This is a genomic window from Bdellovibrio sp. (assembly GCF_036384735.1).
Taxonomy (GTDB): Bacteria; Bdellovibrionota; Bdellovibrionia; order Bdellovibrionales; family Bdellovibrionaceae; genus Bdellovibrio.
In genome coordinates this window covers 1-57,671 of sequence record NZ_DASVLT010000010.1, presented here as the reverse complement: position 1 = coordinate 57,671, position 57,671 = coordinate 1, and the positions used below count along the sequence as shown (strand labels likewise).

The window sequence follows — 57,671 nt, the reverse complement described above, 5'->3', positions numbered from 1 at the left end:
GCGACATCCATATTCATATTGATATCGCCACCTGGAAGATCTCCTTTCGAGTTTCCAGAATTGTCAGAGACGTTATTATAAGGAATGAAGTCAGCTCCACTGCGTTTGAAGTTTAAGTAACCATTGGTTTTGATACTCAAACGCAAAGGATAGCCACGATCAAATGCGACGTCATAGGCTTGGAGATATAAAGACACATCTTGAGGTGTTCCCATACTATTCACGAGCAATTCCCCATGTTCAAATTCGACATGGAAATCTTTGAACACGGGATTTGTGCTATCCGGATTAGGTGCATCGACAGAGATCTTAATAGTCGGCTGAACATTTTGCTCTGCCTCAACTTTCACCAGTTGATTTTGGTAATCGTCTAACTTGGCCTTGGCATCGGCGAAATCTTTTTCCTTCGCCATGCGCTGATTTTTGAGACTGTCGAGTTTATTATTTGCACGATCCAGATCCGCTTGAAGATCGGCAATGTGACGCTGATCTTGCGGGTATTTCCCTTGTTCAGCGGCCAGGTTGCTTTGAATCGAAGCCACATCTTTTTCAGCCGAACGAACATCTCGATCTAAGTTTGTTAAATCCGTACTGATCTTATCGCGGGTGCTTTGCGCATCACTGATTTTGGCCGAGATGGAATTCTTCAATTGACTCAAATCAATCTTCGGCGCGAGCGTCAAAGTTCCATTATCAGGAATATCTGCCTTTAACGATAAACCGTCAAAATTCAAAGTAACCTGGGCAATAGCGCCATTTTTATTACTCAACGAATAGGACGCAAGTCTTCCTTTTGTCACTGTCGGAGCTCCCACTTCGCCCCGTTGACGAGTGAAGACGTTGCCCAAAGTCAAACCCAAACGGTAATCAAACTTTGACGACGTTTTTTGTGACAACAAGCCACGCAAAGTACTGTCAACGGTTTTGCGTAAATCCGTCATCGCCAACGTACGATCAATACACTGCTGCATCAAATCTTTGTTCACAGAGGTTGCCGCACTTTTACCTGACAAATTATCAAGACCGCCATCACGGCCCCCATCAACATCGACACCTTTTTGGAATCCACCAAACTCACGAATGCTAGACCAGAACTGGTCGGAGTCACCACCCGCCGTAGCAGGACGAAACTCTTTGCCTCCGCGCATGATCGGCCCATCACCCATGATCACTTTTTCATTGAAAGATACGGGAGAGTACACAGTATCTGACTGTGTATCGTCCACCGTCTTCGGCAAATAAATGCTTCCATTCACGAAAACCGGGCTATCGAAAACAAGTCCTGGATATTGAGCACGCTCTGCCTTCGAACTAAATTGACGAATGTATGAATCACCAACTTGCAAACCTCCACCTGAGGCCACGTCCAAATGAAGATCATTCGCCACGAGCAAAGCAAAACTTCCCACTTCACGGGGATAAACTCCAACAAAAGATGTTGCCGTCAACCGACTGCTACCCACTTGAATGATTTCACCCGCCTGATTAAGCAAACTCACTGTGACCTTCAAATAAACCTCGCGACCATATTCTGGAATGATCCCGCGAAGATCCCGCTCGATGGTCACATCAAACGCAGTCACTTTGTAACCTTTAAGGTCCGAGATGATTTTATAAATTGGATGAAGTGATGAAAAGTTGGCGACAGGAATTCGTGCCGTGATTTTCTGAAGTGGAGCTTGGTCCGCCGCTGCATAGCCCATGGTTTTCAGGAAATCCACGGTCTCTTGCTTCATCAACACGCGCTCGACAGAACGCGGATGAGATAATAATTCCGCCGTCGTTGGGTTTTCACTTTTGCCACAGTTTTCTGGCATCCAAGAATCAGAAAAACACCAGCGTTGCTTCACTCCTAAAAGAGTGAAATCCAACATCGAGTGCAGAGCTAAGCGTGCTGTGATGATCGAAGCAGATTTTGTAACCTGTTGGCGATTTTTGATAACCGTGGGAGTCAAAAAATAGACAAGAGCGCCAACGACTGCGATGGCGACCAAAGCTTGAATGAAGGCGCTGCCATGATTATTTCGAGATAACAGCAACCCCTGTGGTTTCAGTGGTTTCATTCGAAGAACTCCCCTAAGAGTTCTTCGACAAAATTGGACTAGACCTTAAATAAAATATGCTAAGTATTCCCGAATTGAGACGATCTTACTTCGCTTTTCCTTGGTTTGCGACAGCTTCCATGGCGGCACGCACCTCTTCCGGATCACCGACAAACTCTTTTTTGATCACTTTCAAATCTTTATCGAGTTCGTACACAAGGGGAATCCCCGTTGGCATGTTCACACCCATGATCTCATCGGGAGTCATATGTTCAAGATGTTGCATCAATGCACGCAAACTGTTTCCGTGAGCGACGATCAAAACTTTTTCCCCCGTTTTGATTTTCGGAGCGATCGTGTCGTTCCACAGCGGAAGAAATCTTGCCACAGTGTCCTTCAAAGACTCTTGGCTAGGTAAAAGCTTCGGGTTCACATGTTTATAGCGAGGGTCATGAGTTGGGTGGCGAGGGTCACTCGTTTCCATTGGTGGAGGCGGAACATCGTAGCTGCGTCTCCAAATTTTGACTTGCTCTTCCCCATGACGGGCCGCAGTCTCCGCTTTATTCAAACCCTGTAGGGCTCCGTAATGTCTCTCGTTCAGACGCCAGTCTTTGTGGACAGGAAGCCACACCTGATCAAGTTCGTCTAAAACGAAATTCAGAGTTTTAATCGCTCTTTTCAGAACGCTCGTATACGCGATATCAAACGAAAAACCTTTATCCTTCAGAGCTTTTCCGCCCTTTAGAGCTTCAGCTCGACCTTTCTCTGAAAGATCTACGTCTTGCCAGCCTGTGAAACGGTTCTCTTGGTTCCATACACTTTCACCGTGTCTAATAAGCACCAACTTGTACACGTTTAAACTCCTTCATTTCCGTATAGAAAAGAGCTATCATGACAGGGCTTTCATTGAATATCAAAACTCTTGATTTTGCTACGCATTAACGAGTTACAAAGTCGTGAGATTTTGAAAAATTGAGGCACATCTCAATCGCCGATAAAACGAAGGACTTCTTGTGAACAACAACGGTATCAACAGTTCAAATCTTGAATACATTGAACAGCTCTATGCTGACTTCAAATCGAAACCAGATTCTTTGGCTGGTGAATGGAGAAGTTTTTTTGAAGGAATGGAATTCGCCCAAGAAGGCAAATTCGGAATGTCTGACAAAGAGCTTGCCGTATACCAACTCATTCAAGCTTACCGTGCGAACGGACATCTTGAAGCAGATTTGAATCCTCTTTACGCTCCTCAAGCAAACGAAGCTCTTGCACTAAAGACTTTCGGTCTTGCTGACAAAGACTTGAATGCAAAATTCCAAGTGGGTGCGTTGGTGGGAAAAGCAAACGCGACGTTGGCTGATATCATTGCTCACTTGAAAAAAACTTACTGCGGTAAAATCTCTCTTCAAGCCTCTGATGCGGCTCCTGCAGAAGTGAAATGGTTGACTCAAGAATTTGAAGGCGCCCCTTACAAAATCGCGATCGAAGAGAAAAAAGACACTTTGGCCGCTTTGACTAAAGCCGAGTCGTTGGAAAAATTCGTTCACACTCGTTACGTAGGAACAAAACGTTTCTCGATCGAAGGTGCTGATTCGATGCTTCCGATGTTGAACACCTTGATCAACAAAGGTTCACAAGCTGGTATCAAAGAACTTTTCCTTGGTATGGCCCATCGTGGTCGTGTGAACACACTTGTTAATTTCTTCGGCAAAAGCGAAGAGTACGTGTTCGGTGATTTCAACGGACCACTTGAAACAGAAAAACCAGTTGAAGACTTCGACAACGACGTGAAATATCACTTGGGTTACAAAGCCGAAAAGAAAACTCTTTCTGGCGCCACTGTGAAAGCCACTATGGCTTACAACCCTTCTCACTTGGAAACTGTCAACGCCGTTGCTTTGGGTATGGCTCGTGCGGCTCAAGACTTGGCTGGTGGCGATAGAAAATCCATCGTCCCCGTTTTGATCCATGGCGATGCGGCTTTCGCAGGACAAGGTATCATCCAAGAAACTTTACAAATGGCTGGCGTGAAACCTCACACCACTGGCGGCACTGTTCACATTGTCGTTGATAACCAAGTTGGTTTCACGACGAACGGCAAAGACACTCGCTCGACTCGCTATTCTTCTGATGCGGCGAAGATGTTGTTCATCCCCGTTATTCATGTCAACGGTGATGACGTTGAAGCTTGCGTTCGCGCTGCCGATATCGCCATTCGTTACCGTCAACAATTCGCTAAAGACGTTGTCATCAACTTGATCTGCTACCGTAAATACGGTCACAACGAAGGTGATGAACCTGCGTTCACTCAACCGTTGATGTACGATATCATTAAGACTCATCCAACTGTCCGCGAGATCTACATTAAAAAATTGACTGCTGAAAACAGCGTTGATCAAAAATCTGCTGACGATCTTTACCAACAAGCGATGGATCGTCTTCAAAAGATCTATGAAGATACAAAAAAATCTCCGCCGAAATTGAAAAACTTCAAATTTGAAGGCAACTGGGCAGGTCTTCGCAAAGGTCTTGAGGCTGACGCTGAAAAACCTGCGGATACAACATTCGATTTGGCAAAACTGAAACAAATCGGTGAAAAGATCGGCTCCTACCCTGCCGACTTCACTCCTCATCCAAAATTGATCAAACTTCTTGAAGCACGCAGAAATATGGGTGCCGGTAAAGAGATGATCGATTGGGGCATGGGTGAACTTCTAGCTTATGGCTCTTTGTTGGCTGAAGGAACTTCGGTTCGTTTGACTGGTGAAGACTGTGTGCGTGGGACGTTCACTCACCGTCATGCGGGTATGTACGATGTTAAAACGAATAAAGCGTACTTCCCTCTTGCTGATCTGAATCCAAAAGCAAACTTGCTAGTGGCTGAATCTATTTTGTCCGAGTACGGCGTGATGGGTTACGAATACGGCTATTCTGTGCAAGATCCTAAATCACTTGTGATGTGGGAAGCTCAGTTTGGTGACTTTGCCAACGGCGCGCAAATCGTGATCGATCAATATTTGGCTGCTGCTGAATCTAAATGGCAACAAATGAGCGGCTTGGTGCTTCTTCTTCCTCACGGTTATGAAGGTCAGGGACCAGAGCATTCATCAGCTCGTTTTGAACGTTTCTTGCAACTTTGTGCTCAATACAACATGCAAGTGGCGAATCTTACGACTCCGGCGCAGATCTATCATGCTCTTCGTCGTCAAATTCGCAGAGATTTCCGCAAGCCATTGGTTATCATGACTCCAAAATCTTTGTTGAGACATCCTCGCGCTGTTTCTTCAATTGAAGAATTGGCAAAAGGCACATTCCAAGAAGTGATCCCTGACACTGTTGATAAATCGAAAGTGGATACAGTGGTGTTTGTTTCCGGCAAACTTTACTATGAGCTTCTTGAAGAAAGAGAAAAAACAAAAAAGGAAAACATCGCTCTAGTTCGTCTCGAGCAAGTTTATCCTTTCCCTGCTACAAAAGTGACTGAGGTATTGAAGTCTTACCCTAAAGCGAAAACTTTGGTGTGGGCCCAGGAAGAACCGCGCAATATGGGCGCCTTCCAACACGTCTACTTCAAGTTCATCGATGTGGTTCAAAAAGCAGGTTTGCAACTTCGCTTTGAGTACGCAGGTCGCGCAGAAAAAGCGTCACCAGCTGTGGGTTCAGTCCACAAACACAAAGCTGAACAGGCAGAGATCATTAAAAGCATTTTTAGCTAGAGCTGGCTTGCGCTCTGGCTTCGGCTAGAGCAGGTAAGTAAAATTTGATTTTTAAAGTTTAATTAGCGTAAGGACGTTCATCTATGAAACAAGAAATTAAGGTTCCCGCGGTCGGTGAATCCATCACAGAAGCTACAATCGGCAGCTGGACAAAAAAATCTGGCGATTTCGTAAAGCGCAACGAAGTGTTGATGCTTCTTGAAACTGACAAAGCCAGCGTTGAAGTTGTTGCTGAAAACGACGGTGTATTGACAATTCTTCCAGGTAACGAAGCTGGCGCCACAGTACAAATCGGCGCCACTGTTGCCACTCTAGATACTGATGCTAAACCAGCGGCGGGTGCAGCAGCTCCAGCGGCTGAAGCTCCGAAGGCGGCGGCACCTGCTCAGGCAGCTAGTCCAGCCCCTGCACCAACCGGCGCAACGGCATCCTCTACTTCTGCGGGCAATCAACATCTATCCCCTGCGGTTCAAAGAATCGTCACTGAAAATCAAATCGATCCTTCAACCGTTCAAGGAACTGGTAAAGATGGTCGTTTGACGAAAGGTGATGTTCTAAATGCTCCAGCGGGTTCTGCAAATGCTTCAGCTTCTGCGTCTGCAGCGGCTCCGGCAGCTCCAGTGAAAGCAGCAGCTCCAACTGTTGTTCCAGTTGCGACAGGTCCTTCGAAACAAGGCGAGAAAAAACTTGTTCCGATGACTACAATCCGCAAACGTATCGCTGAAAAACTCAAAGAAGCGCAAAACACAGCGGCTCTTTTGACGACTTTCAACGAAATCGACATGACGAAAGTGATGGAGCTTCGTGCGAAATATAAAGACAAATTCAAAGAAAAATACGGTCTGAACTTGGGTTTCAATGGCTTCTTCGTAAAAGCCTCTGTTGAAGCTTTGAAAGCCTTCCCTGCGGTCAATGCATGGATCGTAGGAACTGATATCGAGTATCACAACTACTACAACATCGGTATCGCGGTATCGACTGAAAAAGGCTTAATGGTTCCTAACGTTAAAGACGCTGATACATTGTCACTAGCCGGTATCGAAATCGCGGTTCGCGATTTGGCTGCTAAAGGCCGTGATGGAAAAATCTCTCCGAACGATTTGGGTGGCGGGACTTTCTCTATCACGAACGGTGGTGTGTTCGGTTCTTTGCTTTCAACTCCGATCTTGAATGCGCCTCAATCAGCGATCTTGGGTCTTCATAAAATCCAAGACCGTCCAATGGCAATCAACGGTAAAGTTGAAATCCGTCCCATGATGTACGTGGCTTTGACTTACGACCACAGAATCGTTGACGGTAAAGAAGCTGTTAGCTTCCTTGTAAAAATCAAAGAGCTTGTTGAAGATCCTGAAAGACTTCTTCTTGAAGTTTAATTGATCCCCACATAAGTTCGACTCATCAGACTCTGACAACTCAGAGTGCAAACAAAGGCCTGGTATTCACTGGGCCTTTTTGTTTTTTGGAGCCTCACTGTCAAATCCATATACAGGTAGTTCTTACCTGACTCTCTGAATTTTAAGCCGGCCTCTTTAAGTTTCGTTCCAATTGGATTAAAACATGAACATCTCTCAAGGACGTTTCCTATGGAATTACAAAAAAACACAGGGCTTGATCTAGCTCCGTCTTTTCGCGCAGATTTGGAAGAGCTTTCTGCTTTACTTGGTGAAATTGGCTATAAGATCAGTCCGTATAAAAATGCAGAACTGAAACATTTTAAAAAACTGTCACTCGAAAAGCAAAAAGAAGTCGCTCAATATTTAGAAGTCTATTTGCAAACGCTGAAAGCGGAATATTTTGGCGGCAATTTTTCCCATGAAAAATTCGTGATTCGCTTTCTCTTCCGTTTAGGTCTTCTTCCTTCTGAAGACATGACCGAAAGCATCCGCAATGAAAAATACATTCAGATCTATAGCCGCGATCAATTGCAGATCTTCAGAAGTCTTGCTTGTTATGAACGCTGTTCGTTCACTCTTGAACAGATGACAACACGCCCATGGTACGACCTCTGGGAGCGTGAAAGTCTCTTCTATTATGCCTGTTTTGGATTAGCAACGACGGCCTTAAAGATTATTAAGTTCACAAAGCTGCGCTTGGACTTCCCCCATCATCGCGTGACGGAAGTGGACACCTCAGAAAGCTTTACTTTTGATTATAAAATCAAATCATTGAGCGCACTGACTCGCCAAAATAAATTGCAGGCAGCTCTGTTGATCGAAGATTGGAAATATTAAAGCTCTTTGTGGATATCCTTGATGATCTGCATGTTCAGAGGGCCCAATCCTTTAAATCAATTTGAGACGAGGAATTTCGGAAACTCTTCTACCAACGTGTCCATCAAGGCACGAACACGGGCTGACATGTATCGATTGGAAGGTGTGACGATATAAGCGTCATTGCCCGCCTCTAAGCGATCATTGATTTGCACTTCGACCAGCTCTTTACGCTTTACTAGTTCGGCAACATCCCAGTGCGAACGCACGGCAATCCCCGCTCCTGCTTTGGCAAGCTCAATCAGAAAAAGTCCGTTGTTGGATGAAACTGTGGTTGAGTCGCTAAGCTCTGCCAAGCTCACGGCGCTTTTTTGAAATTTACGCTGACGATGCGCCGGCAATACCAGCATCGCATGATTGCGCAGGTCCCTCACTGTCTTTGGAGCTCCGTATTTCTTTAAATAGGTAGCACTGGCCACCATCTTTAGATAATTCGGACCCAGCCTGCGTGCAATCAACGAAGAGTCTTCCAAAGCAGAAAAGCGAATCGCCAAATCGAAACCGCCCTCGACTAGTTTTTCTAAAGCATCACTGAAGTGCACATTGACCTCAACCTTGGGATGCTTCTTACGAAAATCCGTTAGCACTTTGGCCACAGGCCCCTGACTCAGGGTCCACGGCAGCGTCAGGCGAACAGGCCCTTTTAATTCACCTGCGTCTGCAAACTGTTCTTCGATCTCTTTAATGTCACCCAGCAGACGCTGCACTTGCGGAACCAACGAACGACCTTCTTCGGTCAGCTGTACAGCGCGAGTGCTTCGTTGAAACAGCCTCACCCCCAGGGTGTCTTCCAACCTGGCAACTCGCTTGCTTAAAACAGAGACCGGAAGATCGAGCTGTCGAGCAGCTTGAGAAAAACCATTAGATTCGGAGACTTTCAGAAAGGCATATAAATCTTCAAAATGCTGAATTTTCATTTTTTCTATTTTAGAAAAAATGTTTCTTAAAAACAAGGGATTATCATTCAAAAAGAAAGAGGCTAGAGTGAGGTCCTAGGAGATCATTTATGGAATTGCATTCACTCACCCCACAGCAGATTGCTGTAACTTTATTAAGATTCGCTTTAGGTCTTAACATCTTTTTACACGGCCTGGTTCGCTTAGGGCCGAACTACGGGAAGTTTATTGATTGGACTACGGGACTTTTTAAAAACTCGCCCTTGCCAGATTTCGCCGTGCAGGCTTTTGCCCATACCATTCCGCCTTTAGAAACAACTGTCGGCATTCTTGTGATCTTGGGTCTCTTCACTTTGCCCGCACTGGTGGTTGGCACACTCGTGATGATCGCGTTGATGGCGGGTATGTGTATCTTGCAGAATTGGGAAATTGTCGGTCTTCAAATGACTTATATTTTGCTTTATACAGCTTTGATCTTTTTCATCTCTTACAACCGATTCGCCTTAGATAAGGTGATATTTCAGAAATAACAGGAGCATCTATGAAAAAAAATAAATTAGCTCTGATCACTGGCTCGACCGCCGGTATTGGATTTGCCATTGCAGAAAAAATCGCAACTAAAGGTTTTGATGTCATCATCAACGGCCGCACGGAAGAGCGCGTGAACAAAGCCATCAATCAGTTGATCGAAAAAGGCATTGGCAAAAATCAATTGCACGGAGTCGCAGCCGATCTGTCAACGCTTGAAGGCATCAATAAAGTCATCGAGCTTTTTCCTGAAGTGGACGTCTTGGTAACAACTTCGGGATCTTTGAACCGAAAGACTTCGCTCGTATTACAGACGAAGACTGGGAAAAAATGTGGACCGCAAACTTCATGTCTGGCGCAAGATTGTCACGGCACTATTTCCCTTTGATGCTGCAAAAAAATGCAGGTCGCGTACTATTCATTTCAAGCGAATCCGCCGTTCAAATCCCAGCGGAAATGATCCACTACGGAGTCACAAAAACAGCACAAGTGGCTCTGGCTCGAGGCATGGCAGAAACTGCAGTAGGAACTGCTGTGACAGTGAATTCCGTTTTGGTGGGCCCGACTCGTTCGGAAGGTGTTGGAACATTCTTAAAACAACTTGCCGAGAAAGATAAAGTCACTGAGGCAGACATCGAAAGAGATTTCTTTAAGAATGCGCGCGGTACGTCTTTGCTGAAAAGATTTATTCATCCTGAGGAAGTCGGTGCTTTTGTCAGCTTCTTAGCCTCTGACGAAGCATCTGCGATTACAGGCTCCGCGCTAAGAGTTGATGGCGGCGTCACGAAAGCTATTATTTAGTTTTTATATCTCTTTAAAAAGCCCACGATGCGTTTTATGTTCGTGGGCTTTTTTTTATTCGACACCCAAATAGAGTCTGTCTCATTTTCGCTAAAAGTCCTCTCAGAATGGCTAGGATTGCAATAAATTATTTAAATACTCCACGCTCATTCCAAAATTGCGGCCTAGCCTGAATCTGTAGTCAAAAGCCCTTCGGCGCCAGGCTTAGACCACAGATTCAAAGTGCAATAGCACAGGAGGATTTTATGAAAATTCAAATGACTAAAAAGCTCGTGAAATTTGTGGGTATGTCAGCTCTCTCTTTATACCTCATACCGGTGGCTCAGGCTCAGACGACCACCTCTGCCGCAAACTCGACAGTGAATCACTTTCAAGAGTGTGCAACTAAAAATAACATCACTCTGCCTGCAATAGGTTCTGGCGAAAAACTAACGGCTGAGCAAAAACAAGTGATCTGGAGTTGCTTGAAAGAAGAACGCAAAGCAGCTTTTGAAACTTGTGCTTCTTCAAATAACATCACACTTCCTGCGAAAGAATCTGGCGAGAGACTCAGCAAAGCTGATCGTCAAACGATTCGCCAATGTATGGCGAGCCAGGGATTTAAATTCTTCCGCCATCATCACCATAAAAGCGTTGAAGAGCCTCGCACATCTGAGCCAACTTAATTAAGAGTCCATACTCACCGTTCCCAAGGTGAGCCCGCGGGGTCCTGTTGTAGCAAACACGCAGCAGGGCCCTTCCCCTTCCTTCCGACCGGCCATGTTAAAAGAGTCTTCACTCTAAGACCATATAAACATTCGTAATTTCATGGGTTTTAGCCTAGGTGTGTCCACACTTTGAAGGTCGCAATACGAAGCTTACTGCGTGACCAAAGATGCTAAAATGGCGTATAAATTTATCTATCTAATACAGCTTTGAAAAAGGATACGCTCTCATGGCAGACACTCAATTTGATCTTATCATTATTGGCTCCGGTCCCGGTGGTTACATCTGTGCGATTCGTGCAGCTCAACTTGGTCTTAGAACTGCTATTATCGAAAAAGATAAAACTTTCGGCGGTACTTGCTTGAATGTTGGTTGCATTCCTTCGAAAGCGCTCCTTGAAAGTTCTGAACACTATCAAGCCGTGCAACATGATTTAGCTTCCCATGGTGTGAAAGTTTCCAAGTTCGAATTGGACTTGCCAACGATGCTTGCTCGTAAAGACAAAGTCGTAAAACAAAATACTGAGGGTATCGCTTTCTTGTTTAAGAAAAATAAAATCACTTCATTCAATGGCTTCGGTAAAGTCGTGGCCCAAGGTAAAGTTGAAGTGAAATACGAAGACGGTAAAACAGAAACTTTGACAACAAAATCAATCTGTATTGCGACAGGTTCAGTTCCTGTGGAGCTTCCATTCTTGAAGTTCGATGAAAAGCGCATTGTTTCAAACACTGGTGCTTTGATCATCCCTCAAGTTCCAAAAAAGATGATCGTTGTTGGCGGTGGAGTTATCGGTCTTGAGCTCGGTTCCGTATGGCAGCGTTTGGGCGCGGAAGTGACAGTGATCGAGTACACAAACCGTTTGGGTGGTGCCACTGATCAGGACTGCATGAACGTTCTAAAACGTAATTTGGAAAAAGAAGGAATGAAGTTCCTTCTTTCTACCAAAGTAACCGGCTCTAAAGTTGTTTCCGATGGTGTTGAAGTAACTTACGAAGCTCTTGCAGATGGCAAAGCAACGACTGCAAAAGCAGACGTTGTTCTGGTTTCTACAGGTCGCAAACCATTCTCTACAGGTGTTGGCGTTGAAGAGATGGGAATCGCAAAAGATCCTCAAGGTCGTATCGTGATCGATAAGCATTATCAAACAAACGTTCCCGGGATCTATGCGATCGGTGACGTTGTACAGGGCCCAATGCTTGCGCATAAGGCGGAAGAAGAAGGTGTGGCTCTTGCAGAAATGCTAGCTGGTAAAGCGGGGCACGTGAACTACGATACAGTTCCAGGCGTGATCTACACCCACCCAGAAGTCGCGACTGTGGGGTTGACTGAAGAACAATGCAAAGAAAAAGGTATTGAGTTCAATGTCGGCAAGTTCCCGTTCTTAGCCAACGGCCGCGCACGTGCGAAAGGTTTCACAGAAGGTTTCGTGAAAATCATCGCTGACAAGAAAACAGACAAAATCTTGGGTGCTCACATGGTGGGACCTGGTGTTTCTGAATTGATCCACGAAGTGATCGTGTGCATGGAGTTCGGCGGCAGCAGTGAAGATCTGGCAAGATCATTCCACGCCCACCCTACTTTGAGTGAAGTTGTGCGTGAAGCAGCCTTGGCTGTTGAAAAACGTGCTCGCCAAATGTAACCGATTTTCTAAAGATCAAAACAAAAAAGCCCTTCTTCTCGAAGGGCTTTTTTTATTTCTAGTTACCGATGGTCCTTTGAATCCAACGTAGCGCATCCGAGACATCCGCATACCCTTCGGCATTGGTCCCAAATTTAAAGCGATTGTTCGCACAAGCGGATCCCCAACTCACAATCCCCACTTGAACAAAACCTTGAGAATTTTCTAGAAAAAGGGGACCACCACTGTCCCCTGGGCATGATGCTTTTTGATTTTGTGATGTGCGCACGCAGATAATGTCTGAACTAATAGTCCATCCGTGCTTTATCGGGAAGTTATCAGCTTGGCATTCATCACGGCTAATCAATGGCAACGAGATCTTCTGTAAAGTCGATCCATCTACTTTTCCCGCCGCATCGATCAATCCCCAACCAGCTACGATCGCCATCAACGATGTCGATGTCGCACCGATGTCTGTCGCATTTAACTGAATCGGCTTTATGTCAGTGACTTCTTCAGCAAGCTCAATTAGCGCCACATCATGATGAGGCCACGAAAAATCTGGATGCACAATTACAGAACGGGCTTTCACCATACGCCCCCCGTCGCCAGATCTTAAAGTACTTCCAAAGATGATATTCAATTCTGCAGGATTCACAGTCTTCACTGTTGTCTCAGTGGCATCTTCCAACATGCAGTGAGCAGCCGTTAAAATCCATTTCTTCGCGATCAAGCTGCCTCCGCAAAGATGATCTACGAAATCTTCTTTGGGACTGTTCTGCCAGATATTGACTAGAAATGGAAATTCTCGAATGTCAGCGTTAGAACCGCCGATAACTGCTGTTTCGCTTCCACGGATCGAAACTTCAGAACGACGTTCACAGCCAATAAAGATAACTAGCAATAAAAGAATGGCGAAAATAGATTGGCAGCGGGACATTCAGAGAACCTCATTTGTGAGGCCTCCGTTACTAGCCGACCCCATGGGAAAAGGCATCAGAAGCCCTGGGTTATGCAAAAAGTTCAACCCATTGAGGGATTCAAATGAAGCCTACTTGCATAGAGCTTCGAGAGCAGCCCAACCTGGCTTCACAGCTGGAATCTGCGGCTCATCGTCTGAGGTCGGATCGAACTCGTTCATGAGATCTGATTCGTACTTGTCGCATTCACTTTTCTTAAAGTCTTTTTCCTCAGGGATGGAATCAAAGACCGAAATCATCAAGTCCATATAAGCCTCGTCCTGAGCTGTTTGCGATACATTGTTTTCGCGAAGAGATAAAATCTGATCTTCAGCTCGACCAAGGATGCGGAACTTTTCATAGTTTTTCTTAGCAAGACTGATCTCTTTAACCATCAACTCTGCGAAGCTATCTGCCTGTTGACGAACGCTGCGACCACTAGAGATAGGGATTTCGCGCGAATGAGCCGAGGCAACACATGAAGAACCGATGAAAGCAGCCGTCAAAAGTCCCTTTTCCAGAGCATGGAATACGATATTTCTTTTAAACATAGGGACCTCCGGGTCAAATTACACCCCTATATTAGGAGCCGCTTTGCCTTTTTCAATACGCACCCGCCCGAAATAGCCAAAGAACATGCCACTTATTTAGTCTAGGGTTGCAAAATGGGACTACCTCACCGTTTTCTAGCTTCCTAAACTAGATGTAAGAACGTCTGAGGGGACCACATCTATGAAAAAACTCTTAATTCTTTCCGCCTTGCTACTTTCTCAACTTGCCCATGCTGACGATAAGTTTCAGTTGTTATGTACAACCGAGTTCTTGACCACATCTTTCGTCGTTCGCGACATCGATCCAAACATCACAGTCGTTGAAGTCTTCAACCACAACGGCACAGCCTTCATGCCTATCTTCGACGGAGTAGCGACTCCGACCGATCTTTCTACATTGACTGCACGAGCGAAAACCTTGACAGATCTTGGCAGCTACTTACGTTTTGAATGGCCAAAAGATAAATGTAAAAAAACTGACGATCTAGTTGAAGAATGTTTCGGTTCAACAGAGCTGCAAGACATCAATGGCCACAAAGTAAAAGCATGGGCCTTTGATTCTTCTTACGTAACTGAAAAAAGCATGGCCGGCAAATTCAATTCTTACAAGTTAGTTTTGAATCTTGAAATCGACGGCGACACTTACGCCGTTCCAATGAGGTACGCCGACACCGAGTGTACAGATCAAGCGACGATGACGAACCCGGTGCTAAAAAAGATGAATAAGTCGAAATCTACACACTGATAAGTAGATAAAAGGGGCAATGCCCGCCCCTTATCTTGCGCCCTCTTAAGCTTGGTTTCAATTTTGAGCGCGCCGTCTAAAACTTAAACACTCAACTGCAATACATTTAGAGACATCTAGTTTGATATTTGCATCCAGAAATACTGATGCAATTACGATGGGCCGTTCTTCTCATTTTATTGATTCTAAACGCATGCTCTTTTAGCAAGAAAGAGGGCAATTCACCCGAATCAAATTCTTTAACCACGAAGACATATGTTTCTGAGACGCCAAAGACAAGTCTTTCTGTCGATGATCTATTTTCCACTCTTTCTAGATCCGAACTTTTAAATTATATAACTAATCACCCGTTATCAGAGCTAGAAGCGTTGAATGATGACAGAGGCTTTAACCTGCTCGATAAGGCAGCAAAGAAATATGACTATGAATTACTAGAGGCTCTTTTGGCTAAGGGGTTTTCGCCGTTCGCTTACAATCAGAAATCATCTTTTGAGTTTCTAAGCCCCTATCAACAACTCGAACTAGAAGCATTCTATTCTCAGGCTATTAAAAAAGCGTTCGTTGATTTATCTCTTATTAAATCACGCAAGTTCCCATTCCCTGAAGATGTTTGCTTTACATTGTTAACAAAGGTCCTTGAGGCCCGCGCGCAAACCGACGATCCCAAACTGGAAATCTTCGCAATGACGATTTTGGCTTCCTCTGCATGCAGTGAAAATCTAAATTCTATCGACGAATCAAAAAAAAATGACCTTCTTTCGAAAGAATTCATATATCAATATAACCATGACTTCGCAGATCCGCTGCTTTTAACCTCTATTGTTCAGAACTTGAAAGTAAAAAACCTCTCGATATCAGAAATTGATCCTCAAATTTTCCTTGATCGCAAAGAGAAATGTTTAAGCAAAGATTTGCTTGCGATGTGGACGAAAGTACTTAATACCATTCTCAAAAGAAACAAAAACTACAAGTATCGTCTTGATAACTGCGAGGATGTTGAAACCTATACTGATGCTACGTTTGCTGGCGCTTGCACCATAGACGAAGTTCAAACAGCAATGAAAAATCACAATGACTCAGTCGATACTTATATTAATGAACACTTCGATTTACCATCGGAGGTCAAATGTCTAAGTCATTAAGAATTGGACTTTTATTTCTACAAATCTTTATTGCGTCATGCTCATTTAAAAAAGCAGAAGTAAAAAACACTTCCGCTCATGAAGAAGTCATTATTCAAAAAACTATTACATCCGCAAAAATTTTATCAAACGATGAGAAGGAACTCTTAGACCTAGTTCGTTTTGGCAGCTCCGACACGTTAAATCGCTTCCTTGAAGCACATTCCATGGATTTAAATTTTTCAGATGCTGATGGAAATCAGCCAATTGGTTTAGCAAAATCTAGAGGTATCCGAGCTATATTTGACTTATTAATCAAATATGGCGCCTCAATTTATATGTTCGAAGAACGAAATCCAGAAAATCTATCTGACTTAGTGAACGACAGCCACTGGTTTGGCCCCTCGCCCAATGATCCAGATTATAAACAAGAAAGCGACGACCGAAAACAGGCCATCGCAGCAGATGGCAAGACCAACTCATTACCTGCGACCACTGTAGAACCTGAATCGGACGCTTCCTACATCAAAAACTATTTTTACAACGATTTCCGCCAGAAAGAGCTTGTCATTAAAGAAGCTTTATCAAAGAAAGATTTTTTAACAATACACCGAATGCACACTGCCGTCGGAATTAGCTGTGATCTCATTTCCTTTTCTTTGATTCGATCTCTTCAACTTCTTCCAAAGGCAGACTTAGCTGACGGCATTTCTATATTTGAAAAATACCTTAATACATCAGGATGCAGCACATCCCCCCGCTATTCTCTCGCTGTGGAGCTTTATCGAGCGGAATGGATGAGGCAACTCAAGACAGATCAAGATGATCCGTCACTTTTATATCTCATCACTCGATTGTTTCCCAGCAATCCACGAGAAATCCAGGTACATCCATTCTATAAAAAAATGGTGTTGATAAAAATTCATCCTCGGTTTTTATTCCTGATGTATGGTAAGAAGCTCACACCAAATCTCGATAATTTCGCGAGCCAATTAAGGCTGCCTGAGGGCTTCAATTATTCTGAATATTCACCTGATGGATATCGCGACGTTTCTGATGAACTCGCTGAAACGGATGCTACCTCAGGAAAAGAATGCCTGATAAGCTTTTTAGATGGCCACCCTCTCCATCATTGCGACGGAGAGTCATTTTACGATGAAAACTCCGATTACCATCAGCTGCATCCTGAAAATCAATAAATGCTATCGATTAAAACTGTAAAAACTGATCGGGCACGCAACCTTGAGTGTGCTCTTTGAGTTCTTTGTATCGATTAGCGACCCAACTTAGATAACCTGGTGACCCGCCGACACCTTTTTTAACCGCCTCATAAGCATGAACGATACGAAGATACTCCGGGAAAGTCAGGTAAATTGCAGACTTATTAACAAACTCACCAAGGAAAGTGATTCGCAATGCTTCGACCCGCGCCATCTGTACCGCAATCGCAGAATTTTTTGCATCGTCAGTGCTCTTGGACTTTTTGATTTTCTCTATTTCGGCCAGGGCCGCCTGACGTTCACTGAGATATCTTTTTTGAAGACTCTCCGCATTGATATTCATGGCGGCCACGACTTTGAACGAATCCAAGACCGTCTTTAAATCTTCTTTACTGCCACTCCAGCCTTTAGCAAAATCTTTCGACCTCAAGAAGATAGACCATTTCATGACATCTGTATTTAAAAAGTCGAAATCTTTGTCGGTGGTTCGAACTTTAAGCATAACACGATCATTAATATAATTTGTCATGAATCTCTTAGCCGCTGGCAAACCAGCATTGAATGCCAAGGATAAAATTGCCGTTTTAAGAACTTCCTGTTTCGGATGCTGAACTCCAAGTGATTGCAATTTTTCTACATATTTTTCTTTCGAGAAATAACCACCGTAAGGCATTCCCGCTGTATAAGGTGTATCTCCTAATGCGTCTTTGCCCGCAACATACTTAATTCCTGTCGAATGCAGAAGATTATTTCTATACAACATTCCTAGGGTCACGACATTTCTTAGTGGATTTTCCGGTGAACTAATGAAATCACAACGGTGACTTATGTCCCATACTGGATAACATTCGTTCTTCCCCTTTGCAGTCTTGGCATATTTTGAATCACAGAGAATTTCTCCAGCTGGCACAAGATTCACGACATTCTGCTGAGACAAGATTCTTTGGCACGATGGCTTTGATGACTTTGTCATTTCCTCAATATAGTATTGAAATGTACTTTTTTGGTTAGTACGATTCGGATCTCCATCTTTGTATTTGTCATTTAGCGGTTCGAAGACATCCCCGCCCAAGGCACTCAAAGTTAACTGACCTACACCAGCATCATTAGCTGGCCCTAATGTGTTAATGTGTAGACCGCTCTCGTTATAAAGCTTTGGTAATAACTCTTTCACAGGAATATTCAGACATTCGGAAACATCTATCAAAGAATTGTAGACACTATTAACGTAATCCTCTGTCACGCATGGCGATTTGAAATAAATCTTTTTTTCAACTTCTTGACCGCCTTCATTTACCCTTTCGGTTTCATGGAATCTGACTGGAGACGAAAGCTGTCTTCCATTCTTATCTACACACTGAGATCGAAATGCCAAACGAGCATCCAAGGACGCAAAGTTTTTCATAATATAAGTCGCGCAAGAACGCGGAGGCGCATCCGATGAAATATCTTTGCGTGTATTTTTAAAAAGAGGGTTGATCTGCGCTAAGTCTTTTTCCAAATAATTACGCTCAGGTCCGCAAGATTCTGGTGTTTCGAAATCTAAAGAAGTAGATGCGAGGTCCGAAGTTCCTTTTGGTGTTTCTGTATTCACGCGCATTTGGTAGAAACCATAGGCGGCGAAGACAACAAAACAGACTGCGGATGCAAAGCGAGTAAAGACGAAGTTTTTCATAGAATACGTATCAGCATTTGAGACGTAAAACTGAATACACTTAAGTCTAGAACGAACCTTCAATTACCGAGCATCTAAGAACAGACTGGACTAAAAGCTATAGGAAACAGCAAGGACCGCGTTGGCCCCGCCTAGAAAATAAAAAATCGAGCGAGCATCAGGATTGGTTTCACGAGTCGCGCTATAGATATTTACTGCCGCAATCAAAGCATGAGTCGCCACACGAATCCATTTACGATTCTCGCGTTCTTGTTTTTCTTTTTCCAGGTAACGTTTCAACACCCGATTGCGCTGCTCTAGCGACAGGCCCGAGCCCTCCAATGAATAATAAAAAGAGTCGTACTCGTTACCTGTGAAGTAATAAGTCGCACCTAAACCAATCGCCGCGATTCCCAAAGTAGAGGTCACAGCGAACATGCTACGACTAAAAACTTCTTCGGCCGCGTAGTAACCGTAAATTCCCCCAACGGTGGCGATTGCGCCAGAGATCATATAACTGAGGCCCAAGGTTTCGTCTTGTTCACGTTGTTCAAGAACGAACTGCTTGAATTCAGCCCACTGAGGAGCGCCGTCATAATGATCAGGACGTTCTTTATCTTTTGCTTGAGCGATGCCTGCAGATAAAAATGTTAGACAAAGCAGAAGGCGAATGATCACAACGTCACCCCGAACTGAATATAGACCCCGCGTTGTTGAGCCTCGCTGAAATAGGACAGGCCACTTGTGAAATTTTTAAAGCCAAGTAAGAACCCGACAGAGTGGTCTTCATCAGATACACTTGCTACAGCTTGTAAGATTCCTAACTTATAAGAAAGAGCTGCACGCAACGCCTCTCTGGCACTTTGAGTTTCCGAATCAATACCGAATTGCACACCCACTTCCAAAAGTCCAAGAGGAACCATTGGCTTGATCGAAGCCCCTAGAAGTCCCATAGGCTTGATTGGAAATTGTTCGGTCTTCTGACTTGCAACACCCCACTGGCTTAGCATCGCAGAAATTTGCGGCTGCCATACAAGGTCTTCCCAGGCGTACAAGAATCCCGGCTCGACATATAAAAGCTCTGTCGTCTGTGGATCAAAAAGATCCTTCGAGTTTTCAGCCAGGGCCTCACTCACGGCGAAATAAGATCCAATGTAACGAATGTGCGAGTAACGCACTTGAAGACCTGCATAGAAGTTATCAGAAACATAGCTTGCGATCTGCGCTTTGATGCTTTGCTGTTCAGCCGCAACAAAATCCATCGTAGGCAACGATGGATTTTCCATGTGAGAAAATAAAATCACACGATAGGGCTCTACCGAAATTCCCCATGTCGAAGCCTGAAAAGAGGCCTCCAGCGAAGCTTCTGCTTGAGAATAATCACGACGTGAGGCGATCTTAGCCACCGTCGTCTCATCAGCATCGCCGTTCAAAACTTTTTCGGCGTCACGAATGTAATCGACATTGCTGCCCAAAAGAAGATCCCCGTCAAAGCGTGGATCACGGGCTTTCGCGACAAAAGCAGGATTGCACGGCAATCCTCTTTCCACGCTGTCCATGGAATAACAAGCTGTTGATAACGAGCGAGATAAAAATCGAGAGCTTCCATCACGCATAAACGACGGCACTTCGATGGCAGAGGCTTTCCCTGCACACATCAGCATCGTCAAAAATATTACGTGTGTTCGCGGCTTGCGAATCAGAAGCATTGGTCCTCCGTAGGAATTGGCAATGCGTTGGCTTGGGCCTTTACATTTTCAATGACGGCACGAGCGTCCGAAATTTCTTTCTTTGAAGGGAAGGCGCCTTCAAGATCGCCGGCAAAATCTGAAAGACCTCGCAGGATTCGCAAAGCCCAATCCCAATAAGGTTTCACATCATGAACACAGACTTGACGATGGCTCGTGATATTCCAGTTTTGAAGTCCCTCTTGCACCGAGGACTTTAAAATCACCGCGCGAAGGGCAGCACTGTACAAACGAACCCCGGGGACTTCCTCCCCTGTCAAAACATCGACGGCGTTTTGCAAATCGTTGCGAGATCCCGCATCCACTGTCGGAATTTTGTCCCATGCTGCGACGGCACTTCCTAAATTTTTTAAAAGATCGCGAGCTTGCTGATCTAACGTCACTCCCTTCAATGGAAGGTTCAACGTTGGCGAATTTTTGGCGGTGACAAAACTATAAATCGTTTCGATTTTGACACCAGCACGAGCCGCATACGCAGAAGCCAGTGCCAGCTTCACGTGATACTGTGGGTCCTTTGAAACCATGTCAGAAAAATACTGAATCGCTTCATCGTATTGTTGAGCATCCAACATCGCGTAACCCTTTGACAGAGCCTGTTCGCGGGTGACGGGCTCATCATTTTTGGAACAAGAAGTCACAAAAGAAAGAAGCAAGAGAATGTAAGTGAAAATTATGATTTTGCGCATGACGGCGCGGAATCTAACGCCATGCCTCTGATTTTTCACTAGTGCGCGTAGCGAAATATACTAATTTCATTGATCCTTACGGCATCGCAATATACTCCCGTTTGCTTGTAATACTTCGAAGGAGAAACGACATGATTCGTAACCTCATCTTGGCTTTTGCGATGATCACAGGCCTTGGCTTTAACGCCAAAGCTGCCGTTTGGACTGACGTCAATCAATGGTCCCCAGCTTGGGAGGCTCGTTTTGCGGACTGGGTACGCAATTCATGGCAAGTGGACTTCTTCTCTCGTCCGACTTTGCCAAATGGTCAAAGCAACCCGTATGCAGGACTTCGCATGGACTGCGCGGACACAGTTTACTCGATGAGAATCATCTTCTCTTTCGAAAACAAGCTTCCATTCGTCGTTCAAGACCCTTCTTCTTTCGGTAAAACTCTGTCGAACAGAATGAGTCGCTGGGATGGGCAAAGTGAAACATCTCGCATGCGCAATTTCTTGGTGTTCATGTATCAAACACTGAGCACTCGTTCTTTGCCGAACGATACTTATCCTGTGGCGATTTCTCGCGACACGATTCATTCTGGCGCGTTGATCTTAACAGTGCAGAAAAATCATCACTCTTGGAGTGTGAAAGAAATCTTGCCGATCGGTGTTCCATACTTGGTGTTCAACTCGACTGTGGGTGCGACGTCGGGCTCTGGTTTGCAACAACGTCAATCTTGGCCAAATCCTGAGTGGGTGTTTGAAGAAAATTTTACTCCGGCAGGCAACGCCGGCTTCCGTTACTGGAGACCGATTGAATCTTTGAACCAACCGGTTTGGAAAGTTCCAGGTTACAGCGAAGAACAATACCATATTCCACTTGGAAAATGGGTTCGCACGGTTCAAGCGAAATTAGCGCTTCGTCAGGAAACAGATGCGCAAATGATGACTCGTATGTTGAAGACAACATGTGAAGATTTGCAAGGCCGCGTGAGCGCAGTGAATGATGGTTTGAACTACCTTCATGCAAATCCAAACAAATGCATGGACTATGAAACTTACGATACATACTCAACACCGAATCGTGACCAGCGTGCTTACGATGACTTCGTGGCTTTAAGAAGAGCTTACCGCGAAATCTTGGCTGCAAATGGTGGGAACCAATTGTCTTTAGAGACAAAAGCTCAATTGGCGAAAATCTATCCATTCATTCAAGAGACGGCAGCTTCTGAAACTCAGAAGATGGCAGCTCAAGGAATTACGGCGGCTTCAATTTGCACAACTCAATATCTTCCAGGTAAACAAATGGACGTGGCTGAGTTCAAGCGTCGCATGTATGCTGGCCTCATCTCGAACAATCCACACGATGACGGACCTTATCGTTGGGGTGATCTTCGTGGGCCTTCGCAGCGTGCGAAATCATGTCAGTCATGGGATCCTTGGACTCCTGATCTGAATCAAAACTAAAGGAATTATGGGACCGATAAAATTTAAAACATGGATGACCTGGGCTGCTATTTTGTTTGTACTGGGTGTCCTTGCCGATTACTACTTCTTGCACATTCTATTCAAAGAAAAACAAGATATGTTGAACGGTGCAGTTCCTGCTGCGACGTCGTCGGTCCCAACTATTCAAGACAAAACTGCGCAGGTCGCGACATCTCCGACACCAACGGCGGAAGTGACTCCGCAGGGCACTGAAACTGAATCCAACAAAGACAACTTTCTAGAGTCTCTGCAAAAATGTTCTCCAGACATTGCAGCTCAAGCCATTGCAACCCCTGAAGCTTTGATTGAATACTTGCGCAAAACTGTCGGCATAAAATCAGAAGATGTTTCTATCGAAAATTACCATCTGACTTTGAAAGATGGATCGCAACGTCGCGTGCACATCACAACAGCCGACAACACGAACACTCCAAATAAAAAAGAAATTCGTTTGTTTAAAGTTGATAACGAAGGTTATCCAGAGCCAATTCCTTTGAAAGGTAATGAAACGCTTGCATCTTTGTTAGCTCAAGGACAAGTAAACAATCACGAATTGAAGTCCACGTTAACATTAAAAGATGGCGGCCATGCCAATCTCGAGATGCATAACAATCAAGTTTACGAATTCCAATACGACAACAATGGCAAAATACTGAGCTGCCGTCTTAAAGACTGTCAGTGTCCTTAAACCGTCTAAGAGCGGTTGAAGCACGCTCGCCGTTCAGGCAAAGGTCCAGCTAGCGATTACGATTCCGTCACACACTTTTAAATTACACATCCTTTGGTAGCATAGATAACAAAGGATCATCCCATGCCAAAGAGTGGATCGTTTTTGCACGATCGTAGTTTATGGACCTACTACGCCTTGTTTCTATCTGGCAGCGTGGTGCTTGTATATCAAGCACTGGGACTTGGCCTTATTGGCGACTCGGTAAACTTCCTATGTATTTTATTTTTAATTAACGGCCTGCATGTCCGTCGCTGGATCAATATCTTTGAAAATACATTCTTAGTCACTTTGGGATATATCTTGCCCTTGTTGATTCGCAACTCGATCAAGCTTTCCTATGTGGAAGCGCCATCAATCAAAGAATTCACGAGACTGGCTTTGATGTCGAGTTTAACGACGGCATTACTGGGACTCCTCTTCACTTCTTTAGGTTTTTTGCTGAAGCATTTTTCAAAAAAAGCCTATCGCTTAAGCCGCGGAAAAATTACCACGAATTCTGGATTCAAAAACGAATAAAAAGAGCCACGAAGACATCGTGGCTCTTTAATTTTAAATCTTTCTATCTATCGAGAAACGCTCGGCACACGGCTTACAGCCAGAGACTGCGCACGCCACGCTCGACGGCGATATCGTGAGCTAACTCGTATCCGGCATCAAGATGTCTGAAAACACCCATTGCTGGATCGGCCGTTAAAACCCTTTCAAGACGTTTTGCGGCTTTTTCAGTTCCGTCAGCCACAATCACTTGGCCTGCATGTTGACTGTAACCCATGCCCACACCACCGCCGTGATGCAAACTCACCCATGTGGCACCACATGCTGTGTTGACTAGAGCATTTAACAAGGCCCAGTCGCTGACTGCATCAGAACCATCTTTCATAGCTTCTGTTTCACGATTTGGCGAAGCCACCGAACCACAATCCAAGTGATCGCGACCAATAACGATCGGCGCTTTCACTTTGCCTTCAGCCACAAGTTTATTGAACATCAAACCCGCTTTTGCGCGTTCACCATATTCCAACCAGCAAATACGTGCTGGCAAACCTTGGAATGCGATACGCTCTTCAGCCATATCCAACCAACGAAGAAGATCTTTTTTGTGGGGGAAAAGCTCTCTCATCGCATCGTCCGTGACTTTGATGTCGTTTGGATCGCCAGACAGGGCCACCCAACGGAATGGACCTGAACCTTTACAGAACAAAGGGCGGATGAACGCAGGAACGAAACCTGGGTAATCAAATGCATTGGTCACTCCCGCTTCAAGAGCACGTGCACGCAAGTTGTTACCGTAATCGAACGTCACGGCGCCGCGATCTTTCATCGCAAGCATTCCGCGAACATGTTTTGCCATAGAGGCGTAGGCCGCTTCCAAATAAGCTTTCTGATCTTTTTCACGGAAAGGCTTGGCAGATTCAACAGTGTAACCCTCAGGAATGTATCCAACCAATGGATCATGAGCCGAGGTTTGGTCTGTCAAAAGATCCGGAATGAAATTCTTTTCAAGCAATTGATGAATCACAGTAGCCATATTGCCCAGAAGAGCCACGGACTTCGCTTCGCCTGCTGCTGTGTATTTTTTGATTCTTGCAATCGCATCGTCGATATCTGTTGCAACTTCGTCGATGTATTTTGTTTCAAGACGTTTTTGAATTCTTGTTGGATCAATTTCAACAGCCAAAACACAAGCCCCTGCAAACACACCTGCGAGAGGTTGTGCTCCGCCCATGCCACCAAGGCCCGCAGTCAAAATCACACGACCTTTAAGATTGCCATTGAAATATTGACGACCGGCTTCAACGAAGGATTCGTAGGTTCCCTGAATAATGCCTTGAGTTCCAATGTAAATCCAAGAACCCGCAGTCATTTGACCGTACATCATCAAACCCTTTTTATCGAGTTCGTTGAAGTGCTCCCATGTTGCCCATTTCGGAACAAGATTAGAGTTCGCAAGCAAAACGCGAGGTGCATCCTCATGAGTTTTTAAAATACCAATGGGCTTTCCAGATTGGACCAAAAGTGTTTCGTCATTTTCCAGATTCTTCAAAGCTTCCAAAATTTTGTCGAAGCTTTCCCAGTTGCGTGCGGCCTTACCAATACCACCGTAGACCACAAGATCTTCGGGACGTTCTGCAACCATCGGATCCAAGTTATTTTGAATCATGCGGTAGGCGGCTTCTTGCAACCACCCTTTACAAACCAGTTTATTTCCTGTGGGAGCTTTCACCACGCGAGACATATTTCCTCCTGAGAAAAGTGAGACCCTCTTGTAGTACCAAAGCTCTAGAGACATGACCAATGAGTTGCGCCGCAGCAACAAACTTAGCTTAAGACCGACCTGTCGCTATCGTGAGTCACGGCACCATGTTATTCTTCTGTACCGAGGAGAGTGATGAGAAATCTCAAATTGTCCTTCGCAGGTTTCTTGATGGGCACGGGCCTTTCAAGTTTCGCGTGGGCCGCTGAATCTGTGAAAGAGACGATTCATTGGGGCATTCCCAGTGAGTCCTCTATGAAGCCTCCCATGGAGTTCAAGACGAAGCCTTTGGCTGGCAAGGACAGTTTTATGTTGGAACTTCTGCGCACAAATCTTCCTTCTTATCATCACGAATACTTTACCGGAAATGTGCAGCGTATTTTGATGGAGATCCAAAAGTCCAAAAATACCTGCTTTACTGTGAGTCTGGAAGACCGTTCTCGTCTTGAATACGCCTATTGGACACCCTATGCAATTTTACCCCCGCCTATTTTTGTCACTCGCAAAGATGTTCTGCCAAAATTGAAGCTTCATGATGGAAAAATCTCTCTTATGGAAACTTTTGAAGATCGCAAATTAAAAGGCGCCACAGGGTATGCCCGTTCATTCGGACCCGAGATTGACGCCTTGATAAAAAAGTCAAAGGACAGCAATCTACAAAGATCGTCATTTGATTTCTTTTCGCAAAACGTCCTTGAGATGATTTCCACAAATCGTATCGATTACACGATCGAACATCGCTTCGTTTACAATCAATACAATCGCTCTAATCAATTTCCAAATTTAGCGGCTTTGCCGATCATGGAGGCCAGAAATCCCCTGACAACATACGTTGTCTGTTCAAGAAGTGCCTTTGGTCATACGGTGATCGAAAAAATCGACCGCATCATTCGTGAAAACGTTGATACGGCCGAATACAAATCAAAGAATATGCTTAATAACTTTGGCGATGCTGACTTCGAATTGGACGTGAAGAAGTTCGCTAAAGAACGCGCTAAGAAAGCCACTATCGAATAGTGGCTTTCTGCCTACCACTCAAGTTCGCCTACAGCGCCTTGGATCGCCTTCATGATTTCTCCCGAAGACATGAGTGCTTTAATTGCTTCAACATCTTTCGAGAAAATACGATCTTCTTTTGCAAATGGAACTTTAGTGCGGATTAAATCGTGAACAGCTTTCACTGCCGCCGTCGGTTTCAATGGAGCCAGCAAATCCAAAGCTTGAGTCGCCGACAAGAGTTCCATGGCCACAACATTTTCAGCATTACGCAAAATCTGATTGAACTTACGGGCAGCAATCGTTCCCATAGACACGTGATCTTCTTTTTCCGCAGATGTCGGGATTGAATCCACGCTAGCCGGATGAGCTAGAACTTTATTTTCACTCACCAAAGAAGCCGCCGCCACTTGCACAATCATATGACCTGAATTTAAACCACCATTTGGTGTCAGGAATGGTGGAAGCTCACTCATTTGAGTCGAAATCATTTTAGAAATACGACACTCGCTGATACTTGCTTGCGAACTTAAAGCAATTCCCGCGAAATCCATAGCATGTGCCACTGGCATTCCGTGGAAGTTACCGCAAGAAAGAACTTTATTTGCGTCAGCAAAAACCAATGGATTGTCCGTTGAGGAATTCGCTTCTGTCTCTAGAACTTTCACCACGTATCTTAGAGCATCTTTCGCAGCCCCATGAACAGCCGGCATACAGCGAAGTGAATATGCATCTTGGACTCGGTGATCTTCCGTCAAATGGCTTTCACCGATAGGGCTTGATTCACCCATAAGTTTGATCAGGTTGCGCGCGGTTTTTGCCTCGCCTGGATGAGGACGACTTGCAGAAATCAATGGGTCAAAAGCTTTGCGTGAACCGCGAAGACCTTCCAAAGACATTGCACCGGCGAGATCCGCCATCCACAACAAGCGACGTGTTTCCCATAACGACAGAAGCCCAATAGAAGTCATCACCTGACAGCCATTGATCATTGAAAGACCTTCTTTGGCCTTCAGCTCTAACGGTTTGATATTTTTCTTTTGCAAAAGCTCTGTCACGTGAACAGGTTTACCCTCGGGTCCCCACGCATCGCCTTCACCAATGATTGTCAAAGCCAGATGAGACAATGGAGCCAAGTCACCGCTGGCCCCTACTGAACCTTGCGACGGAACAACAGGAATGATGTCATTATTCAGGAACTCTAGAATTTTTTCGACAACCACAGGACGAATACCGCTGTGGCCTTTGGCCAAAGCATTCGCACGCAACATCATCATCGCACGAGTTTCAGTTTTCGTAAACGGAGCACCAACCCCCATTGAGTGAGAGCGAATCAAATTTCTTTGTAGCTGTTCAATTTCAGAGTCAGAGATACGCACGGAAGAAAACGCACCAAAACCTGTATTCACCCCGTACATCACTTCGCCGCTCGCGATACGACCCTCGATGTAGTCACGGGATTTTTGCATTTGCGCTTTTGCTGAAGGAGCCAGTTCCACCTTTTCAGATGGATTGTGGGCCGCCGCATAGAGGTTTTCTAAAGTGATATTTTCACCATTGATCTGCATAGTCCGAACTCCTAAAATAGAGTCGGCATCCTAGCCCGAAGGACCCCGAAAAATCACGGCGTACCTGCGTGTCCTGCTATGCGTTGAAATAAAAAAGGATGGCTTGTGACCATCCTTTTTCAACTCCCTGAAGCACAAGAAGATTTGATTAAATTTTAAGCAATTCTTAGAACACCAAAGGCAACGAAACCGACAACATCACGGATTCATCTGTTGCACTCAAACTTGTGCCATCAGAAGGACCTCCGCTGACTTTCGTCAAGTTTCCTTTGATGTATTCCGCATTCAAAGAAACAAATGGAAGACCTGTGAAGCCTACGCCAATTTTAAAGTTCGTACCCTTCAACGATCCACTATAAGGGCTGTCCAATTTCAACTCGTCAGAGAAACCATAACCAACCCAACCTCTCAATAAGATCGGCAAATCAAGACCCACAACACCGTAGTAAGTATTGTGTTTCAAAGAAGCATTTGAACCTGAATCTGGTTTATAATCACCGCTCGTTCCGAACTGACCATCAAGCCCCAACCACAACATCACTGGAGTTTTATACGCCAAACGAAGTCCCAAATTGACGGCATCAGTTTTACCGTTAATGGATGAGACGTCAGATGTTTTTCCCATCTCGTAACCCAAATATGGTTCAAGCATGATATTAGCGTGTGCAACGCCTGTGAAGCCGAGTGTAAAAGCCATTGCTAACAACAACTTCTTCATATGTTCTCCTTTTTGTAACCCAAAAATATTTAAGATTCCTTTACAATTCTGAAGAGAGGCCGTTAACAGGTCAACGAATACTCAATGAGTTTTGTTTTCTCTATACCGCCCTAAGACCAGGAGAATTCATGTTAGCTTATAAAGACGACAAAGACTTCTATGAATCCCTTCCCCGCAAACGCATTGGTGTGGGCGCTTTATTGTTTTATAAAAACCAACTGCTTGTTCTTCAACCCAGTTACAGCAATGAATGGGTTTTACCTGGAGGCACGGTCGAAGCCGAAGAGTCACCGCTTGAAGGACTTTATCGCAGCATCAAAGAAGAATTAAAGCTTCAAATCAGTCCCACCCGATTGATCGCCATTGATTATATTCACAATCGCGATGTGAAAGGCGAATACATTCAATTTCTTTTCGAAGCAAAAGAACTCACCGAGCGCCAAGCACAAGGTCTGCAACTTTTAAAAGACGATTTTAAGGAATTCAAATTCGTCGACCTTGAAGAGGCCACAAAATTATTAACGGCGAATGCAGCAAAAAGGTTAGAAAGTGCTTTGATCGCCTTGCAAGACGGCCAAGTCACTTCCTATTTGGAAGACGGTAATTTGGCTTCTTTTAGAGCGGAAATGGCTTTGCTATAATCCTGGCCAAAGACGTAGCTTCCCGCCACGAACACATCTGCTTCGTGGCAAATTTGTGCGGTTTCAGCGTTAATACCACCATCGACTTCAATCAAACAATTCAGGTTCTTATTCGAAATTTCCCTGCGAAGAGTGGCAATCTTAGCCACTTGATCGTGCATAAAGGACTGACCACCAAAGCCAGGCTCTACAGTCATTACCAAAACCAAATCGCATAATGGCAGGAGTGATAATACCTTGTCCACAGAAGTGCGCGGACGAAGTGTAATCCCCGCTTTTGCACCAAAACTGCGAATGCTTTTTAAAACTGCCGCAGGATCTTTTGTCGATTCCACATGAATCGTTAAATAATCTGCACCAGCTTTAATAAATTGTTCAGCGTATTTCTCAGGATCATCGATCATCAAGTGCACATCAAGTGGTAGCGGCGAAACTTTCTTTAAAGACTTTACTACAGGAATGCCAATGGTGATGTTTGGAACAAAGTGCCCATCCATCACATCCACGTGAATCCAGTCTGCCCCCGCTTGAGCCACGGCTTTGATTTCTCTTTCAAGATTTGCGAAATCTGCACTCAGAATAGAAGGAGCAACTAGTTTAGAACTCATTTAAAAACTCCAGCTGCAAGCGCAAGGAGGAAGCATCATTGTGGATGGAGTTTTCCAATAAGCGCTAGACACCGATTTTATCTCCTGGTTTTAGATCATGACCTTTAAGAAAATCTGCTACCTTCATACGATTGCGCGACTCGGGCTGAACTTCATAAAGTTTCAAAATACCTTCACCTGTTGCAACAGAAATATGATCTGGATTCACAGCCACGATAGTTCCCGGCGCTGCTTTCGTCGGTTCACTGACAGGAGTGGCTTTATGAAGCTTTAACTTCTTACCTTGAAGAATTGTGTACGTGCCTGGGCCATATACAAAACCACGGATTTTTCCATCGATGGCTTTTGCAGATGCGTTCCAGTCCACTTCGGACTCTAATTTGTCTATTTTACGAGCCACTGTCACCTGCGACTCATCTTGCGGAATCGGCGCCAAGTTACCGCGCACATAGTCCATCAATTCTACTCGCAAAAGATCAGCGCCAAGAACTGCCAATTGATCATGCAATTCCATCGCCGTCATTTCCGGATGGATTGTGACTTTGCGAATGCCGATGATGTCACCTGCATCCAACTTTTTAACCATCTTCTGCAATGTCACGCCAGTTTCGGCATCACCAGCTTCGATAGCTCTTTGAATGGGAGCAGCACCACGCCAACGTGGCAGAATAGACCCGTGAACATTCACGCAACCGAATGGAAATGAATCCAGGAACGCTTGCGTAAGGATTTGACCAAAAGCCACCACGACGCCGACTTCAGCGCCCCAGGATTTGATTTCTTCATTCATTTCAGGACTGTTTTTCAAGGACTCCGGCGTAAGCACTTTCAAATGATGTTCAAGGGCCAGAACCTTCACCGGACTTGGAGTCAACTGCAGCTTACGTCCCGCAGGACGATCCGGTTGAGTGACCACGCCTACGACTTCGAAATGATCGTCTTCAAGAAGCGCTTTCAAAGATGTGACGGCAAATTCCGGAGTACCTAGGAAGCAGACGCGGACTTTACTCACTTAGACTTCCAGTTTTTTTGAGTCAGAAGACTTCTCTTTGTCGCCTTCTTCTTCTTTTTGTTTTGGAGGATAACCGTGTTTTTTAATTTGGCTTTTGATTTTGTTGCTCTTCACGAAGCTCAAGTGGTCGATGAACAATGTTCCTTCCAAATGATCTAACTCGTGCTGCATGCAAATACCAAGAAGACCGTCAGATTTTACGCGGAACTCTTTGCCATTGACGTCGAAGGCTTTCAGTTCAACCACAAGGTTGCGCTCGACAGTTTCGAAATACCCAGGAACTGACAGGCAGCCTTCGTCAAAAGTTGTTTTACCTTCACCCTTAACGATCTCTGGATTGATCAAGATCAACGGTTGTTGAACTGCTTTTTCCATTTCGGTCATGTCTTCGTCTTTGTATCTGCGACCTTTATCATCGCGAGGACGAGTATCGATCACCACCATACGAATAAGCTCACCCACTTGAGGAGCCGCCAGACCAATACCGTGAGCGTCGTACATTGTCTCGATCATGTCATCGGCAAGTTTTTGCAGATGGGGACCAAACTCAGTCACCGGCTTCGAAACTTCGCGAAGTCGTGGATCTGGGAAAGTGAGGATTTTCATGATCATAGATAGCTCTCCTTAGAGCCTTAATATAACAGAGTCTGCCCAAAAAGGCCAGATACACTACCGCTTTAAACGCTTTAGAAGCACCAAGGCCAAGGCCGCCATAATCATATTCGGCGCCCAAGCTGCCACCAAAGGAGGCAAAGTCCCATGCTGTCCTAATGTGATTCCTGAGGAGTATAAAACGTAATAAGCGAAAACCAGTGCCAAACAAATCCCCACATTGAGCATCGTGCCCCCGGAACGAGCGCGACTGACGCTGAAAGGAATACCCAACAGACACATGACCAGGCCGGCAAAGGCGAAACTGATTTTCGAGTGATAATCGACTTCATAAGCCACAGTATCGAGGCCCGCGTCCTTATTTTTTTGAATGAAGTGCTCAAGCTCTTTTTGTGACATCATGTCGGCAGTTTGCCCCGCGCTCTGCAAATCTTTCGAGTTTTCTGCCATCACGATACTTTTATCTTTGAACTGCGTCGAAAGAGGAAAGCTTGAATCTTTGCTAAATACCGTCACTGTTCCGTCATGCAAAATCCACTGTGTTCCCTGAATATCCACATCGTGGGCCGTCATCATTTGCACCAAGTCCCAGGCATCGTTGAACACATACATGGTCATACCCTGGGCATGATCTCCGGAAGGACTTAACGTTTTGATATTAAAAATCGCATCTTTCGTGCGGTACCAAATTTTGTTGGTCTTTACCGTCGAAAATAAATGCGGCTGTTTCTTAATATCGTAATAGAAAATATAATTCTTTTGCTTGATGGCCGCGGGAATCACGCGATCCCCAGCTGCGTACCCCAATGCCGATAACACGATCACCCAGGAAAGCATCGGCAAAGAAATTCGGAAAAGACTCATCCCACTGGCAAATAACGCAACGAGTTCGTTGGCTTTATTGAGATTTGTTAGCGTTAAAATTACGCCGAGCAAACAGGCCACAGGCAAGAGTTTTTGAATGATTTCAGGGAACGAATACAGGTAGTAATTGAAGAGAACTCCCGCAGTTAACCCCTTGTAAGCAGCTAAATCCGAAAGAGCGTTCACCGCCATGAACAAGGTCAGGAAAATCAAAAGGGCGCCGAGAAAGTAGCCCCAAAAAAGCCATGATGTATAACGATCGATGCGGTTCATACTGGTATTATGTCTTGACTCAATGAGAAAATACTATTTAACTTTCCTTATGGCTTTACGCGTCTTGCTAGCAGATGAGAGTTCCACAATTAAAAAGGTCATGCAACTGGCTTTGTCAGACTTCGGTGTCGAGGTGAAGTCTGTGCCCGTGGGCCTTGATGTTTTGCCGGTCGCCAAAAGTTTTAAACCCGACATCGTTTTCGCCGACGTTCTTTTAGCCAAACGCAATGGCTATGAAGTTTGCCACGACATTAAGCATGATCCTGAGACCGCAAAAGTTCCTGTTGTTTTGATGTGGAGTGGTTTCATGGAGGTAGACGAATCCAAGGTCCAAGAATCTGGAGCCGATGGCCGTCTTGAAAAACCCTTCGATGCTGATCACTTGCGCAACCTTGTGAACAACCTGGTTCAGAAAACGAAGAACAATCCTGTTAGCAATTTCTTGAATTTCCCTGATATGCCAGATTTTGAAGAAACTCCGGCAGAGGAAAATCAACAGCCTGCTTCTCAAGATGACATCTACGCGATTCCTGAAGAAAGCGGAACCGGTTTTGCCATTCCTGCAAATGCCGCTGCCTTGGAAGAAGAGCATCATCCACTGGATATCCCAGGAGAAGAATTCTCTACAGTTCCACTGACAACACCAAAAGCGGAAGAGGAGCACGATGAGGGCGGCTGGGCTCATCAGGATTTAACAAAATTCAAAATCAATATCCCTACTGAAGCTGACGGCAGTGATTTTGCTTCTAAGTTTGTGATTCCACAAGATGACGAGCTTTCAAACGCTCACATCGAAGTATCTGGTGATTTCGAAGAGATCAGTTTCCATGAAGCAGAAGCTATGGGACCTGATTTGGCTCAAAAGAAACCAGCAGTGACTCCGGCACAGCGCCCACAAGCTGCGACAGAGTCTCTCGTTACTAAGGTTGAAAAAACCGTTAAAGATCAAATGATGGCCTCTTTAAAAAAGGGCCCTTCTGCTGCTCAGCCCAATACTCAATCTCAAGGTGACATGAAAGCCGATATGATGGAAAAGATTGTTCGAGAGGAAGCTCGCGAAGTGATCGAATCCATTTGTTGGAAAGTCATTCCCGAGATTGCTGAACGCATCGTACGCGAAGAGATCAACAAGATCCTGCGCGATACTGAAAAATCCATCTAAGGCAACACGTCCTCCTCTCGCGCTTTGTCTGTGAGAGGATCCTATGACTCTACTTGAACTTATTCGCGCCGCTATCAAAGAAGACATGCCTAATGGCGATGTCACGACTGAATCCCTAGCATTAAAACCTCGTCAAGGTCGCGCTCGCTTGAAAGCAAAGGAAGACATCGTTCTTTCCGGCGCTGCTGCTTTTGAACAAACAATGCAACTTCTTGAACCAAACTGCCGCGTGAAGTGGCACTTTGAAGAAGGCGATCAAATCTTGAATGGTCAAATCATCTGCACCATCGAAGGCGATCTTTTGCAAATCCTTAAAGCCGAACGCGTGGCTTTGAATTTCTTGGGGCATCTTTCTGGTATCGCGACACTGACTCGCAAATTCGTAAAGCAAGTTGAAGGAACGCACACGAAAGTTCTCGATACTCGCAAGACAACGCCAGGCTTTCGTGATTTGGAAAAACGCGCCGTAGTTCACGGTGGTGCTTACAATCACCGTATGAACTTAAGTACTGCGATCTTAATCAAAGACAATCACATTTCTGTGATGGGTGGAATTAGCAAAGCTATTGCTCGCGTTCGTGAACATTCGAACTTACCGATTGAAGTTGAGACTCGCACATTGGATGAGGTGAAAGAGGCGATTTCAATGGGTGCGACTCACCTTCTTTTGGACAACATGAACAACGACATGCTGAAGCAAGCTCTCGCTTTGATTCCCGAGGGAGTACAAACGGAAGCCAGCGGTAACATGAATTTGGAACGCATGCGTTCTGTGGCTCAGTTGGGCGTGACGTATATTTCCGTAGGCGCCTTGACTCACTCGGCTCCGTGTGCGGATGTCAGTTTGATCTTTGCTTGGGAAGAGTAATAATGGATACACCTATTGCTGACATTAAAATTGGGGATGTGACGGCTCGTTGGGCCGAGAACAATCACCTTTATGTTTCTTACGAAAGACAACAAGAAAGTACAAACAGTCTTGCTAAAGAAGAGGCCTTTGCGGAAAGCATGTTGGAAGAATCTTTAGCCTTGTATGTGACAGATCATCAAACTGCGGGCCGTGGTCGTGGCAAAAACACTTGGGTGGATGGCCGTCCCGGCACTTGTCTTTTAAGTTCGTGGTCTTACCTGTTAGGGGTAAAACCTCAACCGACCACTTCATGTTTGATTGGCCTTGCCGTATATCGCGCCTGCGCGACAACATGGCCATTCCTTGATTGGAATTTGAAAGCTCCGAATGACATTTATATCGGCGACAAAAAAGTTGCCGGTATTTTACTTGAGAATGTTATTCAAGGCGATGAAGTGCGTTTGATCGTAGGACTTGGTTTCAATGTCACTGCCTCACCGGAAGAAGTGACAACGGCTACGAGCCTACTTGAAGAGTTGCCGATGGGTGCTCCCCTTTTAGGACAAGACTATTTGGCATTCTTGGATCGTCTTTTATTTGAAATGACAGATGCGGTTTCTCATGCGGATGAGCAATTAAGTCCTACAGATCAATTGTCTTTGCTTTCTGCTTTGAACCTTCATCCTTTATTGAAAGAAAAATACACAGGCATGGAAGCTGACGGCAGTTTGCTTATTGGCGACAAAAAAATCAGCTGGATGACTTTGTAGGAGGCTTCATGGCGACGACATTTACTCCGTTCCCAGACATTGGAAATGCTTGTCCTGAATTCACTCTACCGGCTGTGGATGGAAGAACTTATAGCCTGAAGGATTTTTCAAACGGAAAGCCTTTGGTTGTGGTTTTCATCTGCAACCACTGTCCTTACGTGAAAGCCATCGAAGATCGCTTGATCACTTTGGGCTCTGATTTGAAAGCTCAAGGTGTAAACGTTGTGGCCATTTGTTCTAACGATGCCGCCGATCACCCGGAAGATTCATTTGAAAATTTGCAAAAACGTGCGAAGGAAAAAAATTATTCCTTCACGTACTTACATGATGAATCCCAAGCTGTCGCACATAAATTTGGCGCGGTCTGTACGCCCGATTATTTTGTTTACGATGGCTCATTGAAATTAACTTATCGTGGTCGCCTGGATGACTCCTGGAAAGATCCCGCAAAAGTAACTAAAAGAGAATTATATGAAGCGGTTCAAGTTCTGCTCAAGAACGGAATAGTTTCTGATGACCAAACAGCCTCTATGGGCTGTTCAATTAAATGGAAGTAGTATGAGATATATTTTGTTATTTGTTCTGGCAGCGATCGTTGGTTTTGGCGTTTATCTTTCAACTTACCTGGGGGCTTACAGAAATGTTGATATCTCTCAGATGAATCAAGGTCCGTTCAAGACAGTTTATATTGATCACGTCGGCCCTTATCACAAAGTGAATAAAGAAATCGAAATCGTTGAAGGCTTCTTCAAAAATAAAGGTCAGCCTTGTGCTCGCACGTTCGGAGAGTACCTTGATGATCCACAAACTGTTGAAGAGGCTCGTTTGCGTGCTCGCGTAGGTTGCTTGGTTGAGAATCCACCTGCAACTTTGCCTGAAGAATTCAAAGTGGGCGAAATTCCGGGCCGCAATTACGTTGTCGCTGTGTTCTCTGGCTCTCCAGGAATTGGACCGTTGAAAGTGTATCCTAAAGTAGCCGACTTCATGAAAGATCATTCTTTGAAGCAAGATGGCCCCGTGATTGAAATTTACGAGATTCATTCCATCACAGAGAAAAATGCCATGACGACAACCTACTTGTTCCCGGCTAAATAATCTTATTTCGCGACGGTGCTTAAAATGTGCCTCCTAGACCTGCCGGAATTCCCGCAAAGCTGGAATCCCGGCAAGAGTTTCTGCCGGGATTTCGGCAGCCCCCCTCTTAAAAGCACCAGAATTGATTTGAATTTCCAATTTAATGGCACCTTCGATGCTTTCTGTATCAGGCATAGGAGGACATTATGAAAATGTTCAAATCAAAAACCATCAAGTTTGCCCTTGTTTTTTCAAGTTTGACTTCAGCCATCGCCCCTTCCCTTGCACAAGCTGATCTCGACTATCTCTCTCCGTACACACGCGGTGACAGCCGTGATCAAAAACCTCCAGAGGTTGAGTTGCCAAACAGTATTGAATCATGGCTTGCAGAAAAACTAGCAGCGGGAATCGTTGGTGCTGCTGGCGCACAAATCTTTAATGAGCTCGAAAAAGGATTAGGTCTGGAAGACAAACAAAGCCAAATCCTCGATTTATTGAATCAAGTGATCGGCAGGCTGGATGAGATTCAGAAAACTTTAAGCCGTATTGAAACAGAAATCAAAATCGCTCGTTACGAAACAGGCATGCGCCCCATCGCAACCGCATGGGAGGATTTTTCAGTCCAATTGCAGTTTATTTTAGATCAAAATAAACTGGCCTTAAAAAATATGAAGGACGGGAAAGTTATCGATCCTGCCGCCGCCCAGAGGATTGCCAACAATATAAAAGCTGCCGAAGATAAAATTCTGGCGACAGGTACGTCCTTAATCAGTGCAATTCACGCGAACTTTACTCCGCAATCGGATCTGGAGCCTTTGCAAAAAGTGTTTGCGCAGATTCAGCGTGATAACAACCCGATTATTGATCCGACCTACTTTAAAAACGTCAACGACCAGCTTGAAAAATATCGCTCATATCAAATGCTCGCTTTGGCCTTGATGGTTGATATTCAACGCAATCGCAATCAGCCTGAAATGGTCGCAACATATTTGAATATCTTACTTCCTAATATCCGTAAGGAAACAATCGTCTACCCAGAAAATGCTTTCTTCAGTTTGCCAAAAACCGTGAAGCGAGTGATGGATGGTCAGGCCGTGTACGATGTTCCCCAGAATCTAATTTGGAATTTTGATTTCATCACTTACACGTCCACAACTCAATTCTATAACTATGCAAGTAAGAGAGCCCCTGGGGTTCCAATGCCTCCAACAGGAAACATGGTCTTGAATCTTCTGAATGAAAAAGGTTTACCACAAGCACCCTTCGCAGAAAGCGCAAAGAAAATAGGTTTCAAAGCACCTTCTATCGACGCTCAGAAAATGATCGTCCTTTGGGCTTGGCAAGATTGTGATCGCGGTGGAGTTGACTGTGTGGACTTCTATACATGGTTCGGGAACGATCAAGACCCACGCAGCTTTATCTATACGGATGGTGAATATCAATTCAACCGAGTTCGCTCTGATAAACACATGCCAATGGATATTTTCAGATCTTTGGGTGTGATTCCGGTGAACGAATTAAAAGAGTAATGGAGCAGGACTTCCAAAAATGAAAAAGCCGCCCCATTTGGGCGGCTTTTAATTTTCGCTAAATCCGATGTCTTAGTTGATTTCGTATTCGGCCGTTACATCAACACGAACTTTGATCTGTCCTGCTGACAGTTCTGTCGGTGCCGAGTCGGCCATTGCAGCCTTCATTGCAAATCCTCTGTTTACTGGAACTGGCGGGCGCACGTTTGTAACTCCATGGCTGATTCTTGCAACAGCTTTGATTTTAACACCTGCAGCTTTTGCGATCTCTTCCGCCTTTTCCTTTGCAGCGCGAACGGCATCACCTAGGGCTGCTGTTTCAACTTTTGTTCTTTGATCGGAATCCCAATTGATGCTGTTGATATTCACACCGGAATCAGTGCTTTTCTTTTCCACAACCAAGGCGTCTAGAAAATTCCCCGCTTCGTTCACTTTATGCAGTGTTACCATCAGTGTTTGCACCACACGGAAACCCACCATTTTATTTTGCTGAGTTTTTTGATCGTAGATGTATTCCGGATTCAAAGAATAATTATCCGTCTGAATGTCCTCTTTTTTAACTTTGTATTCGTCAAAAGTTTTTTTAACTTGTTTAAACTGATTCGCAGCTAGCTGCTGAGCTTGTTTCGCGGTCGTAGCCTTGCTCCATACCTCTACGTTTAGAGTCACCATGTTTGGATCAAGGCTTTTTTCCGCACTCCCCCCCACGATGATCAAACGATCTTCAGCGTGAGCAAGACCAGCAACAATTGTGAATGAAAGAAACATTAGGGCTAAAGCTTTTCTCATAAATCCTCTTTCTTTTTGAAACACAATTAACGATAGCAAATTTGAAGAAGGCCGCAATCGTATTAACTTGAATCGAACATCTGGACGCGGCGTTCTTCCCCTTGCGTCCAATATGTCAAATTTCAGATAATAGGTCGTTCAATGAAGGAGAACCCATGAAGAAAATGATTCTATTGGCAAGCACGTTCGCAGTGATCTTGAGTGCTTGTGCCACTGTTGAAGATAACAAAAAAACAGCTGCAGGTGTCGGCATTGGCGCTGTCGCAGGAGGTGTGATTGGTGCCGTGATCGGTAACCAAACTGGAAACCGTAATGCAGGTGCTTTGATTGGCGCAGCCGTTGGAGCCGGCTTCGGTGGAGCTGTTGGTCACCGCTTGGATCAACAACAAAAAGAATTGGATAAAATCGCAGAGACAAAAAGAACAGAGCAAGGACTTGTGACAAAGCTTAAAAGCGACATCCTATTTGATTCTGGCAAAGCGGACTTAAAGCCTGCGGCAAAAGAAAACATCAATCAGCTTGCTGCTATCATGAAGAAGTATCCAGAAAACATTTTGACGATCAAAGGATACACAGACAGCACAGGCTCAGACAAAATCAATAAGCCTTTGTCTGAAAAACGTGCGCAAGCTGTTCGTGATCAACTCGTAAGTGCGGGCCTTCCCGCAGCAACAGTTTCATCTTTGGGCATGGGCTCTGCAAACCCGGTCGATATGGGAACTGACAAAGCCTCTTTAGCTAAAAATCGCCGTGTCGAAATTGAAATCACTGTGGACGAATCCAAAGTTCCTAAGAAAGAAAAAGGCGCTTAAGATTGCGATTTGCAGTTAGAAATAAAAAAGGTCGGTTCCTCACCGACCTTTTTTATTTTCTCATCAACTCGCGAGCCATTTCCAAAAAGCGCGCTTCCGTCACTTCTGGTGGCCAAGGGATGATTGGGAAATCAAACGGCTCATCTTCTCTGATATTCCAAGATTTCAAATCCTTTGTGATCAAATCGCGCACCTCTGTGGCAAGCAAGCGGCGATCGATTTGCTTGATAATTTTCGGCAAAGGAAACTCTAAATTGAATTTTTGAGCGATCGCCCAGTGAATGCGTGATTCGATAATTTCAAAATCAGGCAATAGAGCTTTTACTGGAGATACCAAATCACCCACGTAAGCTTCCGTCGCATCATGGAAAAGCATTTGCAAGGCCACCTCTTTGGTTGGCGACACTTGAGCGCCCAAGCACGAGTGTTGACCGACGCTATAGAAGAAGCGCGTATGACCATTGAAGCGAGCTTGACGAGCAAGCGCGCAGGCAATGTCCTCAATTCTGACAGCATCTGGATCTGGCTTCAAAATACTGAAGCGATTTCCAGAAACAGTCACAACCCATGACTTCTCGATGATTTCTGACTGGTTCAAGTTTTGTGGTAAAGATGGAAGCTCGATTTTCATGGGTATTTTACGTAACTCAGGGACCAGGAAGTTGCATGAGTTTTCTTATTAATACGGCGTGCTATTTTGGCCTTTTACAGGGCTCCGCCGCATGGCTTTACATTCAGCCGCAATACAGTTCTTCTAGAGATATATGTCGCACTACCTCATTGGATTTTTTAAAGATTTACTTCTCGTTGTCGCAGCCCTGGTTCCTATTATCAATCCCATGGGACAGATGCCTATTTTTCTATCACTCACCCAGGATATTCCCGATGAGGATCGAAAAATTCTTGCTCAGAAAATTGCTACCTATGGATTTTTTCTTCTGCTGATTTCCATGATGATCGGAACCTATGTTCTGAAGTTCTTTGGCATTTCGATCGCCGCTGTTCAAATCGGAGGAGGTCTTCTTGTTTGCGCTTCGGGCTGGACTCTTTTGAACACCAATGACTCGCAAAAAACACTTTCTACAAATCAACAACAGGCCGCTGAAAATCCGGAAGCGCAAAGAGCCGCGTACAGTCGCAGAGCTTTTTATCCCCTCACCTTCCCCTTAAGCGTCGGGCCTGGAAGTGTCTCTGTCGCGATCACTTTGGGGGCTAATATGCGAAGTGATGAGGGAACGATGGAGGCAATCATGTTGCTTTCAAGCTTTCTTGCGTTAATCATTGTGGCTGCAATCACTTATATCTGCTACCGCTTCGCCAAAGACTTGATTTCAAAGCTCGGCGACATCGGCACGATCGTGATTTTAAGAATGTCGGCGTTTATTCTTTTGTGTCTTGGTGTACAGATCATTTCCAACGGTTTGATCGAACTTATTCCGCACATGTTGGGGCATGCCACAGTTTAGTTTTTCATCCGAAGGTGATTGCAGTCGCTTTTTCTGCACTGTAGACTTTCTCTATGAGCAGCTACGTTTTTCTTACAGAGTGTGCAGATCTCGGTGAAGCCCAAGTGGTGAAATCTTTTTTAGAGTCCCAGGGCTTTCACCCAAAAGTGCGCGATGAACAGACCAGATCCGTGGCTCCTCACCTGCAAAATCTTTTGGGCGAATTGATTATCGAGGTGCCTGAATTCGAATTCATGGAGGCTTCCCAAGCCTTGGAATCTTTGCAACCTCGCCTGAAGATCGTTCGCAGTGAAAGTGAGACTGAAGTTGAACAGCAAGAGGCCGCAGAAATTCATCTTCAACACACGCAAAGCCTTGCAAAAAAATGCCTGACGAATTCAATTCTTGGATGCGTATTTATTCCAATTTTTTGTACGCTCTATTCCATGGTTTTAGGGTGGAAAGTCTTAGCACAGGAAAGACCTTTATCGAAAGTCAGCCGCAATCGATTGGCCATGGCCATTGTATTCAATACCATGGGACTTTACATTTGGCTCGTGTTCGGACTCAGATATTTCCTGCATAACATGTAAGGACCACAAATGTTTGACGTGAATCTTGGCGATGGTTTTATTCTTAAAGAAGTTTCTCTTGATGAATTAGGACAGGTCCTGGATGTGCATTACGCCCGTTCTTTTTCGAATAGAGCTAACGCATTAGCAAATGCTTCACTTCGTCCTCCTTCAGAGAAGCTCAAAGAGCGCCGCAAAGGCATGAACACTTATTTTCTTCGCATGGTGCTTTATAAAAACTCTGAAGTCGTTGGCTGGCACTTTGGAAATAGCTCGGATGCGGAAACTTATTATATGAAAAATTCAGTAGTCCTTAAGAATTTTCGCCAACAAGGACTTTATTCTCGCATGTTGACAGCAGTTCTGGAAATTCTTCAACAAGAAGGATTTGAAGTTGTCACAAGTCTTCATCATCCGAACAATCCCGCGATTTTAATTCCGAAACTCAAAGCAGGTTTTGTTATTACAGGAACTCAAATCCATGAAAGATTCCGTTTCTTAATTGAGCTCAGATATTACTTCGATCCGAATCGTAGAGCGGTATTGAACGAAAATATTGGTTTGGTTGATATTTAGATGCCGACGTGAATGACTGATAAAAGCCAGTCGAATATTTTGATCCAGATTGATTTCGCTGGAAGTTCGTCGTGAGCTTTTAAACGATAGTGTTTGATGAGGTCTTTGAAGTAACCGTTATAATAATCCATCATCAAGTGCGCACGCTGATAGCGCTGACTGCCCGTTGCACCCATGCGTGGGGCTTCCGTCACATAAAGACGAAGAGTCCCCTTGGTATCTTGCTTATACATTTTCTCGTACCATTTTTCTAAGGTCACAACTTTGCCAAAGAATGGATCAATAACCCACCATCCGCCATCCGTGCGTTTCACTGCGGTTGCCACGTGGAATTGCCAAATAATATCGCCAACGATGGCTTTCATCGCCCCTACGACAAAAACTTTGCGAATGGATTCGCGATCGACGTTGCTTTGCAAAGCCTCAATATGACTTGTCATCGCTCGACCAAAGCAGAATCCCATTTTGCTTTCCGGATCGTATTTGCGAAGTTTTAAGATGCGGGCTACTGGGTGACGAGTGACTGCCTCGTACAAAGCCGTCGCCTGTTTTTCATTCAGAGAATTTAGTTTTCCTTGAGTAGCTGTATTTTTCGAGGCGACCTCATCCATCTGAGAGATAACTTCTTTATTCATCGCAACAGCTTGCTCTGGAGTTTCAACGACATTATCCCATAATAAATTTTCAGCGGTGTATTTCGTTAAAATATCATCGACGAATTTATTTCCGACAAGGGCCACACGCTCTTCAAAAGAAAATCCGGCAAGCTCTAAAATACGGTCTTTGCGATCGATCTGTTCCTCTGTGTAGTTTCCAGAGAAAGCCAGTTTGACTTCGTCCTTACCTGTTTCAGTACGGCCTAAACCACGTGCTAATTTTAAAGCAATAGCCTCTTCCGGGCTTAGGGATCTTTCCAGGAAGGCTTCGGCTTCTTTTTTTTGAACCGGATCTACGATTTTGAGATCCGATAGAAGCTTTTTGAATGTCTCTTTGGATTTTTCAGTAATGGGCTCGCCACGATTGATGACTTTATCGATCATCGACATGTTTGAGTCATTCAAGAGTAAATCGAATTCGTTACCGATGTATTTTCTTGTCGTTTCGTATTTAGAACTAGGATCGTCGCCGAGCAACGCATATTCGCACTTTAATTGAGCCCAACCAAGGCTAGCTAGTAAAGAGATTAAAATAAATAGAAGACGGCGGACGTAGTTCATCAGGCATTTTCATTTCAACCTTTGTGCCCGAAAAATGTCGCCTGAGGGAAAAATAAATGGCTTTTTAAAATTATCTTTTGAACAGCTCAAGCCGGAACTGTCACTGTCTCAAACTGAGGCAATAAAAAAACCGCAGGATTTTCCCTGCGGTTTTTCAACTTCACCTGAAAGTCGCGAACTCAGCTCCAGCGATCTAAAGGCTACGCTTGATGGCGATAGTTCTCAGTCCAGAATCCGCGGCGGCCCCAGCGGCCTCTGCCAAACTTTTGGAATTTATTAAAGCCGCAAGCCCCCATGTAATGACGACCTTTCCATCCGCGTGATGGAAAAACGACCAGCTTTAGGATTTGCACCACCATGAAAATGCCCGTGATATGCCAGAATGGAATGTCTAGATACTGAGCCGGTGCCTGCGGCAGATAAATGGGCGCTAAATAGTTCCAAAGAAAATAAAATGGAATCGCTAGAACGATGGCTTTAATAAGACTGCCGAAAATTCTCATGACTACGTACTCCTATTTTGATAATCCACAAGCTGCAAGGAAGGCTTCGTTGCCGTCGATTTCCACATCAGCCAATTGGATTTTTTGAATTTTTAAATCTGATACATTGACGTTGCGGATCGTGACATCACTCAAGGTGCAATCGACAAACATGATCTTTTGCAGCTGACAGTTTTCAATATGCACATCTGTAAAACCTTTTTTGCGCAAAGACCATGAATCATCGGCTGTGATAATCACGCCCACGAGAGAGCTGTCGCTAATACGCACATCACGCAGCGAAGTTCCTCTAAAAACGCAAGATTTCAAAGTCGCTTTTTCTAAAGACACATCATGCATGGCCACACCTTGCATATCCATGCCCTCGATCACGCTTTGAGAAAGCTGAAGATCATGAATGGCCGCGCCATTTAAACCGCTAGATTTAAATTGTGACTCTTTCACCAAAGAAATGTCTTTCAGCGAGCAGCCGTTGAATTCAACGTCATTAATATGGCTCTCATCTGCCAACTTCATGTCGCTGACTTTACAGCCGTGGAAATGACTGTCGATCATTTCACTCTTATTCATTTGTAAATCATCAAAGGAACTTCCCGCCAAACCTAATTTTAGAAGTTGGCTGTCATTCAAGTGAAGATCTTCTACTTTGCTGGCATCAATGCGGTTGTCATTCATTTTTGAATCTTGCAGGATCACGTCAGCAAAAGACGACATCGTCAAAGAATTGCCTTTGAATTCAGAATTAGGACCCGCTGGAGCCTCAAACTTGCTCATCGTAATGGAATTGTCATTGCCATCCTGACGACCGAATTTGGCTCCGAAGGCTTCATTCATTCTGTCGAATTTAGCGTCAAACGCTTCTCCCATTCTTTCGTGAATTTTATCATGAATGAAAGAGGCGAAGTGAGGAGGTCCTCTGTGTGAATCGCGCGGGCCACGGGACCATGGACCACGGCGAAACTCATCGCGACCATGATGGTGACGTGATCTACGTCTCCTGCCGCGTTCACGGAGCTCCTCCTCCTCAGAAGAAGACTCTTCGGAGCCCTCCGCCTGAGACTTCTTCATCAACTCATCAATGAGGGCCGTCGCCTGATCATCAGTGAGCGCGCCGCTTTTATTCATTTCTAAAACTTTTTTGATTTGTTCTTTCATATGTTGAGCCTTTCACTCTCACTTCGGAGAGTTCTTGATCAAGGTCATTGCTTGATCAAAATTGATCTCGCCCTTTTCAAGACGAGCCAGCACCTCTTCTGTTGAAGGGGCTTTGGTTGGTTGAATAGATTCCCCTTTTTCGCGAGCCTCGTATTCACCAACAAGTTTGTTCTTAAGCTGGGTCAAACGGCTGCGAATGGTGGGATAGCTCAGACCCAAAGCGGGCTCCATGTCGCGCACTCGTCCTTCACAACGAATGAAAATGCGCAGGAAGTGTAAATCCTCAGGCGATAGAGTCGCGAACTCGTTCAGCTGAAAAGGACCTTCCACACGGATGTCGCAATGCCCGCATGACAAGACCGTAGGGCTCAAAAGGCCGTGGCAAACTGGGCAAAGAATATTTGAATCGATATTGCTCATGCTTTAATTATTAGCACTTTGATTTTAATATTTCAAATATATTTTTGATATTTTAAATATTAATACTATTTGAACAAGTGATTTCAACAACTTAGCGTTATTTTAATATTTTAAAGATATCGATCATCAAGCCATTCTTTGAGTTAAAAAGCTCGAGACTTGGACTGGGCTTAGCGGTAAGGTCGACCCATGCCTATCGAACACGTACTTCAACCGCATCCGACTCCGCTGTTTTCAGGCCCTTTGATGATCTTTATTATGGTCCTACTAGGGGTTTCGATATTCCTCACTGTGATTCAATCGATTCAAAATAAAAAACTCGTCTCTCGCGCTCTTGAGCAACTTTTGCCACGCATGAACGATTTATTAGCGCAGAAAAATATCGAAGCGAGTCTTCGCAAAAATCTTCAGGCAAAAGAGAACAATCTTGAACGCGCAAAACTTTATGCCGATGCCCTTCGCCAATCATCGAAACCAGACGATATGGCTGACGAAGATTGGTCGCTGATCAAAAGAGTGCAGGAAAGAATGTTCATGCAAGATCGCACGAACAAGAAATCTTTCTTATTACTTCTAGGAGTCGTTTTAATCTTGGCGGGTTTGATAGTCCCACTTCAAAAGGAAGAAAATCCCATAGCGGCGCTCGAGAATGTCGCCGCTCCGGTGGGATTGCTAGTTATTTATTTAATTGCTTTGATTTTTGTGCGCTTTCAGCAGAAAGCGCCTTTGAAATAAAAATCTCTGATAGAAAGGAGACTAAGACTCCACAGTCTCAGTCTCTTTTTTCGCACTTTCAGAAGCTTCGTGAACAAGTTTATGAGCAGCAACCATTCCGTGCTTTGCTTTTTCTTGGGCACGGATAAAGTCTTCTTCTGCATCGATACCTTCATCACCCACATCTTTAAATGCATCGCGGATTTCACGTTTATTCTCTGCACGTTTTTGTATACGGCTGAATAATTCGTAAACGCAAGGAACCACGAACAACGTCAAGAACGTCGAAACTAAAACCCCTCCGATGATTGATACTGCCATCGGGATTGTTGTCTCGGAACCTGTTCCGAACGGCAAGGCCTCTGGAATTGCGGCGGCAATACAGGCGATCGACGTCATCAAGATCGGACGAAGACGCACAGGACACGCTTCAAGCAAGGCCTTTCTTACGTCCGTCTCACCACGGTCACGGGCCGCATTCGTGAAATCCACCAGCAAGATCGAGTTCTTCTTCACGATACCCATTAACAAGATCAGACCGATCATCGAATAGATATTCAATGATTGACGAGTCACCATCAGCGCCAGGAACGCACCACTCACACTGAACGGCAATGCCACAAGAACCGAGATCGGATCGATGAACGAGTTGAACTGACTCGCCAGAACCATGTACGCCACAAAGATCCCCAGAACAAAGGCAAGAATCAAACTGTCGAAGGATTCTTTAAATGTCTGCGAAGAACCTGACAAGACGATGCGATAACCGGGTGGCAATTTTTCCGCAGCCTTGTTCACCCAATCCAAAGCCTCTTGTTGAGAATGCCCAGGTCCCGGGTTGGCAAAAACTGAAATCGCGCGTTGACGGTCGATGCGCGTGATGGATTGCATAGCCTTCACAACTTTCTGATCCGTCACATCTTTCAAACGAACCATGTTGTTCATAGCATTATTCACTTGAAGCGAGCCCAGTGTTTCCATGTTCTGATACTCTGGCGCCACCTGCACCATCACGTAATAACGATGCCCGTTTTCAGTGTACTGATTCGCACGAACACCACCGACCATGCCGGCAACAGTATTACCAATGTTTTGAACGCTCACGCCGTGCATACCCGCTTTTTCACGGTTTGGTGTGAAGTCCACTTCCGGTTTACCAAGCAAGTAGTCCGTATCGACGTCTGTCGCCAGGCCCGCTTTTTTCAAACCATCCATCAGAGTTTGGGTTTGCTTCCAAAGTTCATCCCAATCATTTCCACGCACCGTGAATTCAATGGGGAAACCGCGGGACGCTGTAAATCCACGCATCGATAAGTCTTGCACGAACACTTGTAGCTTCGGATCAATCTTCGCTAGTCCCGCACGCAGCTCGCCCATGAACTCTTGCTGTGAAAGACGATGTCCTTTCACTGGATCGATGGGGCGCTCGCCTTTTTCTTTCATCGTAATAAACATGATCGCCGTATTGTAAGCAGCCCCCGAGAAACCACCGATAGCCACATAATACTGCTGAATTTCAGGACGGCCTTTCGCATACGCTTCGGCCTTCGCCATCAAGCTATCCATGGACTGCAATGAAACGTCGATGTCTGTTTTCATACGAACAAGGAAGACCGATTGGTCTTGCGCCGGCGAAAATTCCTTCGGAATAAATTTTACCGAGAAGAAGGAAACAACCATCACCACCGTCGCGACAACAACCACTTTCCACGGATGGCGCAAGCAGACCTCAAGACCCGTTGCATACCATACACGAAGTTTTTCCATCAAAGCTTCAAAGTTACGTCCTACAAAGTCGGTACGATGACCCGAATGACCACCATAGCGTGACAAACGCATCGGAGTGATCGTCATCGCTTCAAGCAACGACAACATCACCGTCACAGTGATCGTCACACCGAACTGATAGAAGAACTTACCAATGATACCCGTCATGAAGGCTACTGGAAGGAAGATCGCCACGATCGCAAGAGTCGCCGCCAATGCTGCAAACGAGATCTCACGAGCACCGACAATCGCCGCATGCATACGTGGTTTTCCTTCTTCATTATGACGGAAGATATTTTCCAGAACCATGATGGCATCGTCGACGACGATACCGATCGCTAGGCTCAGCCCCAACAACGTAAATGTATTGAGTGTGAAACCCATGAAGTAAAGGGCAATGAATGCCCCCATAATCGAAGTTGGAATAGACAAGATAACGTTGAATGTTGCCGACAATGAACCCAAGAAGACCCAGCAACATAAAGCTGTCAGGATCGCCGAGAACATCAAGTTGTTCGTCAACTCATGCACGGAATCTTCGATAAACTTTGTCGTATCGAAGTTCACATACAGATGATAATCCTTCGGCAAAGTTTTAGAAACCTCTGCCAAACGTTTGCGAACAAGCTTCGCGATTTCCACCGCGTTAGAGCCTTTTTGTTTTACGATACCCAAACCGATCGCTGGCACGCCATTAAAGCGAGACAGCCGTTGGATCTCTTGCATACCTGGCTGAACATCTGCGATATCTTTTAAGCGCACCAAGCGAGTCGGATCTTTATTTACTTGCCCAGCACGAGTCGCAACAACCATGTTGCGGAAATCTTCCGCAGTCTTTCCTTCTCCTAGCGTACGCAAGTTCAAGTTTTTGCCATTGGTACTGAAGTCGCCGCCTGGCAACTCGATGTTCTCTTCACCCAATGCCGCAGTCACGTCATTGACCGAGATGTTGTACTTATTCATTAAAGGCGGTTTCAACCAAATACGCATCGCAGGTTCAACGTAACCACCAAGAAGAACGTTACCGACGCCCGATAATGTTGTGAAACGGTCTTTGATCGAATCACGGGCGAAAGTCATCAAATCACGAAGCGGAGTATCTTTAGAGCCCGTCAACGCCAACCACAAAATCGGTTGGTCATCTGGATTTGTTTTCGTAATCGTTGGAGCATCCACATTCGTTGGGAACGTTTTTTGAGCCGCTGTTACTTTTGTTTGAACGTCTTGCAAAGCCGCATCGACATTACGGCTCAATTCAAACTCGATAGTCGCCGACATGGTGCCAACAGTAGAAACTGTTGTGAGGGTTCTAAGCCCCTCGATGGACATCAACTGATCCTCGAGCGGATCGGCAACGGTTGTTTCCATAACCTCCGGGGCTGCCCCCTGCATAGTGATGGTCACTGTGATGACCGGGAAGTCGACGTCTGGAAGTTGAGAAACACCCATGCGAGAGAAACCGACCGCGCCGAATACGATCAGACCTGCCATGAGCATCCAAGCAAACACTGGATTTTTAATGGATATATCGGAAGTACGCATGACTGTATATTGCTCGAAGACCCTTAGGAAGCAAACTAAATTGTCACAACAAGAGGGTGTGTCTAATATTCCGAGACACTTTTCTTAGAATGATACGGACCCCGAATTCAACTCACAGAGATCGTGTAAAGAATGTTTAAAGCAAAAATGCTAAGAATAAAAAAAGGCCGGGATTTTCGTCCCGGCCTTTGCAAACAAAGTTTTACGAGGTCTCTTTCTCAGCGAAACTGAAAATTAAAGACCGCGGATCAAATTCAATGCCGAACCTGCGCGGAACCATTTCAACTGTTCTGCGTTGTATGTGTGTTTCAACTCGATAGACTCAGTTGAACCATCAGCGTGTTTGATATTCATTTTCACGTTTTTGCCTGGAGCTAGATCTTTAAGATCTACCAACGAAACTCTGTCTGCTTCTTGAACTTTGTCGTAGTCTTTTGGATTTACGAAAGTCAAAGCCAACACACCTTGTTTTTTCAAGTTTGTTTCGTGGATACGTGCGAATGATTTCGTGATAACAGCCGTCGCGCCAAGATGTCTTGGGCACATCGCCGCATGCTCACGAGAAGAACCTTCACCGTAGTTTTCGTCACCGATAATGACCCAACCTTGGTGAGCTTTTTGGTAAGAGCGTGCGATTTGCGCGAACTCGACACCCGTCTCGCCAGTCAATTGGTTTTTACCTTTACCGATTTCACCTGTGAATGCGTTATCCGCACCCAACAACATATTGTTAGAGATGTTGTCCAAGTGACCACGGTAGTTCAACCACTTACCGCCTGGAGAGATATGATCCGTCGTACATTTGCCTTTTGCTTTCGCAAGAACCAAATTATCAACGAAGTCCTTACCATCCCATTTCGTGAATGGAGCAAGAAGCTGCAAACGATCTGAAGAAGGATTCACAGCCACTTGTGCTGTTGCACCCGCAGGTTTTTGATAACCTTGCGTATCAGCGATGAAACCCTTTGCTGGCAACTCAGGAGCTACCGGCGCTTGCAATTTGATAGAACCTTTTGGTCCCACCAATTCGTCAGTTGCCGGATTGAAATCCAAACGACCTGCAAGGCCCAAAGCCATGACGATTTCAGGAGACGCGATGAACGCCAAAGTTTCTGGGTTCGCATCGTTACGTGCGCGGAAGTTACGGTTGAAAGAAGTGACGATTGTATTTTTCTCGCCAGATTTAATATCATCACGACGCCATTGACCGATGCAAGGACCACAAGCATTTGCCAATACAGTCGCGCCCACTTCATTGAATGTCGCCATTTGGCCGTCACGTTCAATTGTATTTTGGATTTGTGTCGAACCTGGAGACACCAAGAATGGAGCTTCCATTTTCACGCCAACTTCCATAGCTTGTTTCGCTACGAAGGCCGCGCGACCGATATCTTCGTAAGAAGAGTTCGTACATGAACCAATCAACGCCGAAGAAATCTTAACTGTGTAACCTTTCTCAGCCACTTCTTTTTTAAGTGCAGAGATTGGACGAGCCAAGTCTGGAGTGTGAGGACCCACCAAATGTGGTTCCAAAGCAGACAAATCGATTTCATAAACTTCATCGAAGTACTTGCCTGGGTTTACAACAACATCAGCATCCGCAGACAAGATGTCTTTATGAGCATCGGCGATTTTCGCAAGCTCTTCACGGCCTGTTGATTTCAAGTAAGCGCCCATGCGGTCGTCGTAAGGGAATACAGAGCAAGTCGCACCAAGTTCAGCACCCATGTTTGTAATAGTCGCTTTACCAGTACAAGAGATGGAAGAAGTCCCTTCACCGAAGTACTCAACCACTTTGTCTGTTCCACCTTTAACAGTCAGCATTCCGCAAAGTTTCAAGATAACGTCTTTTGCAGAAGCCCAACCGCCAAGTTTTCCTTTAAGGTGAACACCGATCAATTTTGGATTTTTAACTTCCCAAGGAAGACCAACCATAACGTCAGAAGCGTCAGAACCACCAACACCTACTGCGCACATACCCAAACCACCCGCATTTGGAGTGTGAGAGTCTGTACCGATCATCAAACCACCTGGGAATGCATAGTTTTCTAGGATGACTTGGTGAATGATCCCAGCGCCTGGTTTCCAGAAGCCGATGTTGTAACGAGAAGAAGCTGTCGCCAAGAAGTCGTAAACTTCTTTGTTCGTAGAGTTCGCAACAGTCATGTCTTGATCTTTACCTTTGTACGCTTGGATCAAGTGGTCACAGTGAACAGTCGAAGGAACGGCTGCTTCATCTTTACCTGCAAGCATGAATTGCAACAAAGCCATTTGCGCTGTCGCATCTTGCATTGCTACGCGGTCTGGTCTTAGCAATAGGAAGCTTTCACCGCGAACAAGCTCTTGGTTTTGTGGGTCATCCAAGTGACCGAACAAGATTTTCTCTCCAAGAGTTAAAGGACGATTCAAACGATTACGAACAACAGCCAATCTTTCCGCTGTCTTCTTGTAAACGTTCTGCACCATTTCTGGCGTAGTTTCGATTTTAGAAGCCATTGTATTTGCCTTTCTTTTTAGAACGCCTCATCCTAATGAAAATCAACTGAAAGCTCAATAAAAATACTATGATGGTGTTTTTATCGCGACAGCCCGCAGGGTGAAAGTCAGGATGGCTTTCGCAATTCCGGGCACGACTTTCTGCGAGGCGCAAATTGAATCCACTCCTTTTCAAAAACATCGTCATTCTGACGGGAGCAGGCATTTCTGCTGAATCAGGAATCCGTACTTTCCGCGACCAGAACGGTCTTTGGGAAGAACATCGCATTGAAGACGTTGCGACACCCGAAGCATTCCACCGCAATCCCGAACTTGTGCAGCGGTTTTACAACGCGAGAAGATCTCAACTGAAGGACCCCAACGTCGCTCCCAATGCGGCTCACCTGGCATTGGCAGAGCTAGAAAAACATTGGGAAGGTGACTTCCTGCTAGTAACACAAAACGTCGACAATCTTCATCGCCGTGCGGGTTCTAAAAATCTTCTACACATGCACGGACGTTTGGACCGTGTGCGCTGCTTGTCCTGCGAAGAAGAGTTCGATTGGACCGAAGATCTGACTGTAAATGAGGATTGCCCTCATTGTGGAATTCGAGGCGCGCTCCGTCCCGACATTGTTTGGTTCGGTGAAATGCCTCACCATATGGATGAAATTTACGCAGCTCTTGAACAAGCGGATTTTTTTATCTCTATCGGCACAAGCGGCAACGTCTATCCAGCAGCAGGCTTTGTGCAACTTGCTTGGAAGGCGCGCAAGATTGAAATCAATATGCAGGACACGGAAATCTCGCCCGCCTTTTCAGACCATTATGTGGGACTTGCCTCTTTCGAAGTGCCTCGCCTGGTGAATTTGATTCTGAACGACGCTGATGAAACCACGAATCACGAGTGAAAACTCTAATCTAGTCAGTTGGCACATAGACTTGAAGCGCATCGAGCAAATACTCTATTTTTATATACTAAATTGCTGAATTCACTAACCTATTTAATGTTCATTTCTATCCTTTAATTTGAGTCTCCTTCACTTCCCTCTTAATGTTTGCAACAAGCAGTTCCATTTAAAAAATAATAGGAGGATGAAATGAAGTTATTTTTAGTAGCGGGCGCTTTGTTACTTGCTCAGTCATCATGGGCAGCACCAAGCCTTCGCGTGGTTTCTTTGGATTGTTCCGCAGTGAACACTCTTGGCTATGCAAGCTTGAAGTTGAACAAATCAGATCAAGTGTCTATCACAGTTAACAGTGCTTACAGTTCCTTGGCAGCGATTAAGTCTGTGGGCGAAAGCTCTATCTTGCTTGAACAAGTTGAGCCGCAACAACAATATCGTTTGGAATTTTCTGAGCCATTGAAAGTTGGCGCACAGAAAGTCAGTGGCGGTTTGTACTTCAAGTACACACCACATTCTCCATTTGTGTTGGCAAGCTATGCATCTTGCCAAGTTGAACTTGCGGAGGTGGCTCCATAATTCCTTGCCAGAAGGCTGTCTCGTGCTAAGCTTTCCTCTGCTTGGTTTATTTTACGAAGCAGGAGGAACTCCATGATTTCAGCGCTTCTTTTTTCGAATCTACTTTTTGCTAACCCGGCTCCCGTCGCCCCCACTCTAGACGGGAGCTATCATCGCGAGTGCTATGTTGTTGAAACGGATGCCCTCACCACAGATCTAACAATCAAAGACAATCAATGGCAAATTCAGCATCTCGCTTACGAAGACGAGAGATGCGAACAGGCCTATCTGATTTACGAAGTTGACTACAAAGTAAAAGACACCAACGGCAAAATCGATATGACGACCATGGAAGTTTCTTACATGACTTTAAGTGATGAAGTCAGTCGCGCCTTGAACATGGTCAGTTACTGCGGTTTTTCTGACTGGAAAACAAAGGTTAAAAAAGTTGTGAGCGGTAAATTGTGTGATGAATTCCAAGCTCCGGCCGTAGGCGACGTTGTTTACTCCATTTACAGCACCAAGCAGAGTGCAGAAGCGAAAACCGAGCTTTATCTGGGAACAATGAGTGGTTCTGCTGACGGCAAGACACCGCAGACTCGTTATGACCATGTGGACTCTTTGCCGCTTGTGAAATTCAGATAGCTTTTGTTGGCGATTTAAATAAAAAAGGCTCCTTCCGAGAGCCTTTTTTATATTTTAAGCTTGTTTGTCTACGGAACCAATCATCTCTGCGATGACCTTTTTTCCTTTTTCGACATTTTCTTTCATCGTCAATGGATCTTTGAGTGACCCAAGCATCTCTTCCGGAGCAAAACTCATTGTTTGGAAAACCTCAAAAGATTTCGTGATTTCAGCTCCATGCTCGCGACGTAAGCTTGGCGGAATCATCTCGAGCAAGTCCTCAATTTTTAAGGAAGCTCCACCTTCGCCCGAAACATTTCCCATCACAAGATAAAAAATATTTGTCATCTCGACACCGACTTTTCTAACTTCGCCTTTAGAGACCGCGGCATCAACAATCTTATAACGTTTATTTACAAGTTCTTTCAATGTGCGTTGTCTGCGCCCCCAACCGAACTCACGTTGTGCTTTTACAAGAAGTGCTGCAATCACGCCTAAGAAGATCACAGCCCACAACCATGGACGATATAACACGCTTGCCTGCACCGAAGGTTGCCATGCCATGATCACATCAGGCAGACGGTTCGTTGATTGAGCTGCTGTTGGTGCACTTGGCTTTCCTGCATCAGAAAGTCTTTGCGACGAGCCCACCGGAGCGTTCGGATTATTCACAACCTTCAAAGTAATCGGCTGTGTCTTGCGCGTATAGTATTTCGAAGTCGCTGGATCAAACATACTCACACTTAATGCTGGGAGAGTCACATCCCCTTCTTGGCGAGGAATCACAAGCACTTCGAATTCTTTATAGCTGCGACCATTCTTAAAGAACTTCGCATCCGATTTCGAATCATATTGTTCAAGGCCCGATGGTAAATTCAACGGTGGCAAATCAATCAACTTCGCATTGCCTGCCCCTTCGAATCGCACTTTCAAACTAAATGGCTGATTGACAGGAACAGTTGTATTTTCAACGCTGGCATGAATTTCAAACTGTCCGACAGCGCCGCTGAAGTCAGAAGGACGACCGTCCAATGGCAATGGTTTTACTTTGATTGGAACGCGAGCTGAGCTTTTTGTGTATTCGTAAGGTTTACCTGTATACGCCCAACCTTGTTGTGGAAGTCTTACGCGGGATTTGATTTTGTATTCGTCAATCGTCGCCGTACCCGCCTTAATTGGAAACAACGCATGGGATGCAAGAAGGGCCTTCTTCCATGGTACGCCATTTACAATTTCTTCGCTGAACTGAATTGCGGGAACCTCTTCGATAATTTCTTTCCAGAAGCCACGAAGATCCGGGAATTTCAAGCGATCCAAGGTTTCCATCTGACCGCGGGTATAGATATACCAATTCACTGTCACTTGTTCACCTTCATAGGCCTCGGTTTTATCAACTTCAACACTGATAAAAAAAGCCTCGTTCGGATTCGTTGGAAGACTGCGGAATGCCGGATGATCCATGCCCGAGGCTGCGGCGCTGCCATAATTATCTGGCGGATAATTTCCACCGCCGCCACCGCCAGCCCCTTGCTGCTGCATCTGCTGCAATAAGCGCTGACGTTGTTGCAGAAGTTGATTAAAGATTTCCTCTTCTGCCTGATCCATATCATCCATTTGATCATCAAAACCATGAGGCATGCGTGGAGTCGCTCCTCCCGGTTGTTGTTGACGACCTTTGACTGAACCCTTGTTACTGCCCACTTGTCCTACTTTTACAATGATGGGCTGGGTGCGATAGACTTTGCCATCCACAACCACTTCAAAAGAGGAAACACTGAGCGTGCCCGCTTGTTTCGGGCTTAGCATAAAGTGAAATTCTTTACGCCGTTGAGTTTCAAACTGCATCCCCTTACTTGTTTGCACAAGTTTTTGGGCAACGGCCGTTGAACTCCAATTATTAATCAAATCAAACTCACCCAGATTCGGAACCCGCGGCTCCTGAATATCCAGGTCTTCTGTTGAATTCACAGAGACTGTCACGGTGAAGCTGTCGCCAACAGCCATCTCATTGCGATCGACAGATGATTGGACGGTTGTTGCCGCCTGTACCGTCATCGCAAAGAAGAAGCTAAGGCAAACCAGAATACTACCAATCTTTGTCACGAGGCTGCTCCTTCACTTCCTTGCGATTAAAATCAGCACGGATTTTTGACTCCTGCTGCTTAATCTCTCCCAAGATTTTCTTCACGTCACCTTCTGTTAGCTCTTTGCCATTGAACGGACGTGGTTTGTACTTCGCAGAATTCGAATATTGCTTGTCCTGATCTTTTTTATCCTGACCGTCTTTGTTTTGATCCTGCTTTTTATCTTGGTCCTTTTGATCTTTCCCGTCTTTACCGTTTTGCTGCTGCTGCTGTTGGTTTTGGTTTTGATTCTGCTGATCTTTATTTTGCTGATCCGAAGAACCACCTTTACCCTGCTGAGCTTGCGTCAATAGTTCGATATTCGTTTTTACTTCTTTAGAGCTTGGAATGATGTCCAAGCATTTCTGATAAAGCGCAATGGCTTCATCCACTTTTTTAGCCTTACCAAGAAGCTGAGCCTGATTGAAGCGAGCCATAAAGACCATTTTTTGATCTCCTTTTGCCTGCGCCAAACGTTCTGCTTCTTGATAGGACTGCTGGGCTTTTTCAGCTTGTTGTAGCATTTCAAAAGCCAAACCTAAATTTAAATGCAACTCTGCCAAGAATGGATTTAAGCCCAATGCCTCCACATAACGATCCATCGCTTGTTGGAAGTTGTTGGCTTTCATTGCTTTATTGCCCTGATAGTTTAATTGCAATGTCTTGATTTGCGGGTTGTCTCCGCAACCTGAAAGCGCCAAAACTGCTAGAAGAGGCAAAATTAATTTCTTCATGCGCTTGGAACCTCGTAACGGCCCTTCCAGAATTTAAATGAAGCGCGTCTTTCACCCAAAACCAGCTCAATCAAAGCAATGATAATTCCAAACAACAAGAAGATCTGGAAGCGCTCTTCGTATTGAGTGGCCATTGTCGTATCAAACTGTGTTTTTTCTAGTTTATTAATATCTTCAACTAAATGTTTCGTTTGTTCGCCACCAAAAGTTGCGAAATAGAAGCTACCCTTACCGGCTTCAGCTAACGCACGAAGAGCATCCCCCTTCACTGTCGTGATAACAGTCTGACCGCTGCGATCCTTTTTGTAGCCTTTTAGAAAACCCATGCCGTCACGCTCTGGGATTGCACC

56 protein-coding genes and 2 pseudogenes (1 of these 58 running past the window's edge) are annotated in these 57,671 nt (G+C 45.0%); 29 read left to right on the top strand and 29 right to left on the bottom strand.

The window, feature by feature from the left end; translation table 11 throughout:
• A protein-coding gene (locus VF412_RS02890) for a hypothetical protein (RefSeq protein ID WP_331337697.1) crosses the window boundary here: on the bottom strand, positions 1-2,063 show its 5' portion. It extends 658 nt beyond the left edge of the window; the window shows 2,063 of its 2,721 coding nt (coding positions 1-2,063); the start codon lies at positions 2,061-2,063; its stop codon lies beyond the left edge, outside the window.
• 85 nt (positions 2,064-2,148) lie between these two features.
• Positions 2,149-2,895 (bottom strand): 2,3-diphosphoglycerate-dependent phosphoglycerate mutase, encoded by a 747-nt coding sequence (gpmA, locus tag VF412_RS02885; protein ID WP_331337696.1) that lies wholly within the window; start codon positions 2,893-2,895, stop codon positions 2,149-2,151.
• Between the two features lie 160 nt (positions 2,896-3,055).
• On the opposite strand from gpmA, the gene VF412_RS02880 reads away from it, so the two are divergent.
• The 3 genes from VF412_RS02880 to VF412_RS02870 all read left to right on the top strand — a co-directional run bounded on the left by VF412_RS02880 (position 3,056) and on the right by VF412_RS02870 (position 7,989).
• Positions 3,056-5,758, top strand: coding sequence for a 2-oxoglutarate dehydrogenase E1 component (locus tag VF412_RS02880; RefSeq protein ID WP_331337695.1), 2,703 nt, complete (start codon positions 3,056-3,058; stop codon positions 5,756-5,758).
• A gap of 83 nt (positions 5,759-5,841) precedes the next feature.
• Positions 5,842-7,131 (top strand): 2-oxoglutarate dehydrogenase complex dihydrolipoyllysine-residue succinyltransferase, encoded by a 1,290-nt coding sequence (gene odhB, locus VF412_RS02875; RefSeq protein ID WP_331337694.1) that lies wholly within the window; start codon positions 5,842-5,844, stop codon positions 7,129-7,131.
• A 210-nt stretch (positions 7,132-7,341) separates the two neighbouring features.
• Positions 7,342-7,989 carry a hypothetical protein gene (locus tag VF412_RS02870; protein WP_331337693.1) on the top strand — a complete coding sequence of 216 codons (648 nt, stop codon included), beginning with the start codon at positions 7,342-7,344 and terminating at the stop codon, positions 7,987-7,989.
• A gap of 56 nt (positions 7,990-8,045) precedes the next feature.
• On the opposite strand, the gene VF412_RS02865 is transcribed toward VF412_RS02870, so the two are convergent.
• Positions 8,046-8,945 (bottom strand): LysR family transcriptional regulator, encoded by a 900-nt coding sequence (locus tag VF412_RS02865; protein ID WP_331337692.1) that lies wholly within the window; start codon positions 8,943-8,945, stop codon positions 8,046-8,048.
• 89 nt (positions 8,946-9,034) lie between these two features.
• On the opposite strand from VF412_RS02865, the gene VF412_RS02860 reads away from it, so the two are divergent.
• The 4 genes and pseudogenes from VF412_RS02860 to lpdA all read left to right on the top strand — a co-directional run bounded on the left by VF412_RS02860 (position 9,035) and on the right by lpdA (position 12,597).
• Positions 9,035-9,454 (top strand): DoxX family membrane protein, encoded by a 420-nt coding sequence (locus VF412_RS02860; RefSeq protein ID WP_331337691.1) that lies wholly within the window; start codon positions 9,035-9,037, stop codon positions 9,452-9,454.
• 11 nt (positions 9,455-9,465) lie between these two features.
• A pseudogene (locus VF412_RS02850) lies at positions 9,466-10,253 on the top strand (SDR family NAD(P)-dependent oxidoreductase).
• Between the two features lie 245 nt (positions 10,254-10,498).
• Positions 10,499-10,918: a hypothetical protein gene (locus VF412_RS02845; RefSeq protein ID WP_331337689.1), complete on the top strand. Its 420-nt coding sequence runs from the start codon at positions 10,499-10,501 to the stop codon at positions 10,916-10,918.
• A gap of 269 nt (positions 10,919-11,187) precedes the next feature.
• A complete protein-coding gene (lpdA, locus tag VF412_RS02840; protein ID WP_331337688.1) occupies positions 11,188-12,597 on the top strand; it encodes a dihydrolipoyl dehydrogenase in 1,410 nt (469 codons plus the stop codon).
• A 58-nt stretch (positions 12,598-12,655) separates the two neighbouring features.
• Here lpdA and VF412_RS02835 read toward each other — a convergent pair whose 3' ends face one another.
• Together VF412_RS02835 and VF412_RS02830 are read right to left on the bottom strand one after the other, a co-directional pair.
• Positions 12,656-13,516 carry a serine protease gene (locus tag VF412_RS02835; RefSeq protein WP_331337687.1) on the bottom strand — a complete coding sequence of 287 codons (861 nt, stop codon included), beginning with the start codon at positions 13,514-13,516 and terminating at the stop codon, positions 12,656-12,658.
• Positions 13,517-13,627: 111 nt separating this feature from the next.
• Entirely contained in the window at positions 13,628-14,086 is a 459-nt protein-coding gene (locus VF412_RS02830) for a hypothetical protein (protein WP_331337686.1), read from the bottom strand.
• A 181-nt stretch (positions 14,087-14,267) separates the two neighbouring features.
• On the opposite strand from VF412_RS02830, the gene VF412_RS02825 reads away from it, so the two are divergent.
• The 3 genes from VF412_RS02825 to VF412_RS02815 all read left to right on the top strand — a co-directional run bounded on the left by VF412_RS02825 (position 14,268) and on the right by VF412_RS02815 (position 17,151).
• Positions 14,268-14,831, top strand: coding sequence for a hypothetical protein (locus tag VF412_RS02825; protein ID WP_331337685.1), 564 nt, complete (start codon positions 14,268-14,270; stop codon positions 14,829-14,831).
• Between the two features lie 146 nt (positions 14,832-14,977).
• Positions 14,978-15,973, top strand: a complete 996-nt coding sequence (locus tag VF412_RS02820) for a hypothetical protein (protein ID WP_331337684.1) — start codon at positions 14,978-14,980, stop codon at positions 15,971-15,973.
• The gene (locus VF412_RS02815) at positions 15,958-17,151 is read left to right on the top strand and encodes a hypothetical protein (protein WP_331337683.1); all 1,194 of its coding nucleotides are present in this window, start codon (positions 15,958-15,960) and stop codon (positions 17,149-17,151) included. The genes VF412_RS02820 and VF412_RS02815 overlap by 16 nt, the downstream gene beginning before the upstream one ends.
• Before the next feature lie 10 nt (positions 17,152-17,161).
• On the opposite strand, the gene VF412_RS02810 is transcribed toward VF412_RS02815, so the two are convergent.
• The 4 genes from VF412_RS02810 to VF412_RS02795 form a co-directional block, all read right to left on the bottom strand.
• Positions 17,162-18,847 (bottom strand): hypothetical protein, encoded by a 1,686-nt coding sequence (locus VF412_RS02810; RefSeq protein ID WP_331337682.1) that lies wholly within the window; start codon positions 18,845-18,847, stop codon positions 17,162-17,164.
• 90 nt (positions 18,848-18,937) lie between these two features.
• Complete coding sequence (locus VF412_RS02805) at positions 18,938-19,504, bottom strand: hypothetical protein (RefSeq protein ID WP_331337681.1); 567 nt, start codon at positions 19,502-19,504, stop codon at positions 18,938-18,940.
• Complete coding sequence (locus VF412_RS02800; protein WP_331337680.1) at positions 19,501-20,535, bottom strand: hypothetical protein; 1,035 nt, start codon at positions 20,533-20,535, stop codon at positions 19,501-19,503. The genes VF412_RS02805 and VF412_RS02800 overlap by 4 nt, the downstream gene beginning before the upstream one ends.
• On the bottom strand, positions 20,526-21,260 hold the full coding sequence (locus VF412_RS02795; RefSeq protein ID WP_331337679.1) for a hypothetical protein: 735 nt from the start codon (positions 21,258-21,260) through the stop codon (positions 20,526-20,528). Before VF412_RS02795 ends, VF412_RS02800 begins: the two co-directional genes overlap by 10 nt.
• A gap of 131 nt (positions 21,261-21,391) precedes the next feature.
• Here VF412_RS02795 and VF412_RS02790 point away from each other — a divergent pair, with 131 nt between their 5' ends.
• The 3 genes from VF412_RS02790 (at position 21,392) to VF412_RS02780 (ending at position 23,975) form a co-directional block, all read left to right on the top strand.
• Positions 21,392-22,708, top strand: coding sequence for a hypothetical protein (locus VF412_RS02790; protein WP_331337678.1), 1,317 nt, complete (start codon positions 21,392-21,394; stop codon positions 22,706-22,708).
• Between the two features lie 7 nt (positions 22,709-22,715).
• Positions 22,716-23,417, top strand: a complete 702-nt coding sequence (locus VF412_RS02785; RefSeq protein ID WP_331337677.1) for a hypothetical protein — start codon at positions 22,716-22,718, stop codon at positions 23,415-23,417.
• Positions 23,418-23,540: 123 nt separating this feature from the next.
• Complete coding sequence (locus tag VF412_RS02780; protein ID WP_331337676.1) at positions 23,541-23,975, top strand: hypothetical protein; 435 nt, start codon at positions 23,541-23,543, stop codon at positions 23,973-23,975.
• A 73-nt stretch (positions 23,976-24,048) separates the two neighbouring features.
• Here the strand turns inward: VF412_RS02780 and hutU are convergent, their stop codons facing one another.
• Entirely contained in the window at positions 24,049-25,695 is a 1,647-nt protein-coding gene (hutU, locus tag VF412_RS02775) for a urocanate hydratase (RefSeq protein WP_331337675.1), read from the bottom strand.
• A gap of 153 nt (positions 25,696-25,848) precedes the next feature.
• Here hutU and VF412_RS02770 point away from each other — a divergent pair, with 153 nt between their 5' ends.
• Complete coding sequence (locus VF412_RS02770) at positions 25,849-26,730, top strand: hypothetical protein (protein WP_331337674.1); 882 nt, start codon at positions 25,849-25,851, stop codon at positions 26,728-26,730.
• 11 nt (positions 26,731-26,741) lie between these two features.
• Here VF412_RS02770 and hutH read toward each other — a convergent pair whose 3' ends face one another.
• Positions 26,742-28,277: a histidine ammonia-lyase gene (gene hutH / locus VF412_RS02765; RefSeq protein WP_331337673.1), complete on the bottom strand. Its 1,536-nt coding sequence runs from the start codon at positions 28,275-28,277 to the stop codon at positions 26,742-26,744.
• Positions 28,278-28,443: 166 nt separating this feature from the next.
• On the bottom strand, positions 28,444-28,995 hold the full coding sequence (locus VF412_RS02760; protein WP_331337672.1) for an outer membrane beta-barrel protein: 552 nt from the start codon (positions 28,993-28,995) through the stop codon (positions 28,444-28,446).
• 128 nt (positions 28,996-29,123) lie between these two features.
• Between VF412_RS02760 and VF412_RS02755 the strand changes: the two genes are divergently transcribed.
• Positions 29,124-29,636, top strand: a complete 513-nt coding sequence (locus VF412_RS02755) for an NUDIX hydrolase (protein WP_331337671.1) — start codon at positions 29,124-29,126, stop codon at positions 29,634-29,636.
• Here the strand turns inward: VF412_RS02755 and rpe are convergent.
• From rpe to lptG, 4 genes are all read right to left on the bottom strand, one after another.
• A complete protein-coding gene (rpe, locus tag VF412_RS02750) occupies positions 29,582-30,244 on the bottom strand; it encodes a ribulose-phosphate 3-epimerase (RefSeq protein WP_331337670.1) in 663 nt (220 codons plus the stop codon). The genes VF412_RS02755 and rpe overlap by 55 nt on opposite strands.
• 64 nt (positions 30,245-30,308) lie before the next feature.
• Positions 30,309-31,256, bottom strand: coding sequence for a methionyl-tRNA formyltransferase (fmt, locus tag VF412_RS02745; protein ID WP_331337669.1), 948 nt, complete (start codon positions 31,254-31,256; stop codon positions 30,309-30,311).
• On the bottom strand, positions 31,257-31,868 hold the full coding sequence (gene def, locus VF412_RS02740) for a peptide deformylase (protein ID WP_331337668.1): 612 nt from the start codon (positions 31,866-31,868) through the stop codon (positions 31,257-31,259).
• A gap of 57 nt (positions 31,869-31,925) precedes the next feature.
• A complete protein-coding gene (lptG, locus tag VF412_RS02735; RefSeq protein ID WP_331337667.1) occupies positions 31,926-33,005 on the bottom strand; it encodes an LPS export ABC transporter permease LptG in 1,080 nt (359 codons plus the stop codon).
• Positions 33,006-33,054: 49 nt separating this feature from the next.
• Between lptG and VF412_RS02730 the strand changes: the two genes are divergently transcribed.
• The 5 genes from VF412_RS02730 to VF412_RS02710 are packed head-to-tail and all read left to right on the top strand — an operon-like array spanning position 33,055 to position 36,882.
• On the top strand, positions 33,055-34,167 hold the full coding sequence (locus VF412_RS02730) for a response regulator (protein WP_331337666.1): 1,113 nt from the start codon (positions 33,055-33,057) through the stop codon (positions 34,165-34,167).
• A gap of 43 nt (positions 34,168-34,210) precedes the next feature.
• Entirely contained in the window at positions 34,211-35,035 is an 825-nt protein-coding gene (nadC, locus tag VF412_RS02725) for a carboxylating nicotinate-nucleotide diphosphorylase (RefSeq protein ID WP_331337665.1), read from the top strand.
• A gap of 2 nt (positions 35,036-35,037) precedes the next feature.
• Complete coding sequence (locus VF412_RS02720; RefSeq protein ID WP_331337664.1) at positions 35,038-35,787, top strand: biotin synthetase; 750 nt, start codon at positions 35,038-35,040, stop codon at positions 35,785-35,787.
• A gap of 8 nt (positions 35,788-35,795) precedes the next feature.
• Entirely contained in the window at positions 35,796-36,344 is a 549-nt protein-coding gene (locus VF412_RS02715) for a thioredoxin family protein (RefSeq protein ID WP_331337663.1), read from the top strand.
• Position 36,345: 1 nt separating this feature from the next.
• Complete coding sequence (locus tag VF412_RS02710) at positions 36,346-36,882, top strand: GyrI-like domain-containing protein (RefSeq protein ID WP_331337662.1); 537 nt, start codon at positions 36,346-36,348, stop codon at positions 36,880-36,882.
• A 33-nt stretch (positions 36,883-36,915) separates the two neighbouring features.
• Here the strand turns inward: VF412_RS02710 and VF412_RS02705 are convergent, their stop codons facing one another.
• Positions 36,916-37,056, bottom strand: a complete 141-nt coding sequence (locus VF412_RS02705) for a hypothetical protein (RefSeq protein ID WP_331337661.1) — start codon at positions 37,054-37,056, stop codon at positions 36,916-36,918.
• Between the two features lie 11 nt (positions 37,057-37,067).
• On the opposite strand from VF412_RS02705, the gene VF412_RS02700 reads away from it, so the two are divergent.
• Positions 37,068-38,390: a hypothetical protein gene (locus tag VF412_RS02700; protein ID WP_331337660.1), complete on the top strand. Its 1,323-nt coding sequence runs from the start codon at positions 37,068-37,070 to the stop codon at positions 38,388-38,390.
• Between the two features lie 72 nt (positions 38,391-38,462).
• On the opposite strand, the gene VF412_RS02695 is transcribed toward VF412_RS02700, so the two are convergent.
• Positions 38,463-39,179, bottom strand: coding sequence for an SIMPL domain-containing protein (locus VF412_RS02695; RefSeq protein ID WP_331337659.1), 717 nt, complete (start codon positions 39,177-39,179; stop codon positions 38,463-38,465).
• Positions 39,180-39,334: 155 nt separating this feature from the next.
• Between VF412_RS02695 and VF412_RS02690 the strand changes: the two genes are divergently transcribed.
• Positions 39,335-39,991 carry an OmpA family protein gene (locus tag VF412_RS02690; RefSeq protein WP_331337658.1) on the top strand — a complete coding sequence of 219 codons (657 nt, stop codon included), beginning with the start codon at positions 39,335-39,337 and terminating at the stop codon, positions 39,989-39,991.
• A 52-nt stretch (positions 39,992-40,043) separates the two neighbouring features.
• Here the strand turns inward: VF412_RS02690 and VF412_RS02685 are convergent, their stop codons facing one another.
• Entirely contained in the window at positions 40,044-40,622 is a 579-nt protein-coding gene (locus VF412_RS02685; protein WP_331337657.1) for an HD family phosphohydrolase, read from the bottom strand.
• A 133-nt stretch (positions 40,623-40,755) separates the two neighbouring features.
• Here VF412_RS02685 and VF412_RS02680 point away from each other — a divergent pair, with 133 nt between their 5' ends.
• From VF412_RS02680 to VF412_RS02670, 3 genes are read left to right on the top strand one after another with little or no spacing between them, the layout of a single operon-like run.
• Complete coding sequence (locus VF412_RS02680) at positions 40,756-41,457, top strand: MarC family protein (RefSeq protein WP_331337656.1); 702 nt, start codon at positions 40,756-40,758, stop codon at positions 41,455-41,457.
• A 53-nt stretch (positions 41,458-41,510) separates the two neighbouring features.
• Entirely contained in the window at positions 41,511-42,029 is a 519-nt protein-coding gene (locus VF412_RS02675) for a hypothetical protein (protein WP_331337655.1), read from the top strand.
• 9 nt (positions 42,030-42,038) lie between these two features.
• Positions 42,039-42,584: a GNAT family N-acetyltransferase gene (locus VF412_RS02670; RefSeq protein WP_331337654.1), complete on the top strand. Its 546-nt coding sequence runs from the start codon at positions 42,039-42,041 to the stop codon at positions 42,582-42,584.
• Here VF412_RS02670 and VF412_RS02665 read toward each other — a convergent pair.
• The 5 genes from VF412_RS02665 to VF412_RS02645 form a co-directional block, all read right to left on the bottom strand.
• Positions 42,581-43,801, bottom strand: coding sequence for a hypothetical protein (locus VF412_RS02665; protein ID WP_331337653.1), 1,221 nt, complete (start codon positions 43,799-43,801; stop codon positions 42,581-42,583). The genes VF412_RS02670 and VF412_RS02665 overlap by 4 nt on opposite strands.
• Before the next feature lie 200 nt (positions 43,802-44,001).
• Positions 44,002-44,304 carry a hypothetical protein gene (locus VF412_RS02660; RefSeq protein ID WP_331337652.1) on the bottom strand — a complete coding sequence of 101 codons (303 nt, stop codon included), beginning with the start codon at positions 44,302-44,304 and terminating at the stop codon, positions 44,002-44,004.
• Positions 44,305-44,316: 12 nt separating this feature from the next.
• On the bottom strand, positions 44,317-45,138 hold the full coding sequence (locus VF412_RS02655; RefSeq protein ID WP_331337651.1) for a pentapeptide repeat-containing protein: 822 nt from the start codon (positions 45,136-45,138) through the stop codon (positions 44,317-44,319).
• Positions 45,135-45,314, bottom strand: a complete 180-nt coding sequence (locus VF412_RS02650; protein ID WP_331337650.1) for a hypothetical protein — start codon at positions 45,312-45,314, stop codon at positions 45,135-45,137. Before VF412_RS02650 ends, VF412_RS02655 begins: the two co-directional genes overlap by 4 nt.
• Positions 45,315-45,477: 163 nt before the next feature.
• A complete protein-coding gene (locus VF412_RS02645; RefSeq protein WP_331337649.1) occupies positions 45,478-45,879 on the bottom strand; it encodes a DUF2089 domain-containing protein in 402 nt (133 codons plus the stop codon).
• Positions 45,880-46,068: 189 nt separating this feature from the next.
• Here VF412_RS02645 and VF412_RS02640 point away from each other — a divergent pair, with 189 nt between their 5' ends.
• Positions 46,069-46,614, top strand: coding sequence for a hypothetical protein (locus tag VF412_RS02640; protein ID WP_331337648.1), 546 nt, complete (start codon positions 46,069-46,071; stop codon positions 46,612-46,614).
• Between the two features lie 21 nt (positions 46,615-46,635).
• Here VF412_RS02640 and VF412_RS02635 read toward each other — a convergent pair whose 3' ends face one another.
• Positions 46,636-49,902 (bottom strand): efflux RND transporter permease subunit, encoded by a 3,267-nt coding sequence (locus VF412_RS02635; protein WP_331337647.1) that lies wholly within the window; start codon positions 49,900-49,902, stop codon positions 46,636-46,638.
• 234 nt (positions 49,903-50,136) lie between these two features.
• Complete coding sequence (locus VF412_RS02630) at positions 50,137-52,398, bottom strand: aconitate hydratase (RefSeq protein WP_331337646.1); 2,262 nt, start codon at positions 52,396-52,398, stop codon at positions 50,137-50,139.
• Positions 52,399-52,553: 155 nt separating this feature from the next.
• Here VF412_RS02630 and cobB point away from each other — a divergent pair, with 155 nt between their 5' ends.
• From cobB to VF412_RS02615, 3 genes are all read left to right on the top strand, one after another.
• Entirely contained in the window at positions 52,554-53,288 is a 735-nt protein-coding gene (gene cobB / locus VF412_RS02625) for a Sir2 family NAD+-dependent deacetylase (RefSeq protein WP_414640828.1), read from the top strand.
• 189 nt (positions 53,289-53,477) lie between these two features.
• Positions 53,478-53,861: a hypothetical protein gene (locus VF412_RS02620; protein ID WP_331337645.1), complete on the top strand. Its 384-nt coding sequence runs from the start codon at positions 53,478-53,480 to the stop codon at positions 53,859-53,861.
• Between the two features lie 72 nt (positions 53,862-53,933).
• A complete protein-coding gene (locus tag VF412_RS02615) occupies positions 53,934-54,485 on the top strand; it encodes a hypothetical protein (RefSeq protein ID WP_331337644.1) in 552 nt (183 codons plus the stop codon).
• 54 nt (positions 54,486-54,539) lie between these two features.
• On the opposite strand, the gene VF412_RS02610 is transcribed toward VF412_RS02615, so the two are convergent.
• The 3 genes and pseudogenes from VF412_RS02610 to VF412_RS02600 all read right to left on the bottom strand — a co-directional run.
• Positions 54,540-56,567 (bottom strand): BatD family protein, encoded by a 2,028-nt coding sequence (locus VF412_RS02610; RefSeq protein ID WP_331337643.1) that lies wholly within the window; start codon positions 56,565-56,567, stop codon positions 54,540-54,542.
• Entirely contained in the window at positions 56,551-57,321 is a 771-nt protein-coding gene (locus tag VF412_RS02605; protein ID WP_331337642.1) for a membrane lipoprotein lipid attachment site-containing protein, read from the bottom strand. The genes VF412_RS02610 and VF412_RS02605 overlap by 17 nt, the downstream gene beginning before the upstream one ends.
• Positions 57,318-57,671 (bottom strand): annotated as a pseudogene (locus tag VF412_RS02600) (hypothetical protein); the annotation flags it as partial. The pseudogene VF412_RS02600 and the gene VF412_RS02605, both read right to left, overlap by 4 nt.

Excerpts from the sequence above, each read along its gene's own strand:
- VF412_RS02730 (WP_331337666.1), top strand. The coding sequence starts at position 33,055 with ATGGCTTTACGCGTCTTGCTAGCAGATGAGAGTTCCACAATTAAAAAG.
- VF412_RS02675 (WP_331337655.1), top strand. The coding sequence starts at position 41,511 with ATGAGCAGCTACGTTTTTCTTACAGAGTGTGCAGATCTCGGTGAAGCC.
- VF412_RS02710 (WP_331337662.1), top strand. The coding sequence starts at position 36,346 with ATGAGATATATTTTGTTATTTGTTCTGGCAGCGATCGTTGGTTTTGGC.
- VF412_RS02860 (WP_331337691.1), top strand. The coding sequence starts at position 9,035 with ATGGAATTGCATTCACTCACCCCACAGCAGATTGCTGTAACTTTATTA.
- VF412_RS02715 (WP_331337663.1), top strand. The coding sequence starts at position 35,796 with ATGGCGACGACATTTACTCCGTTCCCAGACATTGGAAATGCTTGTCCT.
- VF412_RS02630 (WP_331337646.1), bottom strand. The coding sequence starts at position 52,398 with ATGGCTTCTAAAATCGAAACTACGCCAGAAATGGTGCAGAACGTTTAC.
- VF412_RS02810 (WP_331337682.1), bottom strand. The coding sequence starts at position 18,847 with ATGAAAAACTTCGTCTTTACTCGCTTTGCATCCGCAGTCTGTTTTGTT.
- VF412_RS02820 (WP_331337684.1), top strand. The coding sequence starts at position 14,978 with ATGCAATTACGATGGGCCGTTCTTCTCATTTTATTGATTCTAAACGCA.
- VF412_RS02845 (WP_331337689.1), top strand. The coding sequence starts at position 10,499 with ATGAAAATTCAAATGACTAAAAAGCTCGTGAAATTTGTGGGTATGTCA.
- VF412_RS02655 (WP_331337651.1), bottom strand. The coding sequence starts at position 45,138 with ATGAATGAAGCCTTCGGAGCCAAATTCGGTCGTCAGGATGGCAATGAC.
- odhB (WP_331337694.1), top strand. The coding sequence starts at position 5,842 with ATGAAACAAGAAATTAAGGTTCCCGCGGTCGGTGAATCCATCACAGAA.
- hutU (WP_331337675.1), bottom strand. The coding sequence starts at position 25,695 with ATGTCTCGCGTGGTGAAAGCTCCCACAGGAAATAAACTGGTTTGTAAA.
- VF412_RS02620 (WP_331337645.1), top strand. The coding sequence starts at position 53,478 with ATGAAGTTATTTTTAGTAGCGGGCGCTTTGTTACTTGCTCAGTCATCA.
- VF412_RS02865 (WP_331337692.1), bottom strand. The coding sequence starts at position 8,945 with ATGAAAATTCAGCATTTTGAAGATTTATATGCCTTTCTGAAAGTCTCC.
- VF412_RS02835 (WP_331337687.1), bottom strand. The coding sequence starts at position 13,516 with ATGTCCCGCTGCCAATCTATTTTCGCCATTCTTTTATTGCTAGTTATC.
- VF412_RS02685 (WP_331337657.1), bottom strand. The coding sequence starts at position 40,622 with ATGAAAATCGAGCTTCCATCTTTACCACAAAACTTGAACCAGTCAGAA.
- VF412_RS02670 (WP_331337654.1), top strand. The coding sequence starts at position 42,039 with ATGTTTGACGTGAATCTTGGCGATGGTTTTATTCTTAAAGAAGTTTCT.
- lptG (WP_331337667.1), bottom strand. The coding sequence starts at position 33,005 with ATGAACCGCATCGATCGTTATACATCATGGCTTTTTTGGGGCTACTTT.
- VF412_RS02755 (WP_331337671.1), top strand. The coding sequence starts at position 29,124 with ATGTTAGCTTATAAAGACGACAAAGACTTCTATGAATCCCTTCCCCGC.
- VF412_RS02870 (WP_331337693.1), top strand. The coding sequence starts at position 7,342 with ATGGAATTACAAAAAAACACAGGGCTTGATCTAGCTCCGTCTTTTCGC.
- VF412_RS02800 (WP_331337680.1), bottom strand. The coding sequence starts at position 20,535 with ATGCTTCTGATTCGCAAGCCGCGAACACACGTAATATTTTTGACGATG.
- VF412_RS02680 (WP_331337656.1), top strand. The coding sequence starts at position 40,756 with ATGTCGCACTACCTCATTGGATTTTTTAAAGATTTACTTCTCGTTGTC.
- VF412_RS02635 (WP_331337647.1), bottom strand. The coding sequence starts at position 49,902 with ATGCGTACTTCCGATATATCCATTAAAAATCCAGTGTTTGCTTGGATG.
- VF412_RS02785 (WP_331337677.1), top strand. The coding sequence starts at position 22,716 with ATGGGACCGATAAAATTTAAAACATGGATGACCTGGGCTGCTATTTTG.
- VF412_RS02705 (WP_331337661.1), bottom strand. The coding sequence starts at position 37,056 with ATGCCTGATACAGAAAGCATCGAAGGTGCCATTAAATTGGAAATTCAA.
- VF412_RS02720 (WP_331337664.1), top strand. The coding sequence starts at position 35,038 with ATGGATACACCTATTGCTGACATTAAAATTGGGGATGTGACGGCTCGT.
- nadC (WP_331337665.1), top strand. The coding sequence starts at position 34,211 with ATGACTCTACTTGAACTTATTCGCGCCGCTATCAAAGAAGACATGCCT.
- VF412_RS02830 (WP_331337686.1), bottom strand. The coding sequence starts at position 14,086 with ATGTTTAAAAGAAATATCGTATTCCATGCTCTGGAAAAGGGACTTTTG.
- VF412_RS02665 (WP_331337653.1), bottom strand. The coding sequence starts at position 43,801 with ATGAACTACGTCCGCCGTCTTCTATTTATTTTAATCTCTTTACTAGCT.
- VF412_RS02825 (WP_331337685.1), top strand. The coding sequence starts at position 14,268 with ATGAAAAAACTCTTAATTCTTTCCGCCTTGCTACTTTCTCAACTTGCC.
- VF412_RS02700 (WP_331337660.1), top strand. The coding sequence starts at position 37,068 with ATGAAAATGTTCAAATCAAAAACCATCAAGTTTGCCCTTGTTTTTTCA.
- VF412_RS02790 (WP_331337678.1), top strand. The coding sequence starts at position 21,392 with ATGATTCGTAACCTCATCTTGGCTTTTGCGATGATCACAGGCCTTGGC.
- lpdA (WP_331337688.1), top strand. The coding sequence starts at position 11,188 with ATGGCAGACACTCAATTTGATCTTATCATTATTGGCTCCGGTCCCGGT.
- VF412_RS02770 (WP_331337674.1), top strand. The coding sequence starts at position 25,849 with ATGAGAAATCTCAAATTGTCCTTCGCAGGTTTCTTGATGGGCACGGGC.
- hutH (WP_331337673.1), bottom strand. The coding sequence starts at position 28,277 with ATGCAGATCAATGGTGAAAATATCACTTTAGAAAACCTCTATGCGGCG.
- VF412_RS02640 (WP_331337648.1), top strand. The coding sequence starts at position 46,069 with ATGCCTATCGAACACGTACTTCAACCGCATCCGACTCCGCTGTTTTCA.
- VF412_RS02780 (WP_331337676.1), top strand. The coding sequence starts at position 23,541 with ATGCCAAAGAGTGGATCGTTTTTGCACGATCGTAGTTTATGGACCTAC.
- rpe (WP_331337670.1), bottom strand. The coding sequence starts at position 30,244 with ATGAGTTCTAAACTAGTTGCTCCTTCTATTCTGAGTGCAGATTTCGCA.
- VF412_RS02690 (WP_331337658.1), top strand. The coding sequence starts at position 39,335 with ATGAAGAAAATGATTCTATTGGCAAGCACGTTCGCAGTGATCTTGAGT.
- VF412_RS02760 (WP_331337672.1), bottom strand. The coding sequence starts at position 28,995 with ATGAAGAAGTTGTTGTTAGCAATGGCTTTTACACTCGGCTTCACAGGC.
- VF412_RS02795 (WP_331337679.1), bottom strand. The coding sequence starts at position 21,260 with ATGCGCAAAATCATAATTTTCACTTACATTCTCTTGCTTCTTTCTTTT.
- VF412_RS02695 (WP_331337659.1), bottom strand. The coding sequence starts at position 39,179 with ATGAGAAAAGCTTTAGCCCTAATGTTTCTTTCATTCACAATTGTTGCT.
- def (WP_331337668.1), bottom strand. The coding sequence starts at position 31,868 with ATGATCATGAAAATCCTCACTTTCCCAGATCCACGACTTCGCGAAGTT.
- VF412_RS02615 (WP_331337644.1), top strand. The coding sequence starts at position 53,934 with ATGATTTCAGCGCTTCTTTTTTCGAATCTACTTTTTGCTAACCCGGCT.
- VF412_RS02645 (WP_331337649.1), bottom strand. The coding sequence starts at position 45,879 with ATGAGCAATATCGATTCAAATATTCTTTGCCCAGTTTGCCACGGCCTT.
- VF412_RS02815 (WP_331337683.1), top strand. The coding sequence starts at position 15,958 with ATGTCTAAGTCATTAAGAATTGGACTTTTATTTCTACAAATCTTTATT.
- VF412_RS02605 (WP_331337642.1), bottom strand. The coding sequence starts at position 57,321 with ATGAAGAAATTAATTTTGCCTCTTCTAGCAGTTTTGGCGCTTTCAGGT.
- VF412_RS02660 (WP_331337652.1), bottom strand. The coding sequence starts at position 44,304 with ATGAGAATTTTCGGCAGTCTTATTAAAGCCATCGTTCTAGCGATTCCA.